Raw genomic sequence first — 57204 nt, forward strand, 5'->3', positions numbered from 1 at the left:
TCAATATGCGCACCCGGCTCCCAGACAGGGAACGCGTCCCCGTCTGGCAAACCCAGGGTCAGGCCTACGACTCGCTCTGACAGCCTGGTTTTCTTCAACACGCGTGTTTGCAAAGTTTGCTGCATGATGCTGCTCCTGCTCCCTTAGGCAATCGCTCGGATCGGCAATACCCGGCTTTGCTCGTCCACACGGCGCTCTTCGGCGCGGTACAGATCAATCAGCCAGTTTTGCAAACGCTTGATGACCAGCTCTTCATTGGTCAGACGGCCACGGGAGGCAAAGTTGGATTGCATGCCCTGATGCGAACGACGCCAGGCAAACAAGTCCTCAATCATCACGGGGTACAGATCATCGTGTTCCTGATCGAACTTCTCTTTGTGGTCCTCGCGCTCCAACGTTTCCTGCGGGTACATCCAGGACACGCCATAGGTGGACTGCTTGGCGCTTTTGGGCAGCCACATGAAGTACTTCACCTTGTCAGGCATGGCCACCAGCAAAAGGTTGGGCGCTACCGTCACGTAGGAAAGCTGAGTTCGCTCCTGGTCAGTCAAACCCTTCATGGGCGGCTGCAAGATGGAACCGGTATGCGTGGGGGCTGCGTCTTTGTGGGTGGAGATCAGGTTGTAGGAGACAATGCCATTGGCCACGTCATTGAAGACAGCGGTTTCATCCACACGGTCCGGATTGGTTTCGTACATGCTGCCCCAGGAGGAGGCGTGCAGGAAGCTGCAGTGGTAACACTCGTCATTGAAGATCTTCCAGTTCCAGTCGAAACCTTCCATCTTCAGGGGTTCCGAGGACTTCAGCTCGGACATGCGATAGTTCGCCAGCTGCTTGCCCAGATTGCCTAGGCGGGTGTGCAAGGCCGGTGCCGTAGCGTCGTAGTTGATGAAGATAAAGCCTTCCCAAACCTCGGCGCGGATCTTGGGCAAACAGACGCTCTTGGGGTCAAAGCTGGCACCGGTATCGGTCAGACCTGGGGCGGAAACCAGCTCGCCTTCCATGTTGTAGACCCAGGCGTGCAAGGGGCAGCTGATGCGGCGTACATTGCCTGCACCTTCCAGCAACAACATATTGCGGTGACGACAGACATTGGACAGCACATTGATGCCACCTTCACGAGTGCGGATGGCAAACAGCGCATCATTGCCTACATCGAAGGTGAAGAAGTCACCAGCATTGGGGATGTCAGTGGCACGGCCCACACAGAACCACTGCTTTTTCCAGACGGCATTCAGCTCAAACTGGAAAAACTCTTCCGAGGTAAAGCACTCGGGGGGCAAGGCGAAAACCTCGTCGGTTTCCTGCTGAAAGTAGCTGCGGTCAAATTCTTCAATCGCAATGGGCGAGCGTAGAGCGGTATTCATCTCAGTATCTCCTCTGGTTTGCATAAGCACCATGAATGGCTTTTATTAGGTCAGGCCAATCATGCGACAGGGAGCGACACTTGAAAATTGAGCAAATTTGACGGAACGATGAGTTTTTTTTGTTGCTGAATATGGGTAAAGGGGAAGTGGTAGGTCGCAAGCACTGCAAAGTGTGGAAATTCGCAGCGTCATGAAACCCGATTCATGGCTGCGTGTCAGGTATTTTGCAAGCAGGTATGAGCGGTGTGAGAACTAGGCGAAGCTTGATATAGCCTCCAGTCACACGCGTCAGATCGGGGTTCCACACCCTGATCGTTGAGAAATGAGCGATGAGCATCCAGCCTGGTTCGGAAAGGCCGACACATAAAAAAACCTGCATATTTGCAGGTTTTTTTAAAGACGCAGGGACAGCGACAAGATCAGCAAAGAGCGGAGAAAGCCCGGTCACCGAGCACAACACATGGAAGCCATCTGGCAACTACCGCCTAGCGTATTGCAATCGACGCCACCCAATCCACAAACTCCTGCTCCTGTCGACTAAGGTTTGCCTCCTTGGGGTAGGCCAGGAAATAGGCGTACTCTTCCAGACACACATCGAACAGCTGGACGATTTCCTTCCTGTCGATCAAAGGCTTCAGCAAGGCCGGACAACCCAGCATCACCCCTTGGCCATTCAAGACCGCATTCATGCGCACATTGGTGTCATCAATGTGAAAGCTCTTCTTGGCCGTCAGCTCCTGTCCCGCCGCCTTGCGCAACCACTGCTCCCAGCACAGCTGATTTTCTTCGTGAATCAGCACATGCTGGTTCAGATCTTCTGGGGACGTAATCTTGCCATGCGCCTGCAGGTAAGACGGCGCACAAACAGGCGTCAAATTGCCGGGGATGATGCGCAAGGTTTGCAACTGCGGCCAATCGCCCTGCTTGCCCCAGACGATAGCAAAATTGATGTTGTCCCTGAAAAAATCCGGAGCCTGCAGCCTGTGCAGCAAGTTGATTTCAATGTCTGGATGCTTCAGCCAGAAGTCTCCCAACTGCCCGGTAAACCACATGCTGGACACAAAGGGCCGCAAGGACAGATTGATACGGCTCTTGCCGTGCGGCATGCGCAATTCGCTCAAAGCCTGATTGATCTCGTAAAAAGGCCGTTGCAAACGGTCAAACAGAAACTGGCCCTGATCCGTCAGCTCTAGGGAACGGTTTTTACGCAAAAACAGCTTGCAAGCCAAATACTCCTCCAGCACCTTGATCTGGTGGCTGACTGCCGAGGGAGAGACCAGCAGGTCTTCTGCCGCCTTGGTGAAGTTCAACCTTTGCGCCGACACCGTAAAGGTTCTTAAGGCATTCAGTAATGGCACCTGCATGACGGGCTATGTCTCCTGATGTGGGTAGCTTTGTTCTGGAATTATTTATTATCGGAGCATAAGCCTTGCCGCCTTCAAAAACCAGTCGGGCAGAACGTGGAACTTCTGGCAGGCAAAAAAAAACCGGCCTGGGCCGGTTTTCAAACAGACAAGCAGACTTACTCGTCCACATCGGTTTTGCGTCGTACCGGAACCAGTACATTGCGTGCTTTCTCGCGTGCCGACTTGGAAGAATCAAACAGCTTCCAGGCTCCCAGAGCCAAAGCCCCGATACGCATCCAGCGCCCGCCAAAACTGCTCAGCACGGCAGAAGCACCGGACAACAGGAACGGATAACGGCGCGACAAGGACAGCGCGCTGGTGACCACACCGCCCATGCTCAAACCCGAAGGCTTGACGCTGTTCCACAAATTGCCGGGGCTTAAATCTTCGCCCAGGGAGTGGATCTGGGACGACATGGTCTGCCGCTCCAACGAGGCGCGGACTCGCAACAGTTCAATACGCACAGCCCGCTCCTGGGCGGACATGCTCTCTTGCTTCGTGCTCATTTGCCGTCTCCCTCGGAATCCCTCAAGCGCTCAATAAATGCGACATCGCGACGCAACTCGGACAAGGTGGCCGAAAAAGGAATCGGGCCTGTGGTCAGACGACGGCGTACGGCCAGGAAAAGACCCACTCCCAAACCGGCATACAGAACGACCAGCACTCCCAAAGCCCAGTAACGATAATCCGTAGGCCAGAAGTACAAGGCCAGCAACAAGCTGAAAACCAGCACCGCCAGAGTGGAGAACAGCAGTGCGCCAAACACCATGCTGAAGATGGTGATCAGGCTTGCCTTTTGCTGACCGGCTTCCAGAGCGAACAGCTCCAGCCTGGTACTGACAGCCCCTATCAAGGTAGAACCAAGCTGACTGATAGTTTGCCTAAGCGCCATGATTTATCCCTGCTCTGCGACATCCTGCCATTGCATGCAATGACAAGAGCCTGATTTCTAAGAGGCTGCCGATCTGGACCGCAAAGTCCAGATCGGCAGGGCTGCTTTTTATGCTGCTGCAGCCCAGCAAAGGGCTCGCAGCGCAGAGCAAAGACAGATTAACGTCGGCTGATCAGCATACCGAACATCAGACCCACAATACCGGCCACGCCGATGGCTTGCCAGGGCTTGTCGTGGACATAGTTGTCGGTTGCCTTGGCGGCACGCACACTGTGCTCGACCACGGCTTCCTGAGCATCATGCAGGGAATCCCGGGTCACACGCAGAGAGCGCAGCGCTTTCTCACGCAGCTCACCGGCCTTGTCGCCCGTGGCTTCAGCGGCCTCACGCATCAGTTTTTCAGCTTCATCCAAGCTCGCTTTCACTTCTTCGATGAATTTGTCTCCGCTGTTTTCCACACTTTTCTTGGTAGCCATAAATAACTCCTTGCAGTTGAAAGGGACACGCGACAAATACGTATCGCCAAGTGAATGGCGCCATAGCAGCGCCGCACAAAATTCTTTAACCCGCTGTTTTCAGGATAAAGATACTCGGTGTACCTGAGACCAGTCAGTCGCAGGTTTACTTCAGTTGCGTCACATCCACCGTGGACGGGACACCGTTCTGAATACTTTCTTGCTTCATCACCATCTGCACATCCGGGCAATACCAATCCGTAACCTGGGAGTTGATGCCCGGTATGGGCAGACTGATGCCACTGAAACTGGCCTGGGTAGGCTCGATCTCGCGTTGATAACGAATAGGCCAACATTGGTAATTGCCCAATGCGGTCTGTACCGATTGTTGAGCTCCAACCGTCTTCGCACCGGTATGAATGCGCAAGACATTGGCGTTGGACTGGGAGCGCTTGTCCAGATTGATCTGGAAATCCTGGCGCGGGAAGGTCTGCCCTTCCTGCAGCCCACCGTGTTCGTAGGAAAACAGGCCCAGCAGGCGCAGGTCAAACGAACCTTGAACGGCTTCCAGACCACCACGGCCATCATCGCGCTGGAAACGGGTGCGGCCATCGCGCACCGTCATCACGTAGTCAATATTGGGCTTGCTGGCCGGCAAACCGGCCAGAGCTACACTGGCCTTGCCCTGTACACGCGCCTGGCACTGATCACCGCCCTGCTTTTTCACGTCAGAAAAAGCCAGATCAGCGCCCAAGGCCAGAAAGCCCGAGCCAGTCAGTTGTATCTGCCCACCGTCACGCATGAAAGGCACGTCACACAAACCAGCCTGAGCCGAGCTCAGGCCCAACATGACCAACAGCGGTGCAGCCATCCAAGCATTCAGTTTCATGTACATCCTGATTCAGTGAAACTTAGATTCGACTCTTTATTATGCCTATCCCCTCTGGCGTACTGGCAAGGGATTGTAAAAAAGCACGACAAGTTCTGGACTTAGAGTTCGCCGTCCTGAACCTTCTGGCGAGTACCAAAAATACGGTCGCCCGCATCACCCAGCCCCGGCACGATATAACCATGCTCGTCCAGATGCTGATCAATGGACGCGGTATAGATATGGACATCAGGGTGATGTTTTTCAAGAGTGGCAATGCCTTCCGGAGCCGCCACCAACACCAAAGCGCGAATATTCTTGCAGCCTGCTTTTTTCAGCAGATCAATCGTGGCGACCATGGAACCACCTGTTGCCAGCATGGGGTCGATAATCAGGGCCAAACGCTGATCCAGCTCGCCGACCAGACGCTCCAGATAGGTCTGGGCTTCAAAGGTTTCTTCGTTGCGAGCAATACCGATCACGCTGACTTTGGCGCCAGGAATCAAGCTCAACACCCCGTCCAGCATGCCAATACCAGCGCGCAAGATGGGCACAACTGTCACTTTCTTGCCAGCCAGCTTTTCCACTTCCACATTGCCACACCAACCCTCAATGGTGGTGGGTTCCAGGGGCAGATCCTTGCACGCCTCGTAGGTCAGCAAAGAGGCGATTTCCTGGGACATTTCGCGGAAATTTTTCGTGCTCAGATCTGCCTTGCGCATCAAGCCCAGCTTATGGCGGATCAAAGGGTGGCGTATTTCGTGTATGGGCATGATTGCTTCATCAAATTAGGGACTAACTAAAAACAGGGCTGCAGCACAGCAGCCCGCACTATCGTGATCGTCAACGTACTGCCAGCCACTTCACCACCGCATCAAAAAAGGGTCGGGCAGAGGCAGAACGTTCGTCATTGACCATCATGACGACAATATACCGCTTTCCGCTGGCTCCCAGCACGTAACCGGCCAAGGCACGGCTATCGCGCAGCGTGCCGGTTTTCAAGTGGGCACGGCCCTGAACCTCGTCATCGCGCAAGCGCGAACGCACCGTGCCGTCCACACCGGAGATCGCAAAGGACGAAATGTACTCGGGCATCCAGTTCGAGCGCCAGGCGACTTTCAGCATGTCAGCCATGCCGCCCGCCGTGACGCGGGCATTGCGTGACAGGCCCGAGCCGTTGTCCACGGTCCAGCCTGCGGTATTGACCCCCTGGCGACCGAGCACGTTCATGACGGCGCGCTCGCCGGTGGCCACCGTGGCACCGGGACCATTCATTTCTGCGCCCACGGTCAGCAAGATGGTACGGGCCATCACATTGTTGCTTTGCTTATTAATAAGACGGATCAGGTCAGACAGGGACTGCGAGTCATGCCAGGTAATCGCCTGCGCACGAGCCGGCACACGGCCTGCTTTGATATCGCGGGCCAGGGTGCCGCCCAGATCGCGCCACAGGCTGCGGAACAGCTTGTCAAAAAACTCGGTTTGGGAATGAACCAGACGGTAAACGCTGAACTCGCCGCAAGAAGCGGCGGCCTTGCCACTGACACGGACCACCATGCCACCGGCTTCAGGCTGAATCTGAGTACCAACAACAGGTGAACCAGGGCAGGTCGCCGTCGACCACTCAACTTCACCCTGTACGCGCACTCCGGGCAAAGGCGGGTCGATAATCGCAATCCATTTGCGCGCCTGTGTATCTGGCTGGAACACCAGCCGGGAAGCACCTAGCCCCACCATCATGGCATCCGGGCTGGCGTTATAGGGACGGTCACCCGCATTATCGAAGTCACCCGGATTGATGGTGACGTTGCCGAAGATGGAACGATCCACAATAACTTCGGTCAGATTCTTCACCCCACGCAAGCGGAGCTCGCGCAACATGTCCCATAACTGCGGCACGGTCAAAAACGGATCGCCCCCCGCCTTGATGTACAAAGGACCTTTCAAAGTGCCTTGTTCGTCCACCTGCAGGCCATCCTGGGCCATTAACGTCGTACGCCAGGTATATTCTGGCCCCAGAGCGGACAAACCGGCCCAGGTACTGACCAGTTTCATTACCGATGCGGGGTTACGGGGCTCCTGGGGATTGACGCCGATCAGACGCGGACCGTCCGCCTCGTCTACCACGATGGACAGAGACGATTGCGGCAAGCGGCTGGCGTTCCATACCGAAGCCAGCTCGGGCGGCAAGGCCTGGGCCAGGGCTAGTGATGCGCCTTGCACCATGAGCAAGGTGGCCAGAGCCACGTGCTTGCAACGACTCAAAACAGGCTTTGCCTTTAAAACGCCCATGCCCTCGTCTCCAACAGATCAATTCAGGAAAGACCCAAGCATACCGAAAGAAAAACACCACGGATATGGCCGTTTCAGCAATCTGGCGGCAAAGCGTTAAAATAGTCGGTTACCCCATCAGGCCCGGCCTTCTGGCCAGTGGCCCTTTACGACAAACCATGAGCATCGACCCCTCTTTAACTATCGCCCAGTTCGACTACGAGCTTCCCCCTGATCTGATCGCTCAAAGCCCGCCGGCCCAGCGCCAGGGCAGCCGTCTGCTGCATCTGGACGGTGCCAGCCAATTGCATGACCGCCAGTTCACCGACCTGCCCAGCCTGCTGCGCAAGGGTGACCTGCTGGTCTTTAACGATACGCGCGTCATCAAGGCCCGCCTGCATGGCCAGAAAAGCAGCGGCGGCAAGGTGGAAGTGCTGATCGAGCGCGTAACCGGCCCCGATACGGCTCTGGCCCATATCCGCGCCAGCAAGTCCCCCAAACCTGGTACTTTGCTGGAACTGGCCGACGGCAAGGTACTGGCCGATTGCACCGGGCGGGAAGACGCCCTGTTTGCGCTGCGCTTTCACGAGCCTGTGCTGGACATGCTGGAGCAATACGGCGCCACGCCTTTGCCACCCTACATTACCCACGCAGCGGACGAGGAAGACGACTCGCGCTACCAGACTGTTTACGCCCGTCACCCCGGTGCCGTGGCCGCCCCGACGGCTGGCCTGCACTTTACCGACGACATGCTGAACACCTTGCGCGAGCAAGGCGTGGACCAGGCCTTTGTGACCTTGCACGTGGGTGCAGGCACTTTTCAGCCTGTGCGTGTGGACAATATCAGCGAACACGTCATGCACGCCGAGCGTTACCATGTGCCCGCCGCCACCCTGGCCAAGATCGAAGCCACCCGCGCTGCCGGTGGCCGCGTCATTGCCGTGGGCACCACCAGTGTGCGTTCGCTGGAGTCTGCCGCCAGCAAAGAGCCCGGCATGAACCAGCGCTGCGCCGATGGCAGCATTGAAGGCGACACGCGCCTGTTCATTACCCCCGGCTTCCAGTACCAGTGGGTGGATGCACTGATCACCAATTTTCATTTGCCCCAGTCCACCTTGCTGATGCTGGTATCGGCCCTGGCGGGGATCGAACCCATACAACGTGCCTACCAGCACGCCGTCCAATCCCGGTATCGCTTCTTTAGTTACGGCGATGCTATGTTCATTGAGCCTCCTACCCCATGAGTGGACTGAAGTTTGACCTCTTAAGCACCGATGGCGCCGCTCGCCGTGGCCAGATCACCCTGAACCACGGTGTGGTGCAAACCCCCATTTTCATGCCGGTAGGCACCTATGGCAGCGTCAAGGCCATGATGCCGCACGAGCTGAACGAGATTGGCTCGCAGATCATATTGGGCAACACCTTTCACCTGTGGCTGCGTCCGGGCACGGATGTCATGGACAAGTACCAGGGCCTGCATAATTTCATGCAATGGGACAAGCCCATCCTGACGGACTCGGGCGGCTTTCAGGTATTCAGCCTGAAAGGCATGCGCAAGATTACCGAGGAAGGGGTGAAGTTTGCCTCCCCCATCACCGGCGAACGCCTGTTTCTGACGCCTGAAGTGTCGATGCAAATCCAGTACTCCTTGAACTCCGATATTTCCATGGTGTTCGATGAATGCACGCCCTACTTGATTGACGACCGTCCCGCCACACATATCGAAGCGGCTAAATCCATGCGCATGTCCTTGCGCTGGGCTCGCCGTTCACGCGAGGAATTCAAGCGTCTGAACAACCCCAATGCCCTGTTTGGCATTGTGCAAGGTGGCATGTACGAGGACCTGCGCGACGAATCCCTGGCTGGTCTGACCGACATCGGCTTTGAAGGCTATGCCATTGGCGGCCTGTCCGTAGGCGAGCCCAAAGAAGACATGATGCGCATTCTGGCGCACACCACCCCGAAACTGCCCACGCATGCCCCCCGCTATCTAATGGGTGTGGGTACACCGGAAGATCTGGTCGAAGGGGTCAGCCAGGGCGTGGACATGTTTGACTGCGTCATGCCCACCCGCAATGCGCGCAATGGCTGGCTGTTTACCCGTTACGGCGACATCAAGATACGCAATGCCCGTTACCGCGACGACACCCGCCCGCTGGACCCCAGTTGCACCTGCCATACCTGCAAGCATTTCTCGCGTGGCTACTTGCATCATTTGCAGCGTTCCAATGAAATTACCGGCTCGCGTTTGAATACCTTGCACAATCTGCATTTCTATTTGCAGATCATGCAAGAGATGCGCGATGCTATCGAGCAAAAGCGTTTCGCGGCCTGGCGGGAACAGTTCCACCAGGATCGGGCGCGCGGTATTGAATGACACGCTGTTTGTGATACCGCAATAAAGTGCCGCTACAATACACCGTTAGTTTTTGACAACCCACACAAAAAAATCCTCAGGAGCCCCACATGTCCGCTGTTGACATTCTGACTCTCATCCCCGCCCAGGCAGCTGCCGGCGGCGAAAATGCCTTGATGGGCATGCTGCCCATCATCTTGATGTTCGTTGTGCTGTACTTCTTGATGATTCGTCCTCAAATGAAGCGTCAGAAAGAGCACCGCAACCTGGTCTCCAACCTGGCCAAAGGCGACGAAGTAATCACCTCCGGCGGTCTGCTGGGCAAAGTCAGCAAAGTTCACGACAACTACCTGACCGTTGAAGTGGCCAACCTGACCGACAAGCCTGTTGAAGTTCTGGTCCAACGCGTGGCCGTTACGACTGTTCTGCCCAAGGGCACGATCAAGTCGCTGTAATGCCTCCGACCCCGGACCTCGGTCCGGGGTTGCCATTTCTGCACCCGTCGTAGATATCCCATGAATCGTTATCCTCTCTGGAAATATGTCATCGTCTTGGTCGCGCTGGCGATCGGCCTGATCTATACCTTGCCCAATCTGTTTGGTGAGTCTCCTGCTGTCCAGGTTTCCAGCGCCAAATCCACGGTCCGGCTTGAAACCAACCTGATCAGTCACGTTGAAGAGCTGCTCAAGAAAAACAATATTCCTACGACGGGCTCGTATTTTGAACAAAACGGACCTAGCGCCACTGCGCGTTTCCGTTTTGAGTCCACCGATGTTCAGCTCAAGGCCAAAGACCTGATCGAGCGCGAACTGAACAAGGACTCCACAGCTACCACCCCCGACTACACCGTCGCGCTGAACCTGGTGTCTGCGTCGCCTGCTTGGCTGACCGCACTGGGTGCCCACCCCATGCACCTGGGCCTGGACTTGCGCGGTGGCGTGCACTTCCTGCTGCAAGTGGATATGCAAGGCGCGCTTCAAGCCCGCTACGACTCCATGGTGGCTGATGCCCGCAGCGTGCTGCGCGAAGCCAAAGTGCCTGTTGGCGGCATCGAGCGTGATGGTCACTCGCTGCGCATGAGCTTTGCCTCGGCAGACGATCGCGACCGCGCTCAATCGGAAATGCGTCGCGCCATGCCTGATCTGGCTTTCACCCCTGCCGGTGACAGCGGTCTGACAGCCCGTTTGACCGAAGCCGCCACCATTCAGGTGCAATCGAACGCCCTCAAGCAAAACATCACCACCTTGCATAACCGAATCAATGAGCTGGGCGTAGCCGAGCCTGTAATTCAGCAGCAAGGGTCCGATCGCATCGTGGTTCAACTGCCCGGTGTGCAGGATGTAGCCAAAGCCAAGGAAATTCTGGGTCGTACGGCCACACTGGAACTGCGTATGGTGGAAGACTCGCCTGCTGCCGTTGCGGCCTTGAACTCGGGCACCGTGCCCTTTGGTCTGGAGCGCTACACCGAGCGTGGTGGTGCCCCCCTGCTGCTGCGTCGCCAGGTCATCCTGACAGGTGAAAACCTGCAGGACGCCCAGCCCGGTCGTGACTCGCAAACCCAGCAACCCACCGTCAACCTGACGCTGGACAATAAGGGCTCGCGCATTTTCCGCGACATTACCCGCAACAACATCAACAAGCGCATGGCGATTGTGCTGTTTGAAAATGGCGTGGGTGAAGTGGTGACGGCTCCAGTTATCCGTAGCGAAATTCCTAACGGCCAGGTACAGATCAGCGGCAGCATGAATGCTCAGGAAGCCGCCGATATTTCCCTGCTGCTGCGTGCCGGTTCGCTGGCCGCCCCCATGAGCATCATTGAAGAGCGCACCATTGGCCCTAGCCTGGGTGCCGACAATATTCGCCAAGGCTTTAACGCCACGCTGTACGGCTTTATTGCGATCGCCATCTTCATCATGCTGTACTACCACCTGATTGGTCTGTTCTCCACCATTGGCCTGACCTTCAACGTGCTCTTGCTGCTGGCTGTCTTGTCCATGCTGCAAGCCACCCTGACCTTGCCGGGTATTGCTGCCATCGCCCTGACACTGGGTATGGCCATTGACGCCAACGTGCTGATCAACGAGCGTATCCGCGAGGAGCTACGCAATGGTGCCTCGCCGCAACAAGCCATTCACCTGGGTTTTGATCGTGCCTGGGCCACTATTTTCGACTCCAACCTGACCAGTCTGATTGTGGGTGTCGCTTTGCTGGCCTTCGGTTCCGGTCCTATCCGTGGTTTTGCGGTCGTACACGTGATCGGTATTCTGACCTCCATGTTCTCTTCGGTGGTTGGGGTTCGTGCCCTGGTCAACCTCTGGTATGGCAACCGTCGTCGCCTGCAGGGTATTTCCATTGGTCAGGTCTGGAAACCACAGGACAAGAAGTAAAGTGCCGGGGCCGGTGCAAACCGGCCAGGCCCAACTACAGGCATAAAGCATCATGGAATTTTTTCGTATTCACCGCACTATCCCGTTCATGCGCCATGCGTTGGTGCTGAACCTGATCAGTTTTCTGACATTTATTGCAGCGGTCGTCTTCATTATTGTGCGCGGCTTTCACCTGTCCATCGAATTTACCGGTGGTACGGTCATGGAAGTGCACTATCAGCAAACCGTGCAGGTAGAAGATGTGCGCGGCTCGATTCAGTCGCTGGGCTATACCGACTTCCAGGTACAGAACTTCGGCACGTCGCAGGACATCATGATCCGCTTGCCCGTTCTGGACGGACAAGACTCTACCCAGCAAAGCGAGCAAGTACTCCAGGCCTTGAAGCAGCAGCACTCGGACGTGGAGCTGCGCCGTGTGGAGTTCGTCGGCCCACAGGTGGGGCAGGAACTGCTGCATAACGGTTTGATGGCCCTGGCCTTTGTGGTCGCCGGTATCTTGCTGTACCTGGGCTTCCGCTTTGAGTGGAAGCTGGCGCTGGCTTGTGCGATTGCCAACTTGCACGACGTGGTCATCATTCTGGGCTTTTTCGCGTTCTTCCAATGGGAGTTCTCGCTGTCGGTGCTGGCCGGTGTCCTGGCGGTGCTGGGTTACTCCGTGAACGAATCCGTTGTGGTGATGGACCGTATCCGTGAGAACTTCCGCAAGCAGCGCAAGATGTCGGTATCGGACATTATTGATCTGTCCATCACCCAGAACATCTCGCGTACCATCATCACCCACGGTTCTACCCAGATGATGGTGCTGTCGATTTTCTTCTTCGGTGGCCCAACGCTGCACAACTTCTCGCTGGCGCTGACCATCGGTATCTGGTTCGGTATTTACTCCTCCGTGTTCGTGGCCGCCGCCATTTCCATGTGGCTGGGCGTGAAACGTGAGGATCTGGTCAAGCCGATCAAGAAAGACGAAGGCGGCGAGGTTGTAGAAGGCTAAGCTGCTTCTTGGCTCGCTATTAAAGAAAAGCCCGACATTGTTTTAATGTCGGGCTTTTTTGTTTCCAAGGCTGCTGGATTGCGAGTAATAGGGTGGCGGCAGTAAGCCTCTTTTTGTTTTATTGAGGGCCGGAGCAGGTCGGCGGGCGAGTCAGGTTATTCGCCGCGGGCAGAGGCCGGATGCGGGGTGCAAGGGTCGTGCTGTTTGAGGAGCACGCTTGCGGTTTGTCCGGGGGACAAACCGCGCTCCGAGTTCACGACCCGCCCGCATCTGGACTCTGACAAGGGGACCCGTGCGCAGCACGGGCGAATGACCCGCCAAGCCGACCTGCTCCGGCCCTCAATAAAACAAACGCCTGCCACCCTATATTGATCTGAAGGGATACTTCGGCACGACGGTTATACAACGGGCAATACTGCCATCACGATATGACGGGATCTCGCAGCTGTGGCGGCATCAACGAGGTTTACAGAAAATCTCATTTCCATCGGGCTGAAATAATTTGCTGCTGTCGTTTTCAGTGCACAAGCTGCAATGACTGGATGACACACTACAAGCCGTAAGTAATGCAAGGGAGGGACGACCAACTACTTAATTAATTCGGGATGGTTTCATCAGGCCGCAGCGTCAATACGCGCACACCACTGTCTGTCACCGCTACCGTGTGCTCAAACTGTGCTGACAGCAAGCCATCGCAAGTGCGCACGGTCCAGCCATCTTTCCCGGTTTGCACCGCATGGCCACCTTGATTCAGCATGGGTTCAATCGTGAAAGTCATCCCCTCTTTCAGTCGCAAACCTGTGCGCGGCATGCCCCAGTGCAAAACTTCAGGCGCTTCGTGCATTTCCCGCCCGATGCCGTGCCCACAGTAATCACGTACAACGGAATAGCCGTTCTTGCGTGCGTACTGGGAAATGGCAAACCCCACATCACCCAAAGTCGCGCCGGGGCGCACGGCTTGTATACCTTTCCACATCGCCATATAGCAGGCATCGACCAGTTTTTGCGCAGCAGGAGTCACCTGCCCCACCGTGTAGGTTTTGCTGGAATCCGCGATAAAACCATTCTTCTCCAGGGTGATGTCGAAATTCACGATATCCCCCTCCTTCAGTACATCCGTCGTGGACGGCATACCGTGGCACACGACTTGATTGGGCGATGAATTCAGAACATAGGCGTAACCGTACTGCCCTTTGCTGGCGGGCCGGGCTTGCAGATCCTGGACGATATAACTTTCGACCAGATCATTAATCTGCATGGTGTTCATGCCAATCAGATCTAACTGATCCAGGCGCGTGAACACTTGAGCCAGCAAACGGCCCGACTCAGCCATCAAGGCAATTTCATCTGCCGTCTTGATCATGCTGACTCCACCTGATCCAGAGGCACGGCAGGCTCACCCAAACCAGCCGCCTTCATTTCACGGGCGACAATCTCGTTAAAACTCATGGTCGGGTTCAGTTCGCACAACAACCCCATACGTATCCAGAAAGCCGCCTGCGCATTGATGGAGCGACATGAAACCGTACTCGCCTTGCGTAGCTGGTCGTGCAGCTCGTCATCAATATTCACGATACCCATTTTTCAATCCTTATATGATCCATATACGAATCATATAATTCACAAAAACAGGACGCAAGTAGAAGCTGACTGAAAATCCTGATCCAGCTTCATGCCCCGACAAGACTATTTCCAGCCTTCCCACTCCAAAGGGCGGCCTGTCTGCAACAAGTCCTCCCACATGATCCCAGCTTGCTTGTGGCTCACGGGAGGCTGGGCGTTATAATGCCCGATTCATCATTTTCAATGGCCCGCGGGATATACACCCGTCACGGCTCCTTCTATGACCGACACCACAATCTCTACCCCCGCCAGCGCGGATGCTGCTACCAAGCCTGCCCGCAAGCTCTTCATTCGCACCTTTGGCTGCCAGATGAACGAGTACGACTCCGAAAAAATGGCCGATATCCTGAATCAGGATCGCCCCGTGGAGTTGACCACCAACCCCGAAGAAGCAGACATCATCCTGTTCAATACCTGTTCGGTGCGCGAAAAAGCGCAAGAAAAGGTGTTCTCGGATCTGGGCCGGGTTCAGCATTTGAAAGCGCTCAATCCCGATCTGGTCATTGGCGTAGGTGGCTGTGTGGCCAGTCAGGAAGGCGACACGATTATTCGTCGTGCTCCCTACGTGGATGTCGTGTTCGGACCACAAACCTTGCACCGCCTGCCCGAGCTGATCGTCAAGCGCCGCAACAGCGGCCGCTCGCAGGTAGATATCAGTTTTCCTGAAATCGAAAAATTCGACGCCCTGCCCCCCGCACGCGTGGAGGGTTATTCGGCCTTTGTGTCCATCATGGAAGGCTGCAGCAAGTACTGCAGTTTCTGTGTAGTGCCCTACACCCGTGGCCCCGAAGTCTCCCGTCCCTTTGACGACGTACTGATGGAGGTGGCTGACCTGGCCGACCAGGGTGTGCGGGAAGTGACGCTGCTGGGCCAGAACGTGAACGCCTACCGTGGCCCGACCGACGTCGCTGGCGAGATTGCCGACTTTGCCATGCTGCTGGAGTACGTGCACGAGATCCCTGGTATCGAGCGCATTCGCTACACCACCTCGCACCCCAAGGAAATGACCTCGCGCCTGATCGCCGCCCACGGCAATCTGCCCAAGCTGGTCCCCTTTCTGCACTTGCCCGTACAGGCCGGCAGCGACCGTATTCTGGCTGCAATGAAACGCGGCTACACTGCGCTGGAGTTCAAATCCATCGTGCGCCGCCTGCGTGAAGCGCGTCCCGACATCGTCCTGTCCTCGGACTTTATTGTGGGCTTTCCCGGTGAGACGGAAGAGGATTTCCAGAAGACACTGAAGCTGATTCGCGATGTGAATTTCGACCAGTCTTTCTCTTTTGTGTATTCGCGTCGCCCCGGCACACCCGCCGCCGACCTGGAAGACAACACCAGCAAAGAAGAAAAGCTGGACCGCCTGCACCGCCTGCAAGCGCAAATCAACGAGCAGGCCCAGGCCATCAGCCAGGCCATGGTCGGCAGCGTACAACGCATTCTGGTCGAAGGCACCTCGCGCAAAGACGACTCGGAACTGAAAGGCCGTACCGAAAACAACCGCATCATCAACTTCCCCGGCGACCCTCGCCTGATCGGACAAATTGTGGATGTGCACGTGACCCAAGTACTGACCAATACCTTGCGCGGAGAAATCGTGACCCATGACCGGGTTGCAGGAGCCTGATCTATGACTAGCCAACGCCGCCGCATGCCCACTTCCTTGCGCCTGGACGGGGACAATACCCATCTGGCCAATATGTGTGGCCCCTTGGACGAGAACATCAAGCAGATTGCCATTGCCTATGACGTCACCCTGCGTCGGCGTGGCAGTCATGTTTCGATTGAAGGCGAGCGCGCGGAGGAGGCTGCCAAGGCCATTGACTGGTTCCATTCGCGCGCCGTGCACCGTGCGCTGAATATCGACGATATTCAGCTGGGCCTGGTTGAGCTGGGCGCCAGCCGCCGCCACGAAAAAGAGGAAAAGCCCGAGCCCCTGCCCGAGCTGCCCCCCGTCGGCCAGGAAGAAATTTCCCTGCGTACCGCCAAACGCGACCTGCGTCCTCGCACACCCGGTCAACGCGAGTACCTGCGCAATATCCTGAACAACGACATCAACTTCGGCGTAGGCCCGGCCGGGACTGGCAAGACCTGGTTGGCAGTAGCTTGCGCCATCGATGCGCTGGAGCGCGAATCCGTCCATCGCTTGGTGCTGACACGTCCTGCTGTCGAGGCGGGTGAGCGCCTGGGCTTTTTGCCAGGCGATCTGGCCCAGAAGGTAGATCCCTATCTGCGCCCTTTATACGACGCCTTGTATGACTTGATGGGTGTGGAGAAGGTACAGCGCCTGTTCGAAAAACAAATCATCGAAATCGCACCGCTGGCCTATATGCGCGGCCGCACGCTGAACCATGCTTTCGTGATCCTGGACGAAGCCCAGAACACCACACCGGAACAAATGAAAATGTTCCTGACGCGCATCGGTTTTGGCAGCAAGGCGGTGATTACCGGCGACCCCACTCAGGTGGACTTGCCCAAAGGCCAGCGCAGCGGCTTGAATCATGCCGTCAAGGTGCTGGAAAACGTGCAGGGTATTTCCTGCTCACGCTTTAGCAGCCGTGATGTCGTGCGCCACCCGCTGGTTGCGCGAATTGTGGACGCCTACGAACGAGCCGGTGATGCCTGATCTGTCCCTGAGCGTCCAGTACGCTGTTGATTGCCCCGAGCTGAGCCGCTCCCGTATCCGCCGCTGGATGCAGCGCACGATTGATATGGCAATCGAACGCATCCACCCCGAAGATCGTTTCACCGCCCTGTCCGCCACCTTGCGTATTGTGGACGCCGAAGAAGGCCAGAGCCTGAACCTGAGCTACCGGGAACGCGACTACGCCACCAATGTGCTGACCTTTGAATATGGTCAGGACGAGGACGGCGTGGTCCACGGCGATATCGTCTTGTGCCTGCCCGTGCTGGAGCGTGAAGCCCAGGAACAGCAAAAGCCATTTCTGCACCATGCCGCTCATCTGGTGGTGCACGGCTGTCTGCATTCCCTGGGTTACGACCACATTGAAGAGGACGAAGCCCAGGACATGGAAGCGCTGGAAACCGCTGTTCTGGCCAGTTTGCGCATCCCCGATCCCTACCAGGAGCGCTAGCTCGCCCACTTGTCACAAAGGGTCTCCCATCCCTGACAAAGCTGCGCCAATCCTCACTTCCCTTCCCGCATTCCGAATGATGACAGGTACATACCTTGTCATCATTTTTCGGTTATGCTTGTTTCTTCCTTAACTCGTCCTTCGGACAATGTCAGACTCTGCTCCCGACCCCGAGCCCCGCCCTTCCAAGGCCAGCTCAAACAATCCCATCTCTCGCTTAAGTGCTTTTTTCAATCGGCGTCACGAACCCGAAGACCGAGAAGACCTTAAGTCTGTCCTGGTTGCGGCCCACGCCCGCAAAGTTATCGACGACGAATCGCTGTCCATGATCGCCGGAACGCTGGATATGGCCAACAAAACAGTGGCCGATATCATGGTGCCCCGATCCAAGATCGATATGCTGGACATCGCCAAGCCCTTGACCGAGATGCTGCCCATCATTATTGAAACGGGCCACAGCCGCTTTCCGATCTACGAGACGGAGCGCGACAATATCATCGGTATCTTGCTGGCCAAGGACCTGCTGCTCTCGATCGCCAATCCCACGCTGGATTTGCGCCCGCTGATTCGCCCTGCGGTATTCATTCCCGAGACCAAGCGCCTGAACGTCTTGCTGCACGAGTTCCGTGGCAGCCGCAATCACCTGGCCGTCGTTATTGACGAGCACGGTGGTACAGCAGGCCTGGTCACCATGGAAGACGTGCTGGAACAAATTGTGGGCGACATCGAAGATGAATACGATGAAGACGCCGAGCAGACCATTTTCCAGGCCGGCCCCGACAGCTGGCGTGTCATGGCACTGACTGAAATCCCCGATTTCAACGAAGCCTTCCAGACCCACCTCCCTAACGACGACTTTGACACCGTAGGTGGTTGGCTGGCGTCCGAATTGGGACATATCCCTCGCCGGGGCGATGTGGCCCAGCTTGATGGCATCAGCCTCACGGTTGTCCGTGCGGATGCCAAACGAGCCCTTTGGTTGCACGTTCAGCGAGCCACACCCGCCGAGCCTAATCTTGAACAAGCCTGATTCCAAACCTTTACCCCAGGCGCTTGGCGTCGCTTTACTGCTGGTCCTGGGGGGCTTGCATGCCCTGTCCTTTTCCATTGGCCCGCTGCCATCCTGGATTCTGCCCTTCTACCAGATCACCTTGCTGGCCATTGCCTGCTCGCAGATCATGGGTTCGACGTCCGTGCGCCAGGCCTTTGGTCGCAGTTATCTGTTTGGGCTGGGGCATTTTGGCGTAGGGGTTTACTGGCTGTACATCAGCATGCACCAGTATGGTGGCATGCCCTCCTGGATGGCCGCCCTGGGCGTTTTGCTGCTGGCTGCCGCCCTGGCCCTCTTTCCTGCTCTGGCTTCAGCGGTTTGGCAAAAACTGCGCCCCAAACACGATAGTGATTCCTGGCTACCACGATTATTGTTATCAGCAGGCTGGGCAAGCTGCTGGGCATTAAGCGAATGGCTGCGCGGCAATTTGCTGACTGGCTTTCCTTGGTTGAATATCGGCTACGCCCACGCAGAAGGGATGTTTACCGGCTGGGCACCCGTTGTGGGTGTGTATGGCCTGGCCTGGCTGTCGGCTTTCAGCGCCGCCGTGATTGCCCAGTTTGCCGCCTCCAAAGACAAGAACCAAAGCCCTTCCAGCGCGATCGGCATTGGTATCGCCATGATTTTCGGCCTGATCGGGATCAGTCTGCCGCATATTGCCTGGGTCCAGCCCCATGGCGCGCCCTTTATTGCCCGCCTGGTGCAAGGCAATATCGATCAAAGCGCCAAGTTCGGCCCCAATATGAGCGAAGGTATAGAGCGTTACTACGAGCTGGCAAACCTGCCGGCCAAGACCCCCGAAGACGCGCCGCGCCTGATTGTTCTGCCTGAAACCGTTATTCCCGTGTTGCAAAACCGCCTGGAAACCAGCTTCTGGTTGCGCTGGACGGAACTGGCTCAGCGCCATCAAGCCAATCTGGTGCTGGGTGTCCCCATGGACCGTGGCACGGTCAACGGCAAGCTGAGCTACACCAACAGCGCCTTGCTGATCAGCCCCGAGACTCAGCCCCAGGACATCATCAATAGCACGGCCAGCTACTACGACAAGCATCATCTGGTGCCTTTCGGCGAATTCATTCCCACCGGCTTTCAATGGTTTGTGGACATGATGAATATCCCGCTGGGGGACTTCCATCGTGGCGCCTTGCCGCAAGCGCCCTTCAAGATGGCAGAGGGTCGTGTTGCCCCCAACATCTGCTATGAAGACGTGTTTGGTGAAGAGATCATCCAGGCCGTGCAAGGCAATCCTGGCCAGGAAGGCGCTACCTTGTTGTTGAACATCAGCAATCTGGGCTGGTTTGGCGATTCCTGGGCCTTGAGCCAGCACTTGCAGATCTCACGTATGCGGGCTCTGGAAACAGGCCGTCCCATGCTGCGTGCCACCAATACCGGCATGACAGCCGCCATTGACCCTTATGGCCGTGTTCGTGCGGTTCTGCCGCCCCTGACGCCGGGTGTGCTGGATGTGGAAGTTCAAGGCACAACGGGCCTGACTCCCTACGTGAAATACGGCAATCTGCCCTTCTTGATCTGGGCAGGCCTGCTTCTGATTATTTTTGCCTGGCGCTCTCGTCGTCAGGACTCAGCACCAACAAACTCACGGCAGGCTTTGCGCTAGCAGGGATTCAAAGGATTCTGCTATTGCAAAGCCTGCGGTGCATTCGGGTACAAGCGCGCGGCAAAACCACCGGCACGCTCCCGATTCCAGGTCTTGCACCAGTCCACGAACTCATCCGCCGGGATGGGCGTAGAGCACAAATAGCCCTGCATATAGTCGCAACCGGCGTTGTTCAACAAATCCAGTTGCTCGTGACTGGTCACACCTTCTGCCACTACCCGCAAGCCCAGCTTTTGCGCCATGACAATCATGGCCTGAGTCAGCACCAGATCCTCGCTGCTCAGGGCCAGATTGCGGATATAGCACTGATCAATCTTGAGCACATTGATGGAAAACCGCTTCAGGTGCGACAGAGAGGAGTAGCCGGTGCCAAAATCATCCAGCGCCACACTCATGCCGTACTCCCGCAAGGAGCGCAACTGCTGCAAGGCTTGCCCCTGATCGTCCAGCAATAAGCGCTCGGTAATTTCCACCACCAGCGCATCACCCGGAATGCCTTGGGTTTGCAGATACTCCACCCACTCGCGCGCGCAGGAGCCATTGAGCTTGAACTGCGCGGGCGAGACATTCAGGCTGACCCGGAAACCGGGGTCCAGCTCGTTGCGTAGTTTCACCGCGGCCTGGGCAGCCGTCTCGAACACCCATTCGCCAATCAGCACAATCAGACCGGAATCTTCGGAAAACGGAATGAATTCTGAAGGGGGCACCAAGCCCAACTGCGGGTGTTCCCAGCGTATCAAGGCCTCGGCACGGGTGACCTGCCCTGTACGCAAATCCACAATGGGTTGGTAATAAAGCTGGAACTGCTGCTCGCTTAGTGCCTTTTGCAAATCCTGCGAAAAACGCAGGCGCGCTTCCACGGCTTCGCTCATGGCAGGCAGGAAGCGACAGTATTGATTGCGGCCGCAAGCCTTGGCGGCGTACATGGCCATATCCGCATTCTTCAAAAGCTGGCCGGCATCATCGCCATCTTCGGGGAACAGCGTGATTCCCAAACTGGCGGAAACAGACACCGAGTTCTTGCCCAACTGGAAAGGCTCTTCAATCGTGTCCAGCAAACAGCGACAAGTGCGCTCCACAATCGAGGTATCGCTGATATCCGAGATGATGACGGTAAACTCGTCACCACCAATACGGGCCACGGTATCCGTTACCCGCACACAGCGCTGCAAACGCTGGGCCACTTCCTGCAGCAGGACGTCGCCCTTCTCGTGCCCCAAGGAGTCGTTCACATCCTTGAAAAAATCCAGATCCATAAAGATCAGCGCGAAAGGCAAGCCTGTGCGACGCGACTGCTCGCGCGCTTGCTGCAAGCGATCCTGGAACATCTGCCGATTGGGCAAGCCCGTCAAATGATCGTAATGCGCCTGCTTCCACATCTGCGCTTCACGCTTCTTATGGCTGGTGATGTCGGTGAACAAGCCAATATGGCGATACACCGTGCCATCCGGGTTCCAGGCAGTGCTGATGGTCAAACGCTCGGCAAAATCCTCGCCGTTCTTGCGTCGATTCCAGATATCGCCCTGCCACCGCCCGGTTTCCGAAATCTCGCGCCACATCTTGCGGTAGAACTCCGTGTCCTGACGCCCCGAGTTCAGGATAGACAAGGTGCGGCCCCGCACTTCGTCCAGCTCGTAGCCGGTGATGCGGCTAAACGCCGGGTTGGCATCTACCACATGGCCAAAACGATCCGTTACAACAATGGCTTCGCAAGTGTTCTCGTACACCACGGCCGCCAAACGACCCGTCACTTCGTTGCGCACCCGCGTGGTGATGTCCTGCACTACTGCCACCATGCCCATACGGCCCTCGAGCTCGATGGGAATGGCACAGATCTCGACATCAATGGATTTGCCGTCATAACGCAATGCCCGCGTTTCATAGCGCAAACTGCTGCCACCAGAACGCGAATCGGGCACCACTTGAGTCAAAGAAGGAAATCGCGGCGACAGAAAGACTTGATCAACCGTGAACTCCTGGCGCAATTGTGCACGGCTATATCCCAATGTCTCAGCCAGCTTTTTATTGACGAAATCAAAGCGGCCATCGCGGGATAAATAAACTCCCAATAAAGGGTTGTGGCTCAAACTGCGGCATATGGCGTTGAGCTGGGATAAATTGCGCTGCTGAATAGAAAGCTGCGCATCCAGCTGTTGAATCTGCAAACCGCAGTAATTCAAAATCTGCGACAAATAACGCGTTTCACTAGTGCCTGAACTGGTGCTTTTTGCACGGTAATTGCCGCCAGTAAAAGCCTGGCCTTGAGCCACCAGCTGTCGCAAGGGATCGGCTGCCCAGGCACGCAACATGAAGTAGGACAGACACAGCGCGATCAAATCCAGACCCAGCATGAAGAACACCGTCCAGCGGTGCTGCGAGCGGACGCTTTCACGCGAGGCATCAAACGCATCCAGCAATTGCTGGGTGTTATGACGAAATAACGAGTCTTCCGCGTTCAGGCTGGCCGCTGGCAAGAGCACTTGCTCGGAGCTGACCGGAAAATCCAGACGCATCAAGCGCCGCTGCCATTCATTACTTAGTTGAGAGACAAGCCCCAGCAAGGGCTTGTCCAGCGGGACCAGGACCACACCATCGACTACCCCGCCATCACGCAACAACTGCACCACCCCTTGGAACTGCTGATCCAAGTGGCGCAAACGGGCAGGCGTCGAACTGGAAGGCGCGGCCAGCGCCACGGAATAGCTGATATCAGAGAGCTGGCGCAGGAGGCCGCTACTTGCCTGCAGGCGAATTTCTGCCTGGTTTTGCTTGTAAATGACAGTAACCGTTGCGGAGATCAACAACAGCCAGACCAACAGCACCCAAATCAGCAAAGCACTCAAACTGATTCGTCTTTGTGCATCCACTGGAACAGGCAGAGGTGATGATATGCACTGCTTTGCTGACATAGCGCCATTAAATAAAAAAATGCAGGCTAAGTGAGGGGCCTACAAAACGTAATTATTGCAGGTGAAATGTTACTCAACGAAGCATACCATCATTAGATTACAGAGCAGCGCAAATTTCTCACAAACCCTGCATTTATGCGCCTAAGAAGGGAATTAGACGAGCCTGAAAGGGACAAAAAAACGACGCTAATAGTTGAAAGCATTTCCTTCTATTGAGCCACAAATGAAATGTTATGACACAAAGAAGATACAAAACTCCGTATAAAACAAAAAGATACAAGCGCATTTCAGGCTCACCCTGAGCCCTGTTTTCGGCTTCCGCACGCCGGGGGTATCGCCTCCTCTGCCTGCCCCATGCCCCTCCTCTGGCAGCCCCTCTGAAGTTTTTTCACTTTATTTTGGTTTTTTTCTTCAAAAGACTTGCACAAAGATAAAAACACCTTCATAATCTCAATTCTTCGTTGGTGGTCGACAAAAAGAACACCGAAATGGGGGTATAGCTCAGCTGGGAGAGCGCTTGCATGGCATGCAAGAGGTCAGCGGTTCGATCCCGCTTACCTCCACCAAAAAACGAAGATTAGCTGTAGAGTCCTGTCCCCTTCGTCTAGAGGCCTAGGACACCACCCTTTCACGGTGGGTACAGGGGTTCGAATCCCCTAGGGGACGCCAAGATTCTTGGCAACCGCTGCGGAGCGGTAGTTCAGTTGGTTAGAATACCGGCCTGTCACGCCGGGGGTCGCGGGTTCGAGTCCCGTCCGCTCCGCCAAAAGATTTAAAAATCAGTCCCAGACTGGTTTTAGCAGTTTGAAGTGGCAAGCCTCGTCAAGCCTGACACTTATTTCGATACTTTGGTTTTTTGACGCAGTTCAAAAACGAAGTAAAGAAAATTGGGGGTATAGCTCAGCTGGGAGAGCGCTTGCATGGCATGCAAGAGGTCAGCGGTTCGATCCCGCTTACCTCCACCAAAACGACGATTTAGTTGTAAGTCCTGTCCCCTTCGTCTAGAGGCCTAGGACACCACCCTTTCACGGTGGGTACAGGGGTTCGAATCCCCTAGGGGACGCCAAGATTCTTGGCACCGCTGCGGAGCGGTAGTTCAGTTGGTTAGAATACCGGCCTGTCACGCCGGGGGTCGCGGGTTCGAGCCCCGTCCGCTCCGCCAAAAAATTCAAAAAGCCTGATAGATTTCGATCTGTCAGGCTTTTTTCATTGGTGGATTTCGGCCTGCAAGCATGCGCACCAGAACACCTCTCTCAGCCTCTGGTGCCTATCGCTCGTCTACGAATACCGTGCAAAGAAAAACCGATAAGCACTAATGCCCCTCCAAACAGGCATACCGCATGCCACCCACCCAGACGCCAGGCAATACCAGCCCCCCATGAGCCAGTCGCACCACCCACGAACATGCCGCTCATAAATAGCGTATTCAATCGGCTCCTGGCCTCCGGACGGAGTGAGTAAATCACATGCTGATTGGAAATGAGTGCCAACTGCTCACCAATATCCAGCAACAAAATGCCCACAATCAAACCGGCAAGACTGCTCCAAAGCCCCAACACGGGGTATGACAGCAACATGATCAGGCAAGCAGCCGTGATAACAATCTGCGGTCCACGATGATCTGCGCTGCGACCCGCCAATGGAGCAATCAAAATCCCGGCAGCACCGACAACGCCCATCAAGCCAGCTACATCCGCTCCCAAGCCGTATGACTCCTGCATGTGCAATGCCAGAACTGTCCACAAACCCATAAAGGAGCCAAACAGGACCGCTTGAATACGGGTTGCTCTACGCAACAAAGGCTCTTCCCGCCACAGAACGATCAAGGACTTTATAAGGCTGAAATAACGTTGATGCACCTGGGGATTGCTATGGGGCAATTTGAGAAAAAGCATGAGCCAGGCAATCGCCGTCATCACTGCACCTAAGCAATATGTGGCCCGCCAGCCCCAATGATCGCCAATAAAGCCACCCACAGCCCTACCCAATAAAAGACCGCACAACACCCCGCTCATTACCGTGCCTACTACTTGTCCCCGGCGGCTCGGCGTCGCTAGTTCTGCCGCAAAAGGCACAATTTGTTGAGCGGCTGATGCAGAGATCCCCACCAACACGGACGCACAGACAAACCCCCAGGCATTAGGGGTTACCGCCAGACATACCAGCCCGACCAGCAAAACCGCCGCCTGCCCCAGAATCAATTTTCTACGGTCAACCCGGTCTCCAAGAGGGACCAGAAAAAACAGGCCGCAAGCAAACCCCAACTGGGTCGCCGTCGGGGCCAGATTAATCAGCCCTCTTTCCTGCGGAAATGCCTGTTGCAACAGTTCCAGAAGTGGCTGGTTGTAATAGACATTCGAGACAAATACGCCACAGGCAATCGCCATCACCATCAGAAGCGCCGTATCCAGACGACGCACCAAGGCGGATTCTTTGGACATCACTGACTCACAAAGTAAAAAGTAGGCTGTCATGGTGAAGGAACACGTAGCCAAAGTCTTTGGCCTACAATTTCAGACGTCTGAAATCTGCTTCTCCGCCCAACTTTACCCAGAGACAAGCATGTCTAACGGTACCCACCCCGCCCCTCAGAAACACTCAAGATCCGCCCAGGCCCGCGACGACGATATGCTGGCATTTGGCCGGTACCAGCTATTTCCGGGCCTGCGGCTTTTGCTGCGGGACGGTGTGCGGTTGGAGGTAGGCGAGCGTGCGCTTGATGTGCTCATCTACCTTGTAGAGGCAGCAGGAAAAGTGGTGTCAAAAGACTCGCTCCTTTCGCAGATATGGTCCAAGGACGTGGTCGAGGAAAACAGCTTGCAGGCACAGATCTCATCATTACGGAAAACTCTGGGTGACGATAGAGACCTTATTTCCACGGAATTTGGCCGAGGCTATCGATTCACCGGCGCTGTGCAACCCCATCAAGCGGCAAGCCCAATTATTGCTCATCAAACCCGGAGCAAACTGCCACGTCCCAGGTCCCCCTTGATCGGCCGTGTTGAGGAGCTACTGGAATTAAATCGGCTCCTTGCAAGCCAATGCCTGATCACGCTCGCCGGCCCTGCCGGTGTCGGCAAGACCCGTTTGGCCATAGAGCTGGCCTCTGAAGCAAGCCCACTTTTCCCTGATGGTGTTTACTTCGCGGACTTGTCCCAACTTGGCAGCCCCGCCCCTGTATTACCGAGCATCTCAAGCGCCTTGGCCGGCCTTGTCGGCACAGACACACAGGCCGCATCGCATCCAAACAGGGCACTCCTGCTAATTGATAACTGCGAACATGTCGCTTCGGCTTGCACACACGTGATTGAACAACTTCTGGAGGCCGACCCGAAGCTGAGCATCCTCCTTACCAGCCAAACCCCTTTGGGACTGGAGGGCGAGCAAGTCTTTCGCATCACCCCTCTCTGCGTCCCCGCAAACCCCATCAAGTTAGACAACGCACGAGCATACAGTGCTATCGAGCTGTTCGTACGCCGGGTTATCGCCGCAGACTATCACTTCAAGCTGACAGAAGATAATCTGGATCAAATTACGGCACTCTGCAGAGCGCTGGACGGGGTTCCCCTGGCGCTCGAAATTGCGGCTGCCCGAGTCCCCTCGCTAGGGCTGGCTGCCGTCGCTGAAGACCTGGCTATTTCCTCGGGTTTGCTGGCCGCCCGGAAGAACCCATCCTCGGGGCGCCACCAGACACTGGGCGAAGCCATGCAATGGAGTTACCACTTGCTGAACTCGCGTGAACAAAACGCTTTTCAGGAACTGGCTATTTTCCCTGGCGATTTCACCCTCTCCGCTGCAGAACAAATCATCTCCGCAAGGACCAAAGACTCGACCAGACTGCCCGACATTATTTACGGATTGGTTGAAAAGTCCCTGCTCACCCTGCAAGCCGGAACGCACACTATCCGTTATCGCTATCTGAGTATGCTGCGCGCATATGCCCTGGAGCAGCTTGGGGATCGACAGACTGTTTTGGCGGACAGACATGCGCACTTTACTGCCCAACTGGCATCCCAGGCTCAACACGACTGGATGTCCTTACCCACGCCCCAGTGGAGGCAGCAATATGAACACCACATCGATGACATCAGAACCGCTTTGGACTGGGCATTCCGAAATAATCAGCACCGCAGTCTGGGGCTCCATATCCTGGCCAACTCCGCCCCATTCTGGATACAGTTGTCGCTTCACGATGAAGGTCGTCAGAGAATTACGGATGCACTCAAACAAAGCACAGGCTCATCCCTAGAAGGACAGCAGGAGATGATGATTCAAGCCGCCCTGGCCACCTCCCTGACCTGGTCACGCGGCCCGACGCCAGAGAATGGACAGGCATGGACCCGAGCTGGCGAGCTCGCATTGCAGCTGGGCGACAGGGAGATGCAGCTACAAGCGGAATACGGCCTATGGCTCTTTCATCTTCGTAGCGGCCGGTACACCCAGGCTCTGGAACACGGCCAGAACATGGCGGATTTGGCTCTACAGTTCTCTGACCGAGCCGCTTTTCTGACTGCCCGCCGTCTAATTGGCACGTCCTATCATTTTTTAGGACGGCACGCTGAAGCCTTATTTGAAATCGAGGCCATGCTTGATGCCTATGTGCGCGACGAACGCCATGGCTCTCACTTCCGATTCGGATTGGATCAGCGCGTCGCGGGCTGGGCTTTTCTTTCCCGCATTCTATGGGTCATGGGGAACTCGAACAAAGCTCGCCATGCGGCCCAATTAGCGATCGAGGAGGCCATACCGCTGGATCACGCTTGCACCTTATGTTGTGCACTGGCGGAAGGAAACTGCACGGTGGCAGCGCTTTCAGGAGATAGCCAGGAGGTCACTCGAATGTCGCGAGAGCTTAATCAGCTTGCTGGTCAACATGGTTTGGAGTTCTGGGCACGGTATGGTTCGGCATTTACGCTTTGGGCAAAAGTCGCCGAGAACCCCGCTGAAGTTCCTTTCCAGACACTCCAGTCAGCTCTGACACAGTTACAGGAGCACGGGTTTGACACGGCATATTCTGTTTTCTTGTCTGACTTTGCACATGCAATGATCGAACAAGGGCATAGCCCGGAAGCGGTTGCACTCATCAAGGCCCGCCTTGCTGATGAGACCGCTGAAGAGCAACTATGGAACGCCCCAGAACTGTTGAGAATTCAGGCGCAGGCAATGATGCATCTCCCATCCGAACAACCATACGCATCAGCTACCTTGCAAAAAGCGCTATCCCTGGCACGCTCTCAACAAGCCAAAGCCTGGAAAGTCAGACTCAAAGCATGATCCCATCCTGCGGATGCCCTGCTGCCTGCTCAAGCCATCGGCTGATCTAAAAGGTTTGCCTGTCAAGAAGAGTCCCATCAAGCAAAAAAACGGGATATGTGGCCTCAATTTACTTGCCGCGGCTTAACAAGGAAGTTAATGTATTGCGTTATCGTTACTTCAACATTCAACTTCTATGCCAGCCAGTACCCTGGGCCAGCGTGGTCCGACCGAGCATCATCGCCGCGAACAGATCATTGAGCAGGCCAATACGCATTTCCGGCTCTATGGGTATCGCAAGACCTCTGTTGCCAGCCTGGCCAAATCCATAGGCGTGTCCAGCGCTTATCTCTATCGTTTTTTCGACTCCAAGCAGGCTATCGGCCAGGCGATCTGCCACTCTGTGCTCAAAGGCATGCACGTGCAGCTGCAACAGATTGTGGAGGGCGACTTGCCCCCTATCGAACGTCTGCGCCACTTCATTGAAACCGCCTGCACGCTAAGCCTGGAGCTGTTCTTGCAGGAAGGCCGCATGCAAGAAGTGGTCATTGAAGCGCTGCAAAACAATTGGGCAACAGTGGACCAGCATAGAGAAGATTTGCTGACCCAAATCACCGCCCTGGTGCGCGCGGGCCGTGAAAGCGGCGACTTTGAACGCCGCACGCCCTTGGACGAGGTGGTTCAAGGCATCCTGTTTGCCTTGACCGCCTGTCTACACCCTGTCTTGCTGGAAATACATCCGCCTGAAAAAACCCGTCAAGGTTTGCTGGTGGTAACGCAGCTTATCCTGCGCAGCCTGATGCCTTGAACATCACGCCCCAAGTTACAGTTCATCCAACTATTTACCTACCCGGAGTCCTGCATGGCTCTTTTTCGCTCTCTTAGTCCTGTCTTGAGTTTGTCCGTCGCCCTTGTACTGATGGGGTGCAGCCAGCAGACGCAGGAGGCCGACCCTCGCACTCAGGCTCCTTTGGTCATTCAAAGCGTGATTCAGCCCAAGGCCGATCAGCAGCGACGTTTCCTGGGACTGGTCAGCGCACGGGTGGAAAGCCCGCTGGCATTTCGGGTAGGCGGCAAGATTGATACACGCAAGGTCCAGAACGGCGAGCACGTGGAAAAAGGCCAGCTCTTGATGACGCTGGATCCCAAAGATCTGCAACTGGATTACCGCGCCCGTCTGGCTGCCGTGCAGGCCGCCCAGGCTCAGGCCGAACAAGCCCAGTCAGATTACAAACGCTTGTCCCTGCTGGTAGAGCAAGGCGGTGTTTCCCGTCAGGCGCATGAACAAAGCCAGAAGGCACTGCGTAGCGCACAGGCAAATCTGAAGTCCGCCCAAGCACAAGCTGAAATAGCCCGCAACGCCGACCAATACAGTTCCCTGAAAGCAGAAGCCAGCGGCATCATTACCGCCCAGATTGCGGATGTTGGCCAAGTTGTCAGCCCAGGGCAAGCCGTGCTGCGCCTGGCCCAGGACGGTCCACGTGATGTCATTGTCAGCCTGCCCGAGCAGTGGGATATTCCGCTGGGTACTCGCGCCACTATTGAGCTGACGGACTCCCAGGAAAGCCTGCCCGCCCAACTGCGCGAGTTGGCCCAATCCTCTGACCCTGCAACCCGCAGCTATCAGGCCCGCTTTTCCTTCGAGGGCGAGAATGTCACCGCAAGACTGGGTTCCAGCGCCATTGTGCATTTGACGCCCCCGGATGCAGACGCCTTGAATCAAGTGCCACTGACTGCAATTTACGATGCGGGTAAAGGGCCCGGTGTGTGGGTAATTGATGATCAGAAAACCGTGCACTGGCAGCCCGTGGCCATTGCCAAGCTGGCCCAGGAACACGCTTACCTTTCCCAAGGCCCTGAAGCCGGCACCGCCATCGTGGCGTTGGGCGCTAACCTTTTGCATGAAGGCCAGGAAGTTCGTCCTGAAACACGCGAGGTCAAGCAATGACAGGCCGCTTCAATCTCTCCGCTCTGGCGGTGCGTGAACGGGCCATCACGCTGTTTCTGATCATTGCTCTGGCAGCGTCCGGCATTTACTCCTTCGTGAAACTGGGTCGAGCCGAAGACCCGGCTTTTACCGTGAAAGTGCTGACCGTCACCGCCATGTGGCCCGGAGCCACCGCCCAGGAAATGCAGGATCTGGTGGCCGAGCCCATGGAAAAGCGCATGCAGGAACTGCGCTGGTTTGACAAGGTAGAGACGGTTACCCGTCCCGGCACCGCCTTGATGGTGGTGACCCTGAAAGACACCATGCCGCCGGCGGACGTTCAGAGCGAGTTCTATCAGCTCCGCAAGAAGCTGCAGGATCAGGCTCCGCGCTTGCCCAAAGGCGTGCAGGGGCCGTTTGTGAACGACGAGTACTCGGACGTGTCCTTCAGCCTGTTCGCGCTGCAAGCCCCTGGTTTGCCACCGCGCCTGCTGACTCGCGAGGCCGAGAAAGTACGCAGCCAGCTACTGCAAGTCCCTGGCGTCAAGAAGGTCAATATTCTGGGCGAGCAAAGCGAGCGTATTTTTGTCGATCTGGACGAAGCCAAGCTGCACAACCTGCAGCTCAACCCTCAACAGATTCTGGAAGCCTTGTCCAAGCGCAGCGCCATGACAGCCAGTGGTGCCGTCAGCACCGATGGCCCGCGCATTCACATGCGCCTTAGCGCCGGACTGGAGGATGTAGAGGCCATCAGCAATACCTATATCTACGTGCAAGGCCACAATCTGCGTCTGGGCGACATTGCCACCATCAGTCGTGGATACGAAGACCCGCCCAGCTTCGAGATTCACCACAACGCACAATTTGCCATGTTGCTGGATGTGGTGATGCAGGAGGGCTACAACGGCCTGTATCTGGGCAAGGATCTGGAAAAGGCACGGGAAGATATTGCCGCTGCCCTGCCCCTGGGCTTCTCCCTGGATACCGTCACCAACCAGTCGGTGAACATTGCCTCCGCCGTAGGCGAGTTCATGTTCAAGTTCTTCGCGGCGCTGAGCGTGGTGCTGCTGGTGTGTCTGGTCAGCATGGGCTGGCGGGTCGGGATCGTAGTGGCTGCCGCTGTGCCCCTGACGCTGGCCATGGTGTTCGTCATCATGATGATGACAGGCAAGGTGTTTGACCGGGTAACGCTGGGCGCGCTGATTATCTCGCTGGGCCTGCTGGTGGACGACGCCATTATTGCGATCGAGATCATGATCGTGAAAATGGAAGAAGGCATGGACCGCCTGAAAGCCGCCGCCTATGCCTGGAACCATACGGCAGCCCCCATGCTGTCCGGCACCCTGGTGACGATTATCGGCTTTCTGCCTGTGGGTTTTGCCCGTTCCTCTGCCGGGGAGTACGCCGGCAATATCTTCTGGATTCTGGCCGCTGCCCTGCTGACCTCCTGGCTGGTCGCGGTGGCCTTCACTCCCTACATGGGCGTGAAATTGCTGCCCGCCATTCCAGCCCGTCCTGGCGGCCACCAGGCCATTTACGACACTCCCAATTACATGCGCCTGCGCCGCATGATTGCCTGGTCGGTACACCACAAGTTTCTGGTGGCCGGAATTGTGGTGGCGGCCTTCGTGCTGGCGGTTGTAGGCATGGGTTTCGTCAAACAGCAATTCTTCCCCACCTCCGACCGACCCGAGCTGCTGGTAGAAGTGCAGTTACCTGAGGGCAGCAGTATTCAGTCCACGCAAGCCGTTACTCGCAAGGTGGAGAGCTGGTTGCGCGAGCAGCCCGAAACCAAGCTGGTCACCAGCTATGCCGGGCAAGGCGCACCGCGCTTTTTCCTGTCCTACAACCCTGAACTGCCTGATCCCTCCTTTGCTCGTCTGGTGGTGCTGACGGCTGATCACCACGACCGCGATGCGCTGCTGCAACGCTTCCGCCAAGTGGTGGCCGATGGCCTGACACCAGAAGCGCGCGTCCGTGCCACTCAGCTGGTGTTCGGGCCATCCACCAAATACCCGGTGGAGTTCCTGGTACGTGGCCCTGATCTGGACAAGCTACGTGATATTTCCGAGCAGGCCATGGCGGTGATGCGGGCCGACAAGGACATGCGTCAGGTGAACGTGGACTGGGGTTCGCGCGTACCCGTCCTGAAGCTGGACGTAGACCCGCAACGTCTGCAAGCCTTGGGGTTGAATCGCCAGAGTCTGGCCGAGCAAATCCAGTTGCAGCTGGATGGCACAACCGTTGCGGAATACCGCGAGGACCTGCGTAATGTGCTGGTTGTGGCGCGCAGCTCGGCCAGCAACCGCCATGACCCAACTCGCCTGTCCAGCCTGACCGTCATGAATGATCAGGGCCAGAACCTGCCCTTGGAGCAAGTCGGCAAGCTGGAAATCATCCAGGAAGAACCCAAGCTGGCACGTCGCAACCGCCTGCCCACCATGACCGTGCGAGGGGATATTGCTCCGCACGTGCAACCGGCAGAAGTGGCCAACCGGGTGATGAAGGAGTTTGCCTCCTTGCAGGCTTCCCTGCCCCCTGGCTACCTGATCGAGATGAGCGGCATCACCGCCGAGGCCAAGAAGTCCAATGACGCGCTGCTGCCCGTCTTCCCGGTCATGATTGCCTTGATGCTGCTGGTTATCGTGATTCAGGTACGTTCGCTCTCGAACATGATCATGGTGTTCCTGACCGCCCCCTTGGGCCTGATTGGCAGCGTGCCCGCCTTGCTGATCTTCCAGCAACCCTTTGGCTTTACGGCGATTCTGGGGCTGATTGGTCTGGCGGGGATCCTGATGCGCAATACCTTGATTCTGATTGAGCAGATCAAGACCAACCGGGCTGAAGGTGCCTCGCCCTACGATGCCGTGATTGAAGCCACTGTGCAGCGTGCCCGCCCCGTCATTCTGACGGCGCTGGCGGCGGTACTGGCCTTCATTCCGCTGTCCTTCTCCGTGTTCTGGGGTTCCATGGCCCTGACGCTGATCGGCGGTACAGCCATTGGCACCATCCTGACGCTCTTGTTCTTGCCCAGCTTGTATTCGATCTGGAATCGAATCCAGGATCCACGCGCCTCATAACTTGCTTGAAGGCTGAAACTGTGTAAATAATGGATGCATGGTTTGAACACAAACAAACCATGCATCCCACTGCCAGTCTTGTGGGTCCAGAGAACAGAACGACGCAAGATAGCTTATGTCTACACAGAAAGACCTGCCCGCCGCCCTGTCTCACGCTTTCGAGAAGGCGATCTACCGTGTACACAGCCCAAAGGGCGATATGGACGTGCGCATCGGCCAGCTCAACCGCCCTCTGAATCAATTACTGGAACAAGAAAACAGCCGTGGTGCGGCAATTTTGACCGCCTGCAATCCTGGCGCACAAATTTGCAGCCGTGCCTTTAACGATGCAGTTCAGGAAAGCTTGCTGCGCGATTTGCAGAAACTGGATCTGCGCTGGTGGCCCGCTGTGAATCTGGACCCCAAGGGCAAATGGCCGGATGAACCCAGCCTGCTGGTGCTGGACATCAGCCTGCAACAGGCACGCTGGCAAGCACGCCTGTTCAAGCAATTGGCTTTTGTCTATATACCGCTCAATGGCAAGCCGCAGCTGCATCAAGTGCAGCAGCGCCTGCCGGTGTCTGATCAGGCTGCTTCAAACAGCCCCGTTCCCTTCTAAGCGCTGACGAAAGTCTTCAGCAATGGCGGCACCTTTCAGCCGCCCTTCCGGCAAGACCTGCGCCCAGGCGCGCCACTCGTGGCCGGTTGCTACCAGCACGCCGTCCATATTGAAGACTTGATATTCAAGCTTGAAACGCCGGTCCAGCCATTGAGCCACATGCACGCAAACGCGAATCTCGCGATCATAGGTGACAGGTGCGCGGAAGTTGGCACCGACATCCACCAATGGCGTTACCGCATCATATTCCTGACGCAAGATACGCTGGCTCAAGCCTGCTTGCCGCAGCCACGCCTGATACGTGCAGTCAAACCAATAAAAATAATTGGGATAGAAAACAATCCCGGCCTCATCGCAATCACCCCATTCCACGGTGATGCGGCGCTCGAACACGTGCATGTTTATCCTTTTGCAAAATCGCCTGCCAGTTTACCTCGGATAAAAAGGTGGAAACCACGGTAATCAGGCACTGAATCAGCCGCTGAAACATTTTGCAAACACTGCCTTTGAAATAGTTTGTATCCCTCACAATAATTGAAATTAAGCGAAGTTAGCGACAATTTCGTCTAAGAATCACTGAAATAGGCCCCATAGCGAGAAAAGCCTCCGGAGCCTGCCAGCCCCAGGAGTCGTCTTTCACAGGCAGAAAACCTAGCATAGCTGCGTCACTGAATAAGGTAGCCTGCCATGTCTGTAAATACCCCCGCACCCTGGACGATTCGTCGCATCATGGAGCTTTACGAGCTGCCCTTTATGGACCTCGTGTTCCAGGCGCAGACCGTACATAGACAGCACCACCCGGCCAATCAAATCCAGCTCTCCAGTCTGCTCTCCATCAAGACAGGCGCCTGTCCCGAAGATTGCTCCTACTGCCCGCAATCCTCCAAATACCAGACCGAGCTGGAACCTGAACCCTTGATGCCCCTGGAACAAGTATTGGAAGCGGCCCGCGCCGCCCAGGCACAGGGTGCTCAGCGTTTTTGCATGGGTGCCGCCTGGCGCTCTCCTACCGAAAAACAGTTGGACCAGGTAGTTGAGATGGTTAGCGCCGTCAAAGCGATGGGGCTGGAAACCTGTGTCACCTTGGGCATGCTCAAAGACGGTCAGGCGCAGCGCCTGAAAGATGCCGGGCTGGACTACTACAACCACAATCTGGACACCTCCCCCGAGTTCTATGGCCAGATCATCAGCACACGCACGTACCAGGACCGCCTGGACACGCTGGAACGCGTACGCGCAGCCGGTTTGAACAGTTGCTGCGGCGGGATTATCGGCATGGGTGAAAGCCGTCGCGAGCGTGCTGGTCTGCTGGCTCAGCTGGCCAATATGCGCCCTTACCCCGAGTCCGTGCCTATCAACCAATTGGTGAAAGTACCGGGCACGCCGCTGGATCAGGTCGATGATCTGGACCCCTTCGAGTTTGTACGTACGATTGCCATTGCGCGTATCCTGATGCCCACCAGCGCCGTGCGCTTGTCGGCGGGTCGCGAAACCATGGATGACAGCACCCAGGCCCTGTGCTTTATGGCCGGTGCCAACTCCATTTTCTATGGCGAGCAATTGCTGACTACCGGCAACCCGCAGTTTGTGGCGGACCAGGATCTGTTTGCCCGCCTGCAACTGGAAGCGGCCAAAACCACACTGTCCGAACCCCCTCTGTCATTGGAACAAACCCGTCCACGCGCTATGGTCGAGGCCCTCTAACATGCTCACTCTGATCGCCAGCATTCTGTGCAGTGTTGCCGTTTCCATTCTGCTGAAAGTCGCTCGCCAGCGGCAGATCGATGTCGCCCAGGCCATCATGGTCAACTATGGCGTGGCGGTCACCTTGAGTCTGGTATTGCTGCAACCGCATCCCAGCAGTCTGCTGAATCCTGCTACCCCCTGGTGGATTCTGATTGCCTTGGGTGTGCTCTTGCCCAGCGTCTTTCTGTTCATGGCGGCGGCAGTGCGGCAAGCCGGGATTGTGTTGAGCGATGCTGCCCAGCGCCTGTCCCTGTTCATTCCCTTGTTGGCGGCCTTTCTCTTGTTTGGCGAGCATCTGGCTGGTCAGAAACTGCTGGGCATCGCCCTGGCCCTGATTGCCTTGCTGTGCCTGCTGATACGTCCGCGGCAGGCCAGTAGCCAGGAAGCAGGCTCCGGGCATCCTGCCCTGATGCTGCTGGCTGTGTGGCTGGGCTATGGCGTGATCGACATCATGTTCAAGCAGCTTTCCAAAGCCGGTGCAGCTTTCTCCAGCAGTCTGGTGGTGTCCTTCTCGCTAGCCGGTGTGCTGATGCTGTGCTGGCTGCTGGCCAAGCGCACCAGCTGGCACAAAGGCAGCCTTTTAGCCGGTCTGGTGCTGGGCCTGCTGAACTTCGGCAATATTTTCTTTTATATCCGCGCCCACCAGATCTTCCCGGAGAACCCCACTCTGGTGTTCTCGGCCATGAATATTGGTGTGATTGCCATGGGTGCCATCATCGGCGCGGGCTTCTTCAAGGAAAAGCTCAGCGCGCTCAATATGGTGGGGGTTGCCCTGGCCATTGGCGCTATCGTGGCCCTGATTCCGCGGTGAACAATATCGGGCGTGTCTCATACATGCCCGCGTAAACGCACTATACGAGAATTCTTATATTTGACATTTAAAACTTCAGGGACCGCGGCTTTTCATCTCCTGTAGATTAGAAAAAAACGATTTTTACCGACGCCCACGTCGGAGACTACACAGGAGACATGATCATGACCGGATTTACCCGTCGACAGTTACTGCTGGCCGCCGCTTCTGCTGGAGCCGGCGCACTGGCTGCCCCTTGGCTTGGCCGCAGTGTGCTGGCGGCCAACAAACCCGTCGTTGCCGCCCTGTTCTGCGGCCACATTGATGACAACGGCTTCATGCAAGCTGGTTATCAGGGCTTCAAGAAGGCCATGGACCAGTTGCCCATTACTGGCCACTACAAAGACCAGGTGGCTAACGAAACCCAGGCGCAAATTGCCGCTCTGCGCGAACTGGCAACACAATACAAACCGGCCTTGCTGATCGCCCACGGCGGTCAGAACACCGATGCTGCCCTGGCCGTTGCCAAGGAGTTTCCGGATACCCGCTTTGTGATCACGCAAGGTGCCGTCACTGCGAGCAATCTGAGCAGCTATGACGTGCGCCAGGAAGAGTCAGCCTGGCTGGCCGGCGCCTATGCCGCCCTGATGACCAAGACCGGCGTGGTGGCCCACCAGTCCGGCATACGCGTGCCCCCTGGTTTGCGCGCCCGCGCTTCCTATGCCGCTGGCGTCAAGCACGCCAATCCGGATGTGAAGCTGCTGACAAACTTCTCCGGCAACCAGGATGATATTGAGCTGGCCGCGCGGGTCACCCAGGCACAGGCCAAAGCTGGTGCAGACATCATCTACACCATGCTGAACAAAGGCCGTAGCGGCACAACGCAGGCCTGCCGTGAACTGGGTATCAAAGAAATTGGCAATGTAATTGACTGGGTCGCCCGCGAGCCCGACGTATTCGTCGGTTCCGCCTGGGCCGATGTAGGCATTGGCGTATTTGAAGCTTGCAAGGATCTGAACGAAAACAAGTTCGAATCCGGCAAGATCTTCAAGGTTGGCCTGCAGCAACCGGATGCGGTGCGCCTGATCATGGCCCCGGACACACCGGATGCCGTGCGCCAGCGTATTGCAGCGCTGCAGCAGGATATTCTGGCTGGCAAGATTGAGGTTGAGGCCGAATTCAAAGGACCTGAGTTCCAGATTTAAGATCCGGGCAGAAATAAAAAACCCAGGCTTGGCCTGGGTTTTTTTTATGAGTGAATCATGCTCGTAAACCGCTATGAGAACATGCTCGATTCTGGCGGCGACCTAAGGGGCTGGATCTGAGGGTTTACGTGCTTTCTCTGCGTCTTTCTCAGCGCTCGAGCTTTCCACATCTGCCGCGCTCCCAAAAGCATCCAAGCCTTCAGAATTCACAGAACTTCCAACAACAGAATCAGCCCGTTTGTCGTCCTCGGCAAGTGTCGCCTCTGCAGCCTCATCCTCCGCCTTGCGCTCCGCAGCCGTGCTTTCCGTCGTCGCAGGCACCCGCTCTTCAACAGGCGGCAGATCCTCGAACACAGGGTCGTGCGACACGTCAGAGCTGATATCTACCCGTGGGTCCAGTGCCACCGCCGCAGCCGAGCTTTGCAAGCTGTCTGGCATAGGCACAAAGGTAGTAGGCGCATCCTGGCTCAAGTGATCGCCCAGTACCTTTTGCGGGCGGACCAGCAGAACCAAAGCCAAGCCACAGGCTGCCACGAAGATGTAGTAGAGATTGCTGCCGATATAAGACATCAGGCCGCCGGCAAGCAGCGGCCCCAGACAGGCCCCCAGGCCATACACCATATACAAAATGGCACTCAAGCCAACTCGCCGCTCCGGATCCACGTTGTCATTGGCAAAAGCCGCGCCCAAGGGATACAGCGTAAATTGCAGAATCCCGAACAACGCCGAAAAAATCAGCAGAAACCAGAATGGGGCCTCAAACCAGCCCCACAAAGGAATGGCCAAGGCCAGCAAACAGATCGCGTTAATGCGGATCAGTTTGACGCGATTCATGCGATCCGCCAGCCAACCCACCGGCCATTGGGCCAGCACACCGGCGGCCACAGACACGGCGACAAACAAGGCAGCCTGCTCATTGCTTAGATGAACGCGCACCGCATACACCGGCGCCAGACCATAAAAGGCCCCGGTCAACATACCGGCGACCAGCAGCACCATCATGGACAAGGGCACGCGGTCCACGTAATAGCGTGCGTTAATGGGCGCGGGCACTTGCAAGGGTGGGTGACTGCGACGGGTAATCGCCACCGGCACCAGACTGAAGGCCGAACAGATCGCCACAAAAACCAACGGCTCGTAATTCAGATGCGGGAACAGGGTCAAAGACAACTGCCCCAGCACTGTGCCCAGGCTGGAGAACACCATGTAAAAGGCAAAAATGGTGCCACGCTGGCTATTGTCGCTTTGCTCGTTCAGCCAGCTTTCAATCCCCATGAACTGCACCACCATGGCCGCGCCCGCCAAAAAGCGTAGCAGCAGCCAGACGTACATGGAATCAACCAGAATCTGAACCAGCACACAGATGGTGACAATGGCAGCACTGGCGGCGTACGCCCGAATATGACCCACGCCCATGATCAGGCGGTGACCCATGCGAGCACCAAATACCAGGCCCAGGTAATACACCGCAATCAGCCCGCCAATCCATACCTCTGACACCGAGATGGCCGTCAGGCGCACCCCCATGAAGGTATTGAACAGGCCCGAGCTGAGCAAGAGCATCAGGGTCGCAAAGTACAGGGACGAAAACGCACCCACCGATGACAGCATCCAGACATCCTAAAAAAACCGCGGCACCGGCCCCCAACTCTCGCCACCATCTAGTTTCCGGCCTGGGTTTTGCGACAGGAGCACGGTAAAAAAAAGCGCCAGCTTGCCGCCAGCGCCTTGTAATCCTTCTATCCCTCGCCACGCCGGACTGGCGGGGGATCAGATATTTACGACTTTACCTGTTTCAACAGGGTGTCTGCATCCGATGTGTGCAGGCCGCCGTCGTTATCAATGTTCAGTTGTTTGACAACGCCGTCTTCCAGCAAGGCAGAGAAACGCTTGGAGCGCACACCCAGGCCTTTGGACGTCAGGTCAAATTCCAGACCCAATGCTTTGGTCCAGACAGCACTGCCGTCGGCCAGCAAACGTACTTTGCCATTAACGTTCAGGGACTTGCCCCAAGCGCCCATTACGAAAGGATCGTTCACTGCCACGCACCAGATCTCGTCTACGCCGGCAGCCTTGAACTCGTCTGCCTTGGCAATAAAGCCAGGCAAGTGCTGCTCGGAGCAGGTGGGGGTGAAAGCGCCAGGAACGGCGAACACGGCAATTTTCTTGCCTTTAACCAGATCAGCCACCTGAAAGTTGTTGGGGCCCATAGGGCAGCTTTCTGTGGCGGTTTCAATGTACTCGCTAAGGGTCGCGTCTGGAACGCGCGCACCGACTGAAATGGACATAAGGTCTCCGTATGAATAAATACCGCCAGTATGGCGGCCCGAACTACCTATGATACTAATAGACTGGCCTGTCTTAGCAAATAACACTTATCAGTACGTTTCACAGGGCTACAAAACCGCGCGGGGTCTGGACACAAAAAAGCCCTCACGCTACGCCTTTTGCTTGCCGCCCCCCGAGGGGGAGCGTTTGCCTTGGGACGGCCCAGCGACAAAAAAAAGCCGGGCTTTTTGCCCGGCCTTCAAGGTGATTCACGTCTTGCGCAGCTTGCATCAAGCCGTACTGCCACATCATGGGCTCACCTTGCCCTGCTCGCGGATAGCGATCAGGACTACTACAGCCATCCCATCATGCGGGGCAGCCAAAGCGTAATTTCAGGTACGAAGGTAATCATCAACAGGAAGGCCAAACCAGTCAGCAACCAAGGCAATGTGGACTTGGTAACTTCGGTCAGGCCCAACTTCGATATGCTGGACGCCACATACAGGTTCAAACCCACTGGTGGTGTCGCCAGCCCAATCTCCATGTTCACCACCAGCATGATGCCAAAGTGAACCGGGTCCATGCCCAGCTTCATGGCGACAGGGAACAGGATGGGAGCCATGATCAGAATCAGTCCCGAGGGCTCCATCACCATACCGATCACCAGCAACAGGACGTTCACGAACAGCAGGAAGGCGATCAGGCCCATGCCTTGCGACACGATCCATTCCGCGATGGCCTGTGGAATCTGCTCGGACGTCAGAATGAAGGCGAACATGACCGCGTTGGTGATGATGTACAGCAGCATGGCACTCATGGCTGCCGATTCCAGCACAATGCGTTTGACCTCGCGCAGCTTCACGTCCTTGTAGACCCAGACCGCAATCACAAAGGCGTAAACCGCACTGATAGCTGCTGCTTCGGTAGGCGTGAACACACCGGAGTAAATCCCGCCCATCACGATAACGATCAGCATCAGGCCCCAGATGGAGTCCATGAAGGCACGCCAGCGTTCCTTGTAGGATGCGCGGGGCATACGGGGGTAACCCAGTTTCCAGGCGCGGAACATGGTGGTTGCACCCAGGAAAAACGCCAGAATCAAACCCGGAACCACACCGGCAATAAACAGCTGACCAATAGAAGCCGTACCGACTTTGACCCCATCCGGGCCTTCAACCATCATGCCGCTGGTTGCCACGGCGTACATCACCATCACAATCGAGGGTGGCAGCAAGATGCCCAGACCGCCGGAAGTCGCCACAATGCCAGTCCCGAATTGCACGGGGTAGCCTTGTTTGACCATGGCCGGAATCATGATGGAACCAATGGCCGCCACCGTGGCAGGCGAGGAACCACTGATAGACGCAAACAGGGCGCAAGCCAGCACCGCAGCCAGACCCATGCCGCCGGGCAAGTGGCCGACCATGGAAGCGGCAAAGCGAATCATGCGTTGTGCGACCCCGCCATGCGTGAGGAAGCTACCGGCCAGGATGAAGAACGGAATCGCCATGATCTCGAACTTCTCGATCCCGGTGAACAGCTTGAGCGCAATACTATCCATCGGTACTTCGGTCATGGTGAACAGGAAACCCATCACCGTCAGACCCAGGGCAATCGATACCGGCATGCCTGTCAGCAACAGGATAGCCAGCAAGGCAAAAATAATCAGGGCGGTCATGCGCGCGCTCCTTCGGATTCAGACACACCGCGCTCTGTTTCAGCGATCAGATCCGCCGCAGGCTCGTGATGAGGCAAATGGCCCGTCTGGATAAAGTTCATCAAGGCTTGCAGGAAGCGGAAGCACATCAGCAAGGAGCCCGCGGGCACCGCCAGATACACAATCCATACCGGCACTTCCAGGTCAGCCGACACCTGAGCAGTCTGGGCAATGCCATACACAAAGCGGCCACCAATCCAGGCAACAATGGCTGTGAACAAGGCACCGGCGAACAGGGAAATCACCACCAGCAGATGACGCCAGCGTGGGCCCACAGCGTTTACCAGCACGTCCACACCCACGTGGATACCAACACGAACGCCGTAAGCGGCGCCGAACTTGGCCATCCAGACAAACAGGTAAATGCACAGCTCCTGTGCCCAGAGCAAGTTGACGCCGGCCACGCTTCGGTAGGTAGAACGGGCCATGGCGGTAATGGACTCATAACCCTGAGCCCGCGACCAGGACACCAGATCAGCCAGCAGGCTGACCGAGTAGCGCTGGCAGACCGCTACAAAAATAATCACTACGGCCGCCACCATCAGAAATGAGATGAACATTTCCTCAAAGCGGTCCAGAAATCGTAAAAACATGGGTAGCTCCAGACTACAGTCTGCCCGCCCGGGGGCCGGGCAGACACAAGCATGTAGCGGGAAGAAAAGAAGAACAGGTCTGAATCAGACCTGTACAAGACAATCAGATGAAGCAGGCTTTATTCGGTAGCCTTGTAGAAGGCGTCGATCACGTCCTGGCCGATACGCGAAGCCATTTCCTTGTGCACGGGACGCAGCTGCTTGACCCATTCCTGACGCTCGGCATCGCTCAGTTGGTAGAACTGGGTCTTGCCGGACTCTTCCATGGCCTTCATGGAATCGTTGTTCTCTTGCTCAGCAATGTCGTTGGCGTAAACCGTGGCTTCTTCCATGGCTTTTTCCATGCCTTGGCGAATATCGTCAGGCAGACCTTCCCAGAACTTCTTGTTCACGATCACGGCATAACCCAGGTAACCGTGGTTGGACACGGTGGCGTGCTTTTGCACTTCGTGCATTTTCTGGGTGTACATGTTCGATGGCGGGTTCTCGGTGCCGTCGACCACACCCGTTTGCAGAGCCTGGTACACCTCGGAGAAAGCCATCACCTGAGGCACAGCGTCCAGTGCCTTGAACTGGGCTTCCAGAACCTTGGAGGACTGGATGCGCATCTTCAGACCCAGGAAATCATCCACGCTTTTCAGGGGCGTGTTGGCGCTCATGACCTTGAAGCCGTTATCCCAGTAGGACAGACCCTTGATGCCCTTGGGCTCCAGCTTGTCCAGCAACATGCGGCCTACAGGACCTTCAGTCACCTTACGCAGGTCCTCACGGTTCTGAAAAATGAAAGGCAGGTCGAACACTTCAAATTCGCGCACGCCCAGAGGGCCAAACTTGGCCAGCGACGGAGCCAGCATGTGCACGGCGCCCAGTTGCAGGGCTTCCAGTTCTTCCTTGTCCTTGTACAGTTGCGAGTTCGGGTAGACCTCGACAACCACCTTGCCCTCGGTGTACTTTTCGGCCAGTTCCTTAAAGCGCACGGCGCCCTTGCCCTTGGGTGTATCTGGCGATACAACGTGGCTGAACTTGATGATCATGGGGTTAGCCAGAACAGGCGCGGACAAGAATACGGACGCCAGCAAGCTGGCCACAAGGGTCTTTTTCATGTTTGCCTCCGGTCGGTTAAGAGCCGACACGTTTTATTGATTGATGTGCTTGAAAGCGTGTAGCTTAAAAAAGCGGTCCCGAATTATCTATTGTGGAAATCCGAAACCTTTTGTCATGATGCGTCTTGCCCGTCCGTCCGGATTCATACGCCAAGCGGCCTCGCGCACTCTGGCGGCCTACCCGATCAGCACCTATGTGCCTATTTTGGCCATCCTGATTATTGTGCTGCTGATGGGCGTGTTTGCCTGGGCGGTCAATAAGGAACGGGATGAGGAGCAGTCCAACGAGCTGATACGCAATGCCTTGTGGGTGGAGCAATCCCTGTCCTTTCAGCTGCGCTCGCACGAGAACAATTTAAGCCGCATTGCCAGCGAAATTGAAGTCCAGTCCCAGCCCGTCACGACCCAGACCGCGCTGACGCAATTACAGCACTTCAAGACCATCCACCCGGATCTGCTGAAAGTGGCCGTGCAGGATCGCTTTGGCACCACCTTGCTGGTGCGCCCGCCCGGTGCTGATACCCGGATTGCAGCCCACGTCAGCACGCCGCGCACGTCCACCTGGCTACCGGCCTACTACTCCAATGAACACCAGGAAAGCGTGCTGGACCTGGTGGTTCCGATCTACGAAGACAACGATATTGTCGGCACCTTGCGCGCCACCTTTTCCCTGGCCACCATCCTGATGGAAAACGTGCCCTGGTGGATTGCCGAGCAATATCACGTCTCCCTGATCGACCAAAGCGACCAGACGCTGGCCACACGCTCCAAAGGCGAGCCGGGCGAAAGCCAGTTGCGCTACGCCATGTCGGTAGACCCGCCCTTGCATGGTGTGCGTTTGCTGATGACGCCTTACCCGCAAAAGAACATCCCCACCTTCACCTTGCTACTGACCGTGATTGCGGGCCTGGCCCTGCTGGCTGTGGTGAACCTGGCGATGCAACATCACTACGCCCGCAAGCGCCGTGAAGCCGAGCTGGCCCTGATGCAGGAGCAAGCCTTTCGCAGCGCAATCGAAAACTCCATGGTGACTGGCATGCGCGCCCGCGATCTAGACGGCAAGGTGCTGTATGTGAACCCGGCGTTTTGCGAACTGGTGGGCCGCAGCAGCGAAGAAATTATTGGTCTGGCCCCACCCATGCCCTGGTGGGTGCCGGAGATGATGGATGAAACACTGGAGCGTCGAGATCGACTGAAATCCTCCCGCTCGGTGCAAGTTTTTGACACCCTGTTCCAGCGCCCGGACGGCTCACGTGTTGATGTGCAGGTCTTTGAATCCCCGCTGATTGACGCGCAAAAACGGCACGTGGGCTGGATCAGTTCCATCATCGATATCAGCTCGCGCAAGCAGGCCGAAGCCCTGGCCAGTTCCCAATCCGAACAACTCCACCACACGGCCAAGCTCATTACCATGGGTGAAATGGCCTCCACACTGGCCCACGAGCTAAACCAGCCGCTCTCGGCCATTGCCAGCTATGCGGCTGGTTCCCTGAACCTGCTGGGAAATGAACCGCTGGACCCGAAACAACTGCGTCGCGGTCTGGAAAGCCTGGCGGAACAAACCCGCCGCGCAGGGCAGATCATCCACCGCATTCACGACTTTGTGCGCAAGCGCGATCCGCAGCTTAGCCCTCTGAATTTGCCCGATGCCTTGCAAGGCGCCTTGGCCATGGCCAAGGCAGGTCTGCGCCATCACCAGATTCAATTGATTGTGCCCTCCCACCCCGAAAACCTGCCCGTAATGGGCGACAAGGTACTGCTGGAACAACTGATTTTCAACCTGCTGCGCAATGCCGCCGAAGCCATGTCGGGCCTGGAGCCAGAACGCCGGGTACTGGAAGTGACCATGCAGGCCAGCAATGGTGTCGTGCTGGTGATGGTGGCCGACCAGGGCCCCGGCGTGGCAGCAACTATCATGGCAGAAGTGTTCCAGGCCTTTACCACCACCAAAGCCCAAGGCCTGGGTATTGGCTTGAATATTTGCCGCTCCATTGTGGAGTTGCACCATGGCAAACTCTGGTTTGAAAACGGGGTTCCCCACGGTGCCACTTTCCTGTTTTCCCTACCCTTGATCGAACATGACTAAGCGCGCTCCTTTGGTCCACATCGTGGACGACGACCCGGCCATCCGCGATGCCCTGGCCTGGCTGTTCTCCACCCGTCAGGTCAACACCGAACTCTGGGACAGCGGCGAGGCTTTTCTGAATTCCCTGAGCCCCGAGACGCAGGGCTGCATCCTGCTCGACATACGTATGGATGGACTGTCCGGCCTGGAAGTGTTCGAGCAATTGCGCGAGCGCCAATCCCGTCTGCCCGTTATTTTCCTGACCGGCCACGGCGACCTGCCCCTGGCCGTGACCGCGCTGAAACAAGGCGCGGCGGATTTCATCGAAAAGCCCTTTAACGATAACGATCTGGTGGACCGGGTACTGGACGTGCTGCGCAGCTACGAAGCCAGTCAGGAAGAACGGGACAACGAGCAGGCACTGGAGGAGCGGCTGGACACCCTGTCGCAGCGCGAGCGCGAAGTGCTGGCCCTGGCCCTGGAGGGACGGCTGAACAAGCAGATTGCTCAGGACCTGAGCATCACCATGCGCACCGTGGAAGTGCACCGCGCTCGGGCACTGGAAAAAATGCAGGCTCGCACCCTGATCGAACTGGCCCGACTGCTGGACCCGGCCCGCTTGCGGGAAGACCGCAACCCGCCGGGGCCTTAGCCAGAGCCACCGCGCCGGGTGTATATAATGCAACCATAAACAATTAGAACCGCGCACTAGGCCCGGTCCCGGAGCGATCATGAGCACCACTACCGAAAACACAGATTTGCACCTTTCCCATCTGGATGAAGATGGAAAAGTTCAGATGGTCGATGTCAGCCACAAATCCGCCACCTCCCGCTCGGCCACGGCCCGCGCCGTGGTGCGTTTGAGTCCCGCTGCTTACCAGTTGCTGTCGGCTCAGCACAATGCCAAGGGCGAAGTGCTGAACACCGCACGCGTGGCCGGTGTGCTGGCCGCCAAGCGCTGTGCCGAACTGATTCCCATGTGCCACAGCCTGCCCCTGGATTTTGTCGGCATTGATTTTGAAAGCGACGCCGCAGCAGGCACCATTGCCGTGCTGGCCACCTGCCGCACCCGCTACACCACCGGCGTAGAGATGGAAGCCATGACGGCCTGCTCCATTGCCGCCCTGACCATTTACGATATGTGCAAAGCGGCCGACAAAGGCATTGTGATCGAACAGACCCGTTTGCTGGAGAAAACCGGCGGCAAAAGCGGGACCTGGACTGCCCAGCTCTAAGCCCTCTCACGGAGATAGCATGACAAGCCCTTTGACATTGCGCGTCCTGTACTTCGCCCAAGTGGCCGAACGCACAGGCCAGCGCCAGGAAAACTGGGAATGGCCCCAGGAAGGCACCGTCCAGCAATGGACCGAGGCCCTGCTGCAACGCCACCCGAATTTAAGCGATATGGCCGGCCGCCTGCATGTGGCCGTCAACCAGTTTCACGCCAAGCCTACCGACCCTGTCCGCCCCGGCGATGAAGTGGCTGTGTTCGAGCCCGTCACCGGAGGTTGAGATGATTCGCATCCAGACTGAAGATTTTGATGTTGCCGCCCTGAATGCCGAGCTGCGCACCACGGCTGGCGGCAAGGCCGGTGCCATGGTGACATTTACCGGTTATGTGCGCGATCAGGCCGATGGCACCGCCACCGAATCCCTGTTCCTGGAACACTACCCCGGCATGTGCGAGCGCGAAATTGAAGCGGTTTGCGATCAGGCCCGTCAACGCTGGCCCATACTGGATACGCTGGTCGTGCACCGCGTGGGCGAACTGCACCTGACCGAACAAATCGTTTATGTTGGCGTCACCAGCGCCCACCGTGGCGACGCTTTTCGCGCCTGCGAATTCATCATGGACGTGCTGAAAACCCGCGCCCCTTTCTGGAAGCGCGAAACCCTGGCTGACGGCAAGCGTTTCTGGGTACAGCAGCGCGACAGCGACGCCCAGAAAACGGACTCCTGGAATACCTCTGCGGACACCGACAAGCATGTCTAAAGCCAAGACCGATTTACCCGCTGTTCGCCTGAACGCTGCTGTGCTGACCATTTCGGACCGCCGTGGCCCGGATGATGACACCTCCGGCGATTATCTGGCGGCCAGCCTGACTGACAGCGGCCATTACTGCGTGCAGCGCGCCATCAGCAGGGACAATATCTACGCCATCCGCGCCCTGCTCAGCCAATGGATTCTGGACCCGGAAATCAATGTCATTATTTGCAATGGCGGTACCGGTTTCAGCCATAAGAAATCCACGATTGCGGCGGTCACGCCTTTGCTCGATCAGGTCATTACCGGCTTTGGCGAGCAGTTCCGCTACTTGTCCTATCAGGATATTGGTTCCTCTGCCCTGCAATCCGATGCTCTGGCGGGAACAGCCAACCGAACCTTGCTGTTCTGCATTCCCGGCTCGGGCGGTGCGTGCAAGCTGGCTTGGGAAAAAATCTTGAAAGAGCAGTTGGACAGCCACCATCGCCCTTGCAATTTTGCCTCTGAATATCTGGAGCCAGCCAAGCCCTGATACCTGCAACGGTATGACAGCGACAGCTCCCGAACGACCTCCTTTCCACCGTGCTCTGACGCACCGAGCCACGAATTGTTTTATCGAATTTATCCATCCTATGATCGAATTTGACGTAGCACAGCAAAGGCTGGCCCAGGCAGGGCAAGTTCCCACCCAAACCGAAACCTGCGATCTGTCGCAAGCCTTGGGACGCATTCTGGCCCAGGATATTCAAGCCCAGCTGGACATGCCGCCCGCCGACAATAGCGCCATGGATGGCTATGCCCTGCGCCTGGCGGATATTGCCGATGGCAAGGCCCTGCCCATTCAGCAGCGCTGCTATGCCGGCGACATTCCTGAAACACTGAAAGAGAACATGGCGATTCGCATCTTTACCGGCAGCATGCTGCCACCCGGTGCGGACACGGTGGTGATTCAGGAAAACTGCCAGGAAGACGAACAAGGTGTGCGCATTCTGGAAATGCCCGTGGCTGGCGTGAACATCCGCCGCCGGGGCGAGGACATGCGCATTGGTGAAGTGCTGATCACAACAGGCACCAAACTGACCGCAGCCCATATTGCTCAGCTGGCTGCGCAAGGCCATGCTCAGCTACAGGTGTACCCGCTGCTGACCGTCGGCATTCTGACCACAGGCGACGAGCTGACTCCTGCTGGCCAGCCTTTGAAAGCCGGCCAGATCTACAACTCCAACGCCCCCATGCTGCGTGCGCAGCTGCAGGCGCTGGGTGTTGAAACTGTGCATGCGGTGCATGCCAAAGACACGCTGGAAGCCATTCAGGACGCCCTGAAAGAGCTGCTGCAACGCTGCGACCTGGTACTGACCGTAGGCGGTGTCTCGGTCGGGGAAAAAGACTTTGTGAAGCCTGCCATCGAAGGCATAGGCGGCCATCTGGATCTGTGGAAAGTGCGCATGAAGCCGGGCAAACCGCTGGCGCTGGCCTACATTGCCGACAAGCCGCTGGTCTGCCTGCCCGGCAATCCGGTATCTTCTTACGCCGTGTTTTCCTTGATGGTTTCGCCGCTGATTCGTCGTCTGCAAGGTCGGCAGCACGTGCTGCCGACCACACGTTACGGCGTGCTGCAAGGTGACCGCCACTTTGAAGGTGACCGCGAAGAATTCATCCGCGTACAAGTAAACAACGACGAGCAAGGCCGCCTGTTGGTGCGCCCCTTCGACAATCAGGGTTCGGGCGTCATCAGCTCCTTGCCTTGGGCACAAGCGCTGGCACGTATCCCTGCTGACTCTCATATCGCCCCCGGCGATGTGGTGCGTCTGTACGAATACAGCCAGTGGCAGGCATAAGCTCGGACGCTTATTCACGCTTTGGCCTTGCCATACAAAAACCGCCCTGATCAGGGCGGTTTTTTTGTGTTGTTTGTTTTGGTTTGGTTTGGTTTGGAGCTATTTAAAGATACTTCACGTAGAGACAGCCTACTGCTCAGGAGGGCCGCATAACGGACCGCTCACGCACGAACAGCCAACCCCGCCTCTGTTTTCCTCTGCTCATCAATACTTGCGCAGCAAAGCCACTGCAACAGGCTTACCAGCTTTGCGCCTGATCCAGATCCTGCGGCGTGTTGATATTGAAAAAAGCATGTTCAGGCGCATCGCGGAAATCCACTTCCACCGCACCTATGCTCTCCAGCCAGCTCATGACACGGCGCTCGCCGCTAAGCAGATAGTCTTTCAGGCCCGCAGCCTGATCGGTGCGCAGTAACAGGCATAAAGGGTGGCTACGCTCTGCCTGCGCGTAGGCAGCCACAGCGCCCTGCTCCTCAACGGCCTTGATCAAACGCTTGCCCAGATCCACTGGCACAAAAGGCAAATCCACCGGGCAGGACAAGGCCCACGGCGTACTGATCTGATCCAGCACACTGGCCAAACCGGCCAGCGGACCCAGATAGCCCTCCAGCTCCAAGGCATCAGGGACCACACGCCCCCAATGGACATACTGCTCGGGATTGCGATTGGCACTGATCAGGATAGTCCCCACCTGCGGACGCAAGCGACGTACCAGATGCTGCACCAAAGGCTGACCCTGCAAGAGCAGCAAGCCTTTATCGATCTGGCCCGACAAATCAAAACGGCGGGCTCGTCCGCCCGCCAGCACAATACCGCTGATGTCCTGTGTGCTTATCATCCGCCGATATAACTCATTTCGATACGGTCACGACTCGTGGTTTGCTCACCCCGAATCTCGGAATATCGGTCCTGCCGTCCCGTCCAGACGCCGTGCATATAGGCGGCTAACTGTTCGTCGGACGCACCCGAGCGCAATTGCGCCCGGACATCATAACCCTGGGAAGCAAACAGGCACAGAAACAGGCGTCCTTCGGGCGAAAGACGCATGCGCGAGCAGTCTCCACAGAAGGGTTGAGTGACGCTGGTGATCACGCCAACTTCGCCCGTCCCATCCTTGAAGCGCCAGCGGCTGGCGACTTCGCCACGGTATTGGGCGGCCACTGGCTCCAGCTCGAACCGGGACTGGATACGTTCCACAATCTCCGCACCGCTGAGCACTTCTTGCAGATTCCAGCCATTGCTGGTGCCCACGTCCATATATTCAATAAAACGCAGAATCTGGCCCGAGCCTTTGAAGTGCTCCACCATGGGCAAGATCTGATCATCGTTCAGCCCTTTGCGCACCACCATATTGACCTTTACCGGGCTCAAACCCACGGCCTGTGCCTTGGCAATGCCATCCAGTACGGTGGAGACCGACACGCCGCTATCACTCAATTGAGTAAAACGGGCATCGTCCAAGGCGTCCAAGCTGACGGTGACACGATTCAGCCCCGCGTCTTTCAAGGCCTGAGCCTTGCGACCCAGCAAGGTGCCATTGGTGGTCAAAGTCAGCTCCACCGCATCACCTTCCGGTGTACGCAGCTTGGCCAACATGGCAATCAGCACTTCAATATTTCGACGCAATAGCGGTTCGCCACCCGTCAGGCGCAGCTTGCGCACGCCCAGAGCAACGGCCTGCCGTGCTACGCGCTCAATCTCTTCAAAACTGAGCAGGGAAGAATGAGGCAGGAACTCGTAGTCCGTGCCAAAGACTTCCCGCGGCATACAGTAGGTACAGCGGAAATTGCACTTGTCGGTCAGGGAAATGCGCAGGTCACGAAATGGGCGGTGACGCTTGTCCAAAGGTTGCCCTGACACAGCGGCAATCCGCACGGTCGGGCGGCGTGCAGGCTCTGCAGCACCCGCTTGCGCCCCCTGCTCGATGCCGGACGGCATAACCCCCGCTCCAGCAGGCTGCGGGTCACTCGGCTCCAAGGGCCGGGCCTCGGAACCTGGGGGAGCTGCTTCTTGATATGGCCTGTACTGAACCTGGTCTACAGACACCGGTTCACGTTTTGGCCCATGCTCATCGCTCATGGTGTTCTCTTTTTCAAGGACAGGGTTCGTCCCCGTCTCATGGTGTGTGTTTTCGTCATGCAATGGGGTCTAACGCCAGAGCATGTCGGCAGCCTGCCCGAATGCCTGTTCCAGCGTCATGATCTGTCCCAAACCCCGTGGGTCGTAACCCACCAGACCTTCCATGAATTGACTATACGCGGAACCGCCAATCACGTTCATCAGTTCCTGCATAGGAGCCTTATCCAGCGCTTCTTGCTCGACCGCAATGAAATAACGCTCCTGGGCCAGGGGAATGAACTCCAGCCCGCATCGGCTGGCAGCTGTTTCCACACCCAGGCCGGTATCGGCCATGCCACTGGCAACGTGAGCCGCCACCGCCATATGTGTCAATTCTGTTGTTTCAAAACCCAGCACCGCATTCGTGTTTACCCCTAACTGCCCCAGCAGCAAGGTCGCCAGAAAGCGGGTACTGGACCCCATCTGACGGTTCACAAAGCGCACATCGGGCCGCAACAAGTCCGCCATGCCGGTGATGTTCTTGGGATTGCCCTTCTCCACAAACAAGCCGGTCCGGCGAGTGGAAAGGAAAATCAGCCTGTGACGCGCTGGAGACAGCCACTGCCCATAACGGCGCATGGCAGCCACCTCGAACTCACCCACCGGAACCTGAAAACCGGCCAGATCGCAATCCCCGCGCTCCAGCGAAGCCAGCGCTTCAATGGCTGTGCGGTAGCGCAGCTCCAGCGGCAGACCATCGTGCTCATTGGCAAAGCGCATCAGGCCTTCAATCGCAAATCCGTGACTGGCCTGAAAGCGCAAACGGTCCAGAGGCTGCGCATACAAGCGGCCCAGCTCCTCTTCCAGCTCGGAAGCCATGCTCTCCAGGGTTGGCGTCAGACGCGCATCCAGTCGCCGATTCGCCCACAGCAAACGCTGGGCGAACTCGGTCAGTTTGGTGCCTTTGCGCCGGGAGGTTTCCAGCAGGGCCGCATCAAACTGTTTTTCGGCATTACGCAACAAGCCCCAGGCATGTCTGTAGGAAAACTGGCATTCCTTGCTGGCTCCCGCCAAGTGCCCCAGTCGCTCGATGGCACCCAACAAACGCAACACATCCCCCATGGGAAGGTCCACGCCGTCTGCATTTTCCAGAATCCATTCAGAGCGCAGCCGGGCTTTGAATTTCTGTTTGGTCATGTGTTTTTAAGACCAGTGTGTTTTCGTATTTATGTTTTGTGCTGCATGTACCAAACATTATATATGCGAAATATTGCTTATTGAAGTTATGGACTTAAGTGGTTAGATTACAAGGGAAAACACTGTCAAATAATATGCACGTCTGTGCATAAAAAATATGGAGGCGCAGGCACCCTATTCGGGCACCGCGCACACAGGACATGCAAACAACCCCTCATCACCAGGAGCAGGACCTGTCAGGTCTGGCTCCTGAAGAGGTCGCCTTGCAGGCCGTGCAGGAGCACGCCGGCCAGAAAGGTAACCTGTTGCCTATTTTGCACACGATTCAGGACCGGATTGCCTGTATTCCCGAGTCCGTGGTGCCGGTGCTGGCCGAACAGCTGGCTCTGTCCCGTGCGGAAATCCATGGCGTTATCTCTTTTTACGCCCATTTCCGCACCCAGCCCCACGCGACTCATACCCTGGAAATCTGCCGGGCAGAAGCCTGTCAGGCGCGGGGCGGGCTGGAGCTGACGGCTCATGCCCGTCGCCGCCTGAACTGCGACTTCCATGAAAACAGCGACGACGGCCAGTACACGCTGGAGCCTGTCTACTGTCTGGGCCTCTGTGCTCAGTCCCCCGCCGTCATGCTCGATGGCGTACCCCATGCACGCGTCACCCCCGAAAAACTGGATGCCCTGCTAAGCAGCCAGGAGGCCCAGTCATGAGCACCATTACCGTTTACGTTCCGCGCGACACCGCAGCGGTCGCCATGGGCGCCCATGAGATTGCCCAGCAACTGGCGGCCCAGGCTCAGGAGCGCGGTCTGGATGTGCAGATTGTGCGCAATGGCTCGCGTGGTTTGCTATGGCTGGAGCCCATGGTGGAAGTGCAAACGGCTGAAGGCCGCGTCGCTTACGGCCCTGTCCAGACTGAAGATCTGCCCGGTCTGTTCGACGCTGGTTTTCTGCAAGGCGGTGCACATAAGTTGTGCCACGGTCTGACGGACGCCATCCCTTACCTGAAGAATCAGGAACGCCTGACTTTTGCCCGTGTGGGGATTATTGATCCGGTCAGCGTGGCCGATTACCAATCCTGTGGTGGCTTCGAAGGTTTGCGCAAGGCGCTGAGCATGGAACCGGCCGCCATTGTGAAAGAAGTGACCGACTCCGGCCTGCGAGGTCGTGGCGGTGCGGCTTTCCCGACCGGCATCAAATGGAACACGGTACTGAACACCCCGGCACAGCAGAAATACATTGTCTGTAATGCCGACGAAGGCGACTCGGGCACTTTCTCCGACCGCATGCTGATGGAAGGCGATCCGCTGTGCCTGGTTGAAGGCATGGCGATTGCCGGGCTGGCTGTAGGTGCGACCTATGGCTACATCTACGTGCGTTCCGAATACCCTCTGGCCGTGCAAGCGTTGAACGAAGCCATCGTGGCGGCGCGCGCAGCAGGCTGGCTGGGCAAGAACATTCAAGGCAGCGGCTGCGAGTTCGATCTGGAAGTACGCAAGGCAGCCGGCGCCTACATCTGTGGTGAAGAAACCGCCCTGCTCGACAGTCTGGAAGGCAAGCGTGGCATGGTGCGTGTGAAACCGCCTCTGCCCGCCATCAAAGGTTTGTTTGGTCAGCCTACGGTCATCAATAACGTAGTGTCCCTGGCTTCCGTGCCAGTTATTCTGGCCAAGGGCGGTGCTTACTACCAGAACTACGGCATGGGCCGCTCGCGTGGCACGCTAGCATTCCAATTGACCGGCAATCTGCAAAACGGTGGCCTGGTGGAAAAAGCCTTTGGCGTCACCCTGCGCGAATTGCTGTACGACTACGGTGGTGGCAGTGCCAGCGGTCGTCCCTTGCGTGCAGTGCAAGTCGGTGGCCCCTTGGGAGCCTATCTGCCCGAACACCAGTGGGATGTCCCGCTGGACTACGAAGCCTACATGAAGATCAATGCCATGGTCGGCCACGGTGGCCTGGTGGCTTTTGACGATACGGTGGACATGGCCCACATGGCGCAGTACGCCATGGAATTCTGTGCCATCGAATCCTGTGGCAAATGCACACCCTGTCGCATCGGCTCTACGCGTGGTGTGGAGACCATCCAGAAGATCCGTCGCCGCGAAGACATGGATAACCATGTCGAGCTGCTGCGCGACCTGTGCGACACCATGTTCTCCGGGTCCTTGTGCGCCTTGGGCGGCATGACCCCTTATCCCGTCCTGTCCGCGCTGGAACACTTCCCCCAGGATTTTGGACTGGCCCCGCAAACCGAGCAGGACCTGGCCAAGGTCTAAGACGGAGATCACCATGAAAGAAACAGTCGCCGTACGCGAACGTGACCTGGGCACCCCAGCCTCGACCCAGACCGAGATGGTCAACCTGACCATCGATGGCAAATTGATTGAAGTGCCCGTCGGCACTTCCGTGATGCACGCAGCCGCCTTGGCCGGTATCAATATTCCCAAGCTGTGCGCCACCGATTCGCTGGAGGCCTTTGGCTCCTGCCGTCTGTGCCTGGTGGACATTGAAGGCCGTCGCGGCCACCCTGCTTCCTGCACCACCCTGGTGGAAGAAGGCATGGTCGTCCAAACCGAAAACGACACCCTGCACAAGCTGCGCCGCAACGTGATGGAGCTGTACATCTCCGATCACCCGCTGGACTGCCTGACCTGTCCTGCCAACGGCAATTGCGAACTGCAAGACATGGCCGGTGTGGTGGGCCTGCGCAGCGTGCGCTATGGCTTTGATGGTGCCAACCACCTGGACGATACTACCGACAATTCCAACCCTTACTTTGCCTACGACTCCAGCAAATGCATTGTCTGCAATCGCTGCGTGCGCGCCTGTGAGGAAGTTCAGGGCACCTTTGCATTGACCATCGACAAGCGTGGTTTTGAATCGCGCGTCACTGCCGGCCAGAACGATGGTTTTCTGGGCAGCGATTGCGTCTCCTGCGGTGCTTGTGTCCAGGCCTGCCCGACTTCTTCCTTGATGGAAAAGTCGGTTATCGACCTGGGTCAGCCCGAGCACGCCGTCATCACCACCTGCGCCTATTGCGGTGTCGGTTGCGGCTTCAAGGCCGAGATGAAGGGCGACAAAGTCATTCGCATGACACCCTGGAAAGACGGCAAGGCCAACCGTGGCCACGCCTGCGTGAAAGGTCGTTTCGCCTGGGGTTACGCCACGCACCAGGACCGTATCCTGAGCCCCATGATACGCAAGAGCATTACGGACCCCTGGCAGGAAGTGTCGTGGGACGAGGCCATCAATTACGCCGCCTCCGAGTTCCGTCGCATTCAGGATCAGCACGGTCGTGACGCGGTGGGCGGTATCACCTCCTCGCGTTGCACCAACGAAGAAACCTATCTGGTGCAAAAGCTGGTTCGTGCCGCCTTTGGTACCAATAACGTGGACACCTGTGCCCGCGTGTGTCACTCCCCGACCGGCTACGGTCTGAAGATGACCCTGGGTGAGTCCGCCGGTACGCAAACCTTTGACTCGGTGATGCACACCGACGTAGTGATCGTTATGGGTGCCAACCCCAGCGCCGCTCACCCCGTATTTGCGTCGCGCCTGAAACGTCGCCTGCGCCAGGGTGCCCGCCTGATCGTGATCGACCCGCGTCAAACTGAACTGGTCAGCTCGCCGCACATCCAGGCCGACTATCACCTGCCCCTGCGTCCAGGCACCAACACCGCCATGCTGACCGCCATGGCCCACGTGATCGTCACCGAAAATCTGGTGAACGAGGCCTATGTGGCCGAACGCTGCGATACCGCGGCCTTCAATGAATGGCGCAGCTTTGTCAGCCAGCCCCAGAACTCGCCGGAAGCCATGGCCGAGATCTGCGGTGTGTCCGCCGACGACATCCGTGGCGCAGCCCGTCTATACGCCACCGGCGGTAACGGTTCGATCTACTACGGTCTGGGTGTGACAGAACACAGCCAGGGCTCCACCACTGTGATGGCCATTGCCAACCTGGCCATGGCCACCGGCAACGTAGGCCGCGAAGGTGTGGGTGTGAACCCGCTGCGTGGTCAGAACAACGTGCAAGGCTCCTGCGATATGGGCTCCTTCCCGCACGAGTTCCCCGGCTACCGTCACGTCTCCGACACCAGCGTACGCCAGCAGTTTGAAGAGGCCTGGGGCGTATCTCTGCAATCTGAACCCGGTCTGCGCATTCCCAATATGTTTGACGCCGCCTTGAGTGGCAGCTTCAAGGGGCTGTACTGCCAGGGCGAAGACATTGTTCAGTCCGACCCGAACACCCAGCACGTGGCCGCCGCCATGGCTGCCATGGAGTGTGTGGTGGTACAGGATCTGTTCCTGAACGAAACCGCCAAGTACGCCCACGTGTTCCTGCCCGGTTCATCCTTCCTGGAAAAAGACGGCACCTTCACCAACGCCGAGCGCCGCATTTCGCGCGTACGCAAAGTGATGGAGCCCAAGGCGGGCATGGCCGACTGGGAAGTCACCTGCGCCCTGGCCCGTGCTTTGGGCTACCCCATGAATTACGAGCAT

General features: G+C 57.1%; 50 protein-coding genes and 6 tRNA genes (2 of these 56 running past the window's edge). 34 read left to right on the forward strand and 22 right to left on the reverse strand.

Annotated elements, in window-relative coordinates; translation table 11 throughout:
* From ACFPDR_RS11705 to dacB, 9 genes are all read right to left on the reverse strand, one after another.
* A protein-coding gene (locus ACFPDR_RS11705) for a PDR/VanB family oxidoreductase (RefSeq protein WP_203145081.1) crosses the window boundary here: on the reverse strand, window positions 1-125 show its 5' end (the start). The gene continues 841 nt to the left of window position 1, outside the view; only the first 125 of its 966 coding nucleotides appear in the window; its start codon is at window positions 123-125; its stop codon lies off the left edge, out of view.
* Between the two features lie 18 nt (window positions 126-143).
* Window positions 144-1367: an aromatic ring-hydroxylating oxygenase subunit alpha gene (locus ACFPDR_RS11710; RefSeq protein WP_376911153.1), complete on the reverse strand. Its 1224-nt coding sequence runs from the start codon at window positions 1365-1367 to the stop codon at window positions 144-146.
* A 485-nt stretch (window positions 1368-1852) separates the two neighbouring features.
* On the reverse strand, window positions 1853-2731 hold the full coding sequence (locus ACFPDR_RS11715; protein ID WP_376911154.1) for a LysR substrate-binding domain-containing protein: 879 nt from the start codon (window positions 2729-2731) through the stop codon (window positions 1853-1855).
* A 158-nt stretch (window positions 2732-2889) separates the two neighbouring features.
* Complete coding sequence (locus ACFPDR_RS11720; RefSeq protein ID WP_035271170.1) at window positions 2890-3279, reverse strand: hypothetical protein; 390 nt, start codon at window positions 3277-3279, stop codon at window positions 2890-2892.
* A complete protein-coding gene (locus ACFPDR_RS11725; protein ID WP_009455164.1) occupies window positions 3276-3665 on the reverse strand; it encodes a phage holin family protein in 390 nt (129 codons plus the stop codon). Before ACFPDR_RS11725 ends, ACFPDR_RS11720 begins: the two co-directional genes overlap by 4 nt.
* Before the next feature lie 158 nt (window positions 3666-3823).
* Window positions 3824-4141 (reverse strand): DUF883 family protein, encoded by a 318-nt coding sequence (locus ACFPDR_RS11730; RefSeq protein WP_009455165.1) that lies wholly within the window; start codon window positions 4139-4141, stop codon window positions 3824-3826.
* A gap of 145 nt (window positions 4142-4286) precedes the next feature.
* Window positions 4287-5009: a hypothetical protein gene (locus ACFPDR_RS11735; RefSeq protein WP_009455166.1), complete on the reverse strand. Its 723-nt coding sequence runs from the start codon at window positions 5007-5009 to the stop codon at window positions 4287-4289.
* A gap of 101 nt (window positions 5010-5110) precedes the next feature.
* Window positions 5111-5761 carry a uracil phosphoribosyltransferase gene (gene upp, locus ACFPDR_RS11740; protein WP_009455167.1) on the reverse strand — a complete coding sequence of 217 codons (651 nt, stop codon included), beginning with the start codon at window positions 5759-5761 and terminating at the stop codon, window positions 5111-5113.
* A gap of 70 nt (window positions 5762-5831) precedes the next feature.
* Window positions 5832-7280, reverse strand: coding sequence for a D-alanyl-D-alanine carboxypeptidase/D-alanyl-D-alanine-endopeptidase (gene dacB / locus ACFPDR_RS11745; RefSeq protein WP_052159346.1), 1449 nt, complete (start codon window positions 7278-7280; stop codon window positions 5832-5834).
* A gap of 158 nt (window positions 7281-7438) precedes the next feature.
* Here dacB and queA point away from each other — a divergent pair, with 158 nt between their 5' ends.
* The 5 genes from queA to secF all read left to right on the forward strand — a co-directional run bounded on the left by queA (window position 7439) and on the right by secF (window position 12993).
* Window positions 7439-8503 carry a tRNA preQ1(34) S-adenosylmethionine ribosyltransferase-isomerase QueA gene (queA, locus tag ACFPDR_RS11750; RefSeq protein WP_060185585.1) on the forward strand — a complete coding sequence of 355 codons (1065 nt, stop codon included), beginning with the start codon at window positions 7439-7441 and terminating at the stop codon, window positions 8501-8503.
* Complete coding sequence (tgt, locus tag ACFPDR_RS11755) at window positions 8500-9636, forward strand: tRNA guanosine(34) transglycosylase Tgt (RefSeq protein ID WP_035271173.1); 1137 nt, start codon at window positions 8500-8502, stop codon at window positions 9634-9636. The genes queA and tgt overlap by 4 nt, the downstream gene beginning before the upstream one ends.
* 89 nt (window positions 9637-9725) lie before the next feature.
* Complete coding sequence (gene yajC, locus ACFPDR_RS11760) at window positions 9726-10070, forward strand: preprotein translocase subunit YajC (protein ID WP_003803689.1); 345 nt, start codon at window positions 9726-9728, stop codon at window positions 10068-10070.
* A gap of 60 nt (window positions 10071-10130) precedes the next feature.
* Entirely contained in the window at window positions 10131-12002 is a 1872-nt protein-coding gene (gene secD / locus ACFPDR_RS11765) for a protein translocase subunit SecD (protein ID WP_376911155.1), read from the forward strand.
* Window positions 12003-12054: 52 nt separating this feature from the next.
* On the forward strand, window positions 12055-12993 hold the full coding sequence (gene secF, locus ACFPDR_RS11770; protein ID WP_009463846.1) for a protein translocase subunit SecF: 939 nt from the start codon (window positions 12055-12057) through the stop codon (window positions 12991-12993).
* Window positions 12994-13588: 595 nt separating this feature from the next.
* Here secF and map read toward each other — a convergent pair.
* Window positions 13589-14356 (reverse strand): type I methionyl aminopeptidase, encoded by a 768-nt coding sequence (gene map / locus ACFPDR_RS11775; RefSeq protein WP_374697824.1) that lies wholly within the window; start codon window positions 14354-14356, stop codon window positions 13589-13591.
* On the reverse strand, window positions 14353-14574 hold the full coding sequence (locus tag ACFPDR_RS11780) for a ParD-like family protein (RefSeq protein ID WP_009463848.1): 222 nt from the start codon (window positions 14572-14574) through the stop codon (window positions 14353-14355). Before ACFPDR_RS11780 ends, map begins: the two co-directional genes overlap by 4 nt.
* A 262-nt stretch (window positions 14575-14836) precedes the next feature.
* Here ACFPDR_RS11780 and miaB point away from each other — a divergent pair, with 262 nt between their 5' ends.
* The 5 genes from miaB to lnt all read left to right on the forward strand — a co-directional run bounded on the left by miaB (window position 14837) and on the right by lnt (window position 20374).
* Entirely contained in the window at window positions 14837-16237 is a 1401-nt protein-coding gene (miaB, locus tag ACFPDR_RS11785; RefSeq protein ID WP_009463849.1) for a tRNA (N6-isopentenyl adenosine(37)-C2)-methylthiotransferase MiaB, read from the forward strand.
* Between the two features lie 3 nt (window positions 16238-16240).
* Window positions 16241-17236: a PhoH family protein gene (locus tag ACFPDR_RS11790; protein ID WP_009463850.1), complete on the forward strand. Its 996-nt coding sequence runs from the start codon at window positions 16241-16243 to the stop codon at window positions 17234-17236.
* Window positions 17229-17705, forward strand: a complete 477-nt coding sequence (gene ybeY, locus ACFPDR_RS11795; RefSeq protein WP_226348966.1) for an rRNA maturation RNase YbeY — start codon at window positions 17229-17231, stop codon at window positions 17703-17705. Before ACFPDR_RS11790 ends, ybeY begins: the two co-directional genes overlap by 8 nt.
* Before the next feature lie 148 nt (window positions 17706-17853).
* Window positions 17854-18735, forward strand: a complete 882-nt coding sequence (locus ACFPDR_RS11800) for an HlyC/CorC family transporter (RefSeq protein ID WP_009463852.1) — start codon at window positions 17854-17856, stop codon at window positions 18733-18735.
* Window positions 18722-20374 carry an apolipoprotein N-acyltransferase gene (gene lnt / locus ACFPDR_RS11805; RefSeq protein WP_251205003.1) on the forward strand — a complete coding sequence of 551 codons (1653 nt, stop codon included), beginning with the start codon at window positions 18722-18724 and terminating at the stop codon, window positions 20372-20374. The genes ACFPDR_RS11800 and lnt overlap by 14 nt, the downstream gene beginning before the upstream one ends.
* Before the next feature lie 20 nt (window positions 20375-20394).
* Here lnt and ACFPDR_RS11810 read toward each other — a convergent pair whose 3' ends face one another.
* The gene (locus ACFPDR_RS11810; RefSeq protein WP_376911156.1) at window positions 20395-23217 is read right to left on the reverse strand and encodes an EAL domain-containing protein; all 2823 of its coding nucleotides are present in this window, start codon (window positions 23215-23217) and stop codon (window positions 20395-20397) included.
* 556 nt (window positions 23218-23773) lie between these two features.
* On the opposite strand from ACFPDR_RS11810, the gene ACFPDR_RS11815 reads away from it, so the two are divergent.
* The 6 genes from ACFPDR_RS11815 (at window position 23774) to ACFPDR_RS11840 (ending at window position 24445) form a co-directional block, all read left to right on the forward strand.
* Window positions 23774-23849: transfer RNA gene (locus ACFPDR_RS11815), tRNA-Ala, on the forward strand.
* A 27-nt stretch (window positions 23850-23876) separates the two neighbouring features.
* Window positions 23877-23952, forward strand: a tRNA-Glu gene (locus ACFPDR_RS11820).
* Between the two features lie 20 nt (window positions 23953-23972).
* Window positions 23973-24049, forward strand: a tRNA-Asp gene (locus ACFPDR_RS11825).
* Window positions 24050-24172: 123 nt separating this feature from the next.
* Window positions 24173-24248, forward strand: a tRNA-Ala gene (locus tag ACFPDR_RS11830).
* 25 nt (window positions 24249-24273) lie between these two features.
* A tRNA-Glu gene (locus ACFPDR_RS11835) sits at window positions 24274-24349 on the forward strand.
* A 19-nt stretch (window positions 24350-24368) separates the two neighbouring features.
* Window positions 24369-24445: transfer RNA gene (locus ACFPDR_RS11840), tRNA-Asp, on the forward strand.
* Between the two features lie 91 nt (window positions 24446-24536).
* Here the strand turns inward: ACFPDR_RS11840 and ACFPDR_RS11845 are convergent.
* Window positions 24537-25724, reverse strand: a complete 1188-nt coding sequence (locus ACFPDR_RS11845; protein ID WP_376911157.1) for an MFS transporter — start codon at window positions 25722-25724, stop codon at window positions 24537-24539.
* 121 nt (window positions 25725-25845) lie between these two features.
* Between ACFPDR_RS11845 and ACFPDR_RS11850 the strand changes: the two genes are divergently transcribed.
* The 5 genes from ACFPDR_RS11850 to ACFPDR_RS11870 all read left to right on the forward strand — a co-directional run bounded on the left by ACFPDR_RS11850 (window position 25846) and on the right by ACFPDR_RS11870 (window position 34141).
* Window positions 25846-28557, forward strand: coding sequence for an ATP-binding protein (locus tag ACFPDR_RS11850; protein ID WP_376911158.1), 2712 nt, complete (start codon window positions 25846-25848; stop codon window positions 28555-28557).
* A 175-nt stretch (window positions 28558-28732) separates the two neighbouring features.
* Window positions 28733-29344 carry a TetR/AcrR family transcriptional regulator gene (locus tag ACFPDR_RS11855; protein ID WP_035271186.1) on the forward strand — a complete coding sequence of 204 codons (612 nt, stop codon included), beginning with the start codon at window positions 28733-28735 and terminating at the stop codon, window positions 29342-29344.
* Window positions 29345-29398: 54 nt separating this feature from the next.
* Window positions 29399-30484 (forward strand): efflux RND transporter periplasmic adaptor subunit, encoded by a 1086-nt coding sequence (locus ACFPDR_RS11860; RefSeq protein ID WP_376911159.1) that lies wholly within the window; start codon window positions 29399-29401, stop codon window positions 30482-30484.
* Window positions 30481-33543, forward strand: coding sequence for an efflux RND transporter permease subunit (locus tag ACFPDR_RS11865; protein WP_376911160.1), 3063 nt, complete (start codon window positions 30481-30483; stop codon window positions 33541-33543). The genes ACFPDR_RS11860 and ACFPDR_RS11865 overlap by 4 nt, the downstream gene beginning before the upstream one ends.
* Window positions 33544-33658: 115 nt before the next feature.
* Complete coding sequence (locus ACFPDR_RS11870; RefSeq protein WP_035271189.1) at window positions 33659-34141, forward strand: DUF3293 domain-containing protein; 483 nt, start codon at window positions 33659-33661, stop codon at window positions 34139-34141.
* On the opposite strand, the gene ACFPDR_RS11875 is transcribed toward ACFPDR_RS11870, so the two are convergent.
* The gene (locus tag ACFPDR_RS11875; protein ID WP_060186313.1) at window positions 34118-34540 is read right to left on the reverse strand and encodes an acyl-CoA thioesterase; all 423 of its coding nucleotides are present in this window, start codon (window positions 34538-34540) and stop codon (window positions 34118-34120) included. The two genes, ACFPDR_RS11870 and ACFPDR_RS11875, sit on opposite strands and share 24 nt — an antisense overlap.
* A gap of 288 nt (window positions 34541-34828) precedes the next feature.
* Here ACFPDR_RS11875 and bioB point away from each other — a divergent pair, with 288 nt between their 5' ends.
* The 3 genes from bioB (at window position 34829) to ACFPDR_RS11890 (ending at window position 37882) form a co-directional block, all read left to right on the forward strand.
* Window positions 34829-35845 carry a biotin synthase BioB gene (bioB, locus tag ACFPDR_RS11880; RefSeq protein ID WP_083054143.1) on the forward strand — a complete coding sequence of 339 codons (1017 nt, stop codon included), beginning with the start codon at window positions 34829-34831 and terminating at the stop codon, window positions 35843-35845.
* Between the two features lies 1 nt (window position 35846).
* A complete protein-coding gene (locus ACFPDR_RS11885) occupies window positions 35847-36698 on the forward strand; it encodes a hypothetical protein (RefSeq protein WP_060186311.1) in 852 nt (283 codons plus the stop codon).
* Between the two features lie 164 nt (window positions 36699-36862).
* Window positions 36863-37882 (forward strand): BMP family protein, encoded by a 1020-nt coding sequence (locus tag ACFPDR_RS11890; RefSeq protein WP_081055405.1) that lies wholly within the window; start codon window positions 36863-36865, stop codon window positions 37880-37882.
* A 102-nt stretch (window positions 37883-37984) separates the two neighbouring features.
* Here the strand turns inward: ACFPDR_RS11890 and ACFPDR_RS11895 are convergent, their stop codons facing one another.
* From ACFPDR_RS11895 to ACFPDR_RS11915, 5 genes are all read right to left on the reverse strand, one after another.
* On the reverse strand, window positions 37985-39493 hold the full coding sequence (locus ACFPDR_RS11895; protein WP_251205093.1) for an MFS transporter: 1509 nt from the start codon (window positions 39491-39493) through the stop codon (window positions 37985-37987).
* A gap of 167 nt (window positions 39494-39660) precedes the next feature.
* Window positions 39661-40170, reverse strand: a complete 510-nt coding sequence (locus ACFPDR_RS11900; RefSeq protein WP_009463866.1) for a peroxiredoxin — start codon at window positions 40168-40170, stop codon at window positions 39661-39663.
* Between the two features lie 332 nt (window positions 40171-40502).
* The gene (locus ACFPDR_RS11905) at window positions 40503-41828 is read right to left on the reverse strand and encodes a TRAP transporter large permease (protein WP_035271195.1); all 1326 of its coding nucleotides are present in this window, start codon (window positions 41826-41828) and stop codon (window positions 40503-40505) included.
* Complete coding sequence (locus ACFPDR_RS11910; RefSeq protein WP_035271196.1) at window positions 41825-42460, reverse strand: TRAP transporter small permease; 636 nt, start codon at window positions 42458-42460, stop codon at window positions 41825-41827. The genes ACFPDR_RS11905 and ACFPDR_RS11910 overlap by 4 nt, the downstream gene beginning before the upstream one ends.
* A 119-nt stretch (window positions 42461-42579) precedes the next feature.
* Window positions 42580-43563, reverse strand: coding sequence for a TRAP transporter substrate-binding protein (locus ACFPDR_RS11915; RefSeq protein ID WP_026485094.1), 984 nt, complete (start codon window positions 43561-43563; stop codon window positions 42580-42582).
* 115 nt (window positions 43564-43678) lie between these two features.
* On the opposite strand from ACFPDR_RS11915, the gene ACFPDR_RS11920 reads away from it, so the two are divergent.
* From ACFPDR_RS11920 to glp, 7 genes are all read left to right on the forward strand, one after another.
* Window positions 43679-45649, forward strand: a complete 1971-nt coding sequence (locus ACFPDR_RS11920) for a PAS domain S-box protein (RefSeq protein WP_052159349.1) — start codon at window positions 43679-43681, stop codon at window positions 45647-45649.
* Window positions 45642-46280: a response regulator transcription factor gene (locus ACFPDR_RS11925; RefSeq protein WP_137430698.1), complete on the forward strand. Its 639-nt coding sequence runs from the start codon at window positions 45642-45644 to the stop codon at window positions 46278-46280. The genes ACFPDR_RS11920 and ACFPDR_RS11925 overlap by 8 nt, the downstream gene beginning before the upstream one ends.
* A gap of 79 nt (window positions 46281-46359) precedes the next feature.
* A complete protein-coding gene (gene moaC / locus ACFPDR_RS11930) occupies window positions 46360-46863 on the forward strand; it encodes a cyclic pyranopterin monophosphate synthase MoaC (protein WP_009463872.1) in 504 nt (167 codons plus the stop codon).
* Between the two features lie 19 nt (window positions 46864-46882).
* Window positions 46883-47140: a molybdopterin converting factor subunit 1 gene (moaD, locus tag ACFPDR_RS11935; protein WP_009463873.1), complete on the forward strand. Its 258-nt coding sequence runs from the start codon at window positions 46883-46885 to the stop codon at window positions 47138-47140.
* A 1-nt stretch (window position 47141) separates the two neighbouring features.
* Window positions 47142-47621 (forward strand): molybdenum cofactor biosynthesis protein MoaE, encoded by a 480-nt coding sequence (locus ACFPDR_RS11940; RefSeq protein ID WP_376911161.1) that lies wholly within the window; start codon window positions 47142-47144, stop codon window positions 47619-47621.
* Window positions 47614-48144 (forward strand): molybdenum cofactor synthesis domain-containing protein, encoded by a 531-nt coding sequence (locus tag ACFPDR_RS11945; RefSeq protein ID WP_060186308.1) that lies wholly within the window; start codon window positions 47614-47616, stop codon window positions 48142-48144. The genes ACFPDR_RS11940 and ACFPDR_RS11945 overlap by 8 nt, the downstream gene beginning before the upstream one ends.
* A 100-nt stretch (window positions 48145-48244) precedes the next feature.
* Window positions 48245-49450, forward strand: coding sequence for a gephyrin-like molybdotransferase Glp (gene glp / locus ACFPDR_RS11950; protein ID WP_376911162.1), 1206 nt, complete (start codon window positions 48245-48247; stop codon window positions 49448-49450).
* A 238-nt stretch (window positions 49451-49688) separates the two neighbouring features.
* On the opposite strand, the gene mobA is transcribed toward glp, so the two are convergent.
* The 3 genes from mobA to ACFPDR_RS11965 form a co-directional block, all read right to left on the reverse strand.
* Complete coding sequence (gene mobA / locus ACFPDR_RS11955) at window positions 49689-50288, reverse strand: molybdenum cofactor guanylyltransferase MobA (RefSeq protein WP_115634241.1); 600 nt, start codon at window positions 50286-50288, stop codon at window positions 49689-49691.
* Entirely contained in the window at window positions 50285-51388 is a 1104-nt protein-coding gene (moaA, locus tag ACFPDR_RS11960) for a GTP 3',8-cyclase MoaA (protein ID WP_080748026.1), read from the reverse strand. The genes mobA and moaA overlap by 4 nt, the downstream gene beginning before the upstream one ends.
* A 210-nt stretch (window positions 51389-51598) precedes the next feature.
* A complete protein-coding gene (locus tag ACFPDR_RS11965; protein ID WP_022983231.1) occupies window positions 51599-52705 on the reverse strand; it encodes a substrate-binding domain-containing protein in 1107 nt (368 codons plus the stop codon).
* 200 nt (window positions 52706-52905) lie between these two features.
* On the opposite strand from ACFPDR_RS11965, the gene ACFPDR_RS11970 reads away from it, so the two are divergent.
* The 3 genes in view from ACFPDR_RS11970 to fdhF are tightly spaced (at most 13 nt apart) and all read left to right on the forward strand, a layout consistent with a single transcriptional unit that may run on beyond the window.
* Window positions 52906-53412 (forward strand): formate dehydrogenase subunit gamma, encoded by a 507-nt coding sequence (locus tag ACFPDR_RS11970; protein ID WP_060186306.1) that lies wholly within the window; start codon window positions 52906-52908, stop codon window positions 53410-53412.
* A complete protein-coding gene (locus ACFPDR_RS11975; RefSeq protein ID WP_239055134.1) occupies window positions 53409-54977 on the forward strand; it encodes a formate dehydrogenase beta subunit in 1569 nt (522 codons plus the stop codon). Before ACFPDR_RS11970 ends, ACFPDR_RS11975 begins: the two co-directional genes overlap by 4 nt.
* Before the next feature lie 13 nt (window positions 54978-54990).
* Window positions 54991-57204 carry the 5' portion of a formate dehydrogenase subunit alpha gene (gene fdhF, locus ACFPDR_RS11980; RefSeq protein WP_060186304.1) on the forward strand. It continues 708 nt past the right edge of the window, so only the first 2214 of its 2922 coding nucleotides appear in the window; the start codon lies at window positions 54991-54993; its stop codon lies off the right edge, out of view.

The organism is Alcaligenes sp. GCM10023179 (assembly GCF_042653705.1).
GTDB classification, from domain to species: Bacteria; Pseudomonadota; Gammaproteobacteria; order Burkholderiales; family Burkholderiaceae_B; genus Alcaligenes; species Alcaligenes phenolicus.

Excerpts from the sequence above, each read along its gene's own strand:
- ACFPDR_RS11710 (WP_376911153.1), bottom strand. The coding sequence starts at position 1,367 with ATGAATACCGCTCTACGCTCGCCCATTGCGATTGAAGAATTTGACCGC.
- ACFPDR_RS11715 (WP_376911154.1), bottom strand. The coding sequence starts at position 2,731 with ATGCAGGTGCCATTACTGAATGCCTTAAGAACCTTTACGGTGTCGGCG.
- ACFPDR_RS11720 (WP_035271170.1), bottom strand. The coding sequence starts at position 3,279 with ATGAGCACGAAGCAAGAGAGCATGTCCGCCCAGGAGCGGGCTGTGCGT.
- ACFPDR_RS11725 (WP_009455164.1), bottom strand. The coding sequence starts at position 3,665 with ATGGCGCTTAGGCAAACTATCAGTCAGCTTGGTTCTACCTTGATAGGG.
- ACFPDR_RS11730 (WP_009455165.1), bottom strand. The coding sequence starts at position 4,141 with ATGGCTACCAAGAAAAGTGTGGAAAACAGCGGAGACAAATTCATCGAA.
- ACFPDR_RS11735 (WP_009455166.1), bottom strand. The coding sequence starts at position 5,009 with ATGAAACTGAATGCTTGGATGGCTGCACCGCTGTTGGTCATGTTGGGC.
- upp (WP_009455167.1), bottom strand. The coding sequence starts at position 5,761 with ATGCCCATACACGAAATACGCCACCCTTTGATCCGCCATAAGCTGGGC.
- dacB (WP_052159346.1), bottom strand. The coding sequence starts at position 7,280 with ATGGGCGTTTTAAAGGCAAAGCCTGTTTTGAGTCGTTGCAAGCACGTG.
- queA (WP_060185585.1), top strand. The coding sequence starts at position 7,439 with ATGAGCATCGACCCCTCTTTAACTATCGCCCAGTTCGACTACGAGCTT.
- tgt (WP_035271173.1), top strand. The coding sequence starts at position 8,500 with ATGAGTGGACTGAAGTTTGACCTCTTAAGCACCGATGGCGCCGCTCGC.
- yajC (WP_003803689.1), top strand. The coding sequence starts at position 9,726 with ATGTCCGCTGTTGACATTCTGACTCTCATCCCCGCCCAGGCAGCTGCC.
- secD (WP_376911155.1), top strand. The coding sequence starts at position 10,131 with ATGAATCGTTATCCTCTCTGGAAATATGTCATCGTCTTGGTCGCGCTG.
- secF (WP_009463846.1), top strand. The coding sequence starts at position 12,055 with ATGGAATTTTTTCGTATTCACCGCACTATCCCGTTCATGCGCCATGCG.
- map (WP_374697824.1), bottom strand. The coding sequence starts at position 14,356 with ATGATCAAGACGGCAGATGAAATTGCCTTGATGGCTGAGTCGGGCCGT.
- ACFPDR_RS11780 (WP_009463848.1), bottom strand. The coding sequence starts at position 14,574 with ATGGGTATCGTGAATATTGATGACGAGCTGCACGACCAGCTACGCAAG.
- miaB (WP_009463849.1), top strand. The coding sequence starts at position 14,837 with ATGACCGACACCACAATCTCTACCCCCGCCAGCGCGGATGCTGCTACC.
- ACFPDR_RS11790 (WP_009463850.1), top strand. The coding sequence starts at position 16,241 with ATGACTAGCCAACGCCGCCGCATGCCCACTTCCTTGCGCCTGGACGGG.
- ybeY (WP_226348966.1), top strand. The coding sequence starts at position 17,229 with ATGCCTGATCTGTCCCTGAGCGTCCAGTACGCTGTTGATTGCCCCGAG.
- ACFPDR_RS11800 (WP_009463852.1), top strand. The coding sequence starts at position 17,854 with ATGTCAGACTCTGCTCCCGACCCCGAGCCCCGCCCTTCCAAGGCCAGC.
- ACFPDR_RS11845 (WP_376911157.1), bottom strand. The coding sequence starts at position 25,724 with ATGTCCAAAGAATCCGCCTTGGTGCGTCGTCTGGATACGGCGCTTCTG.
- ACFPDR_RS11850 (WP_376911158.1), top strand. The coding sequence starts at position 25,846 with ATGTCTAACGGTACCCACCCCGCCCCTCAGAAACACTCAAGATCCGCC.
- ACFPDR_RS11855 (WP_035271186.1), top strand. The coding sequence starts at position 28,733 with ATGCCAGCCAGTACCCTGGGCCAGCGTGGTCCGACCGAGCATCATCGC.
- ACFPDR_RS11860 (WP_376911159.1), top strand. The coding sequence starts at position 29,399 with ATGGCTCTTTTTCGCTCTCTTAGTCCTGTCTTGAGTTTGTCCGTCGCC.
- ACFPDR_RS11865 (WP_376911160.1), top strand. The coding sequence starts at position 30,481 with ATGACAGGCCGCTTCAATCTCTCCGCTCTGGCGGTGCGTGAACGGGCC.
- ACFPDR_RS11870 (WP_035271189.1), top strand. The coding sequence starts at position 33,659 with ATGTCTACACAGAAAGACCTGCCCGCCGCCCTGTCTCACGCTTTCGAG.
- ACFPDR_RS11875 (WP_060186313.1), bottom strand. The coding sequence starts at position 34,540 with ATGCACGTGTTCGAGCGCCGCATCACCGTGGAATGGGGTGATTGCGAT.
- bioB (WP_083054143.1), top strand. The coding sequence starts at position 34,829 with ATGTCTGTAAATACCCCCGCACCCTGGACGATTCGTCGCATCATGGAG.
- ACFPDR_RS11885 (WP_060186311.1), top strand. The coding sequence starts at position 35,847 with ATGCTCACTCTGATCGCCAGCATTCTGTGCAGTGTTGCCGTTTCCATT.
- ACFPDR_RS11890 (WP_081055405.1), top strand. The coding sequence starts at position 36,863 with ATGACCGGATTTACCCGTCGACAGTTACTGCTGGCCGCCGCTTCTGCT.
- ACFPDR_RS11895 (WP_251205093.1), bottom strand. The coding sequence starts at position 39,493 with ATGCTGTCATCGGTGGGTGCGTTTTCGTCCCTGTACTTTGCGACCCTG.
- ACFPDR_RS11900 (WP_009463866.1), bottom strand. The coding sequence starts at position 40,170 with ATGTCCATTTCAGTCGGTGCGCGCGTTCCAGACGCGACCCTTAGCGAG.
- ACFPDR_RS11905 (WP_035271195.1), bottom strand. The coding sequence starts at position 41,828 with ATGACCGCCCTGATTATTTTTGCCTTGCTGGCTATCCTGTTGCTGACA.
- ACFPDR_RS11910 (WP_035271196.1), bottom strand. The coding sequence starts at position 42,460 with ATGTTTTTACGATTTCTGGACCGCTTTGAGGAAATGTTCATCTCATTT.
- ACFPDR_RS11915 (WP_026485094.1), bottom strand. The coding sequence starts at position 43,563 with ATGAAAAAGACCCTTGTGGCCAGCTTGCTGGCGTCCGTATTCTTGTCC.
- ACFPDR_RS11920 (WP_052159349.1), top strand. The coding sequence starts at position 43,679 with ATGATGCGTCTTGCCCGTCCGTCCGGATTCATACGCCAAGCGGCCTCG.
- ACFPDR_RS11925 (WP_137430698.1), top strand. The coding sequence starts at position 45,642 with ATGACTAAGCGCGCTCCTTTGGTCCACATCGTGGACGACGACCCGGCC.
- moaC (WP_009463872.1), top strand. The coding sequence starts at position 46,360 with ATGAGCACCACTACCGAAAACACAGATTTGCACCTTTCCCATCTGGAT.
- moaD (WP_009463873.1), top strand. The coding sequence starts at position 46,883 with ATGACAAGCCCTTTGACATTGCGCGTCCTGTACTTCGCCCAAGTGGCC.
- ACFPDR_RS11940 (WP_376911161.1), top strand. The coding sequence starts at position 47,142 with ATGATTCGCATCCAGACTGAAGATTTTGATGTTGCCGCCCTGAATGCC.
- ACFPDR_RS11945 (WP_060186308.1), top strand. The coding sequence starts at position 47,614 with ATGTCTAAAGCCAAGACCGATTTACCCGCTGTTCGCCTGAACGCTGCT.
- glp (WP_376911162.1), top strand. The coding sequence starts at position 48,245 with ATGATCGAATTTGACGTAGCACAGCAAAGGCTGGCCCAGGCAGGGCAA.
- mobA (WP_115634241.1), bottom strand. The coding sequence starts at position 50,288 with ATGATAAGCACACAGGACATCAGCGGTATTGTGCTGGCGGGCGGACGA.
- moaA (WP_080748026.1), bottom strand. The coding sequence starts at position 51,388 with ATGCCGTCCGGCATCGAGCAGGGGGCGCAAGCGGGTGCTGCAGAGCCT.
- ACFPDR_RS11965 (WP_022983231.1), bottom strand. The coding sequence starts at position 52,705 with ATGACCAAACAGAAATTCAAAGCCCGGCTGCGCTCTGAATGGATTCTG.
- ACFPDR_RS11970 (WP_060186306.1), top strand. The coding sequence starts at position 52,906 with ATGCAAACAACCCCTCATCACCAGGAGCAGGACCTGTCAGGTCTGGCT.
- ACFPDR_RS11975 (WP_239055134.1), top strand. The coding sequence starts at position 53,409 with ATGAGCACCATTACCGTTTACGTTCCGCGCGACACCGCAGCGGTCGCC.